Raw genomic sequence first — 54,865 nt, 5'->3', positions numbered from 1 at the left:
TCGGCAAGGTGACGCTCGTGCACCGGCGCACCGCCTTCCGCGCCGGTGCCGTCCTGCGCGCCGCGCTCGCCGCCGCCACCGACATCGAGGTGGTCACCCCGGCCGTGGTGGAGGACATCCTCGGCGTCGAGGCGGGCGGGGTCACCGGCGTGCGGGTGCGCATGGTCGACGACGGCACACTGCGCGACCTGGACGCCGAGGGCGTCTTCGTGGCGATCGGCCACGAGCCCGCGAGCCAGCTGTTCCAGCCGTGGCTCAAGTGCGACGGGTCCGGCTTCATCATCACCGAGCCCGGCACGACCGCCACCAACGTTCCCGGTGTCTTCGCGGCCGGGGACGTCGCCGACCCGCGCTACCGGCAGGCCGTCACGGCGGCGGCCTCGGGCTGTCAGGCCGCGATCGACGCCGAACGGTACCTCGTCGGCCGGGACTTCCTGACCGCCGCCACCGACCCGTCACACCCCACTATCTGAACGGAGTTGCCCATGCTCATCGGACGACCCGCACCCGACTTCGACATGGTGACCACCAAGAACCTCGACACGCTCGCCGAGCGCGTGACCCTGAAGGACTACCAGGGCCGGTGGCTGATCCTGTTCTTCTACCCGGCCGACTTCACGTTCGTCTGCCCGTCGGAGATGATCGCGTTCAACCAGGCGGTGCCGGCGTTCGCGGCGCTCAACGCCGAACTCCTCGGGGTCAGCACCGACGGCGTCTACGTCCACGTGGCGTGGATGGACTCGGCGGTCGGCTACCTGGACTTCCCGCTCGCCAGCGACCGCAACTGGGCGACGTCCCGGGCCTACAACGTGCTCGACGAGGCGGAGGGCATCTCCGGGCGGGCGATCGTGATCGTGGACGGCGACGGCATCGTGCGCTACGAGGTGAACCACGCCGACCAGGTCGGGCGTTCGCCGAAAGAGGTCCTGCGGGTGCTGACCGCGCTGCAGAGCGCCGGCCGGACCTTCGCGGTCTGCGACCTGGAGAAGGTCGGCTGAACCACCGCTCCCCACCACGTTCCGAGGCAGGAGAAGACCCATGTCGAACGTCATCCTCTACAGCGCCGCGGGTTGCCCGCTGTGCGCGAAGTACAAGACGCTGCTGAGCCAGAAAGGGATCCGCTACGAGGAGCGCGATACCAGCGCCAAGCCGGCCCTGCTCAACGAACTCGCCGCCAAGGGCATCCGGCAGGTGCCTACGGTCTTCGTCGGCGACAAGCACGTGGCCGGGTTCCGGCCCACCGCCCTGCTCGAACTCCTACCCGCCTAGCCCTTCCACACACCAGGGACGGAGAATCCCATGCGTCGCTATGCGGTCGAAGCACTCGGCTCGTTCTTCCTGGTACTGGTCATCACCTCCACCGTCCTGCAGGGCGTGGCCCTGGCGCCGTTCGCCATCGGCACCGTGCTGATGGTCATGATCTTCGCGGGTGGGCACGTCTCCGGGGCGCACTACAACCCGGCCGTGACCGTCGCGCTCGCCGTGCGGGGGCGGTTCGCGTGGCGGGACGTGCCCGGCTACTGCGCGGCCCAGGTGCTCGGCGCCGTCGCCGGCGCGGCGATCGGCCGGTACGTGCTGGCCGCCAAGGAGGCCGAGTCGGCGTTCACGGCGAGCGGACGGGAACTCGGTGCCGCGCTCGCCGCCGAGTTCCTGCTGACGTTCGCGCTCGGCTTCGTCGTGCTGAACGTCGCGACGAGTCGGCACACGGCCGGCAACTCGTTCTACGGGCTGGCGATCGGCGGCACCGTGCTGGCCGGCGCGCTGACCGTCGGCGGCATCTCCGGGGCGGTGTTCAACCCCGCCGTCGCCGTCGGTGTGTCGTTCGCGGGCATGGTGAGCTGGTCGATGCTGCCGATGTACCTGCTGGTGCAGGTCGCCGCCGGCGCGCTCGCCGGTGCGGCGTTCCGGGTGCTCAACCCGGACGACGTCACCGAGCCGACCGTGCCGAGCGAGGAGCCGGGTGCCGGTGGACTCGAGGTGACCGACCAGCTCACCCGGATCGCGCACAGCGTCGAGGCGCTCTCCACCGCGTTCCAGGGACTACCGGGTCACGACGGTCACGCCGCGCCGGTGGATTCGGTCGAACGGGTCCTGTCGCACGACGGGCGGCGGTAGCGGAAGCACGCGGGGCCGTCCGGCCGTGGCACGCGCTGCGGTCGGGCGGACCCGCCGGTCAGCGGCCGCTGTCGCTCACCCGGTCACCGCCGCCGTGGCCGTAGCGGGACACGTTACGGGCGCGGGTTCGAGCTTTCGCCCCAGTACTCCTCGAGGAACCGGCCGCCGACGCGCACCAGCGGCGACGGGCTCAGTTCGCCGGCCGGGGCGACGAGACCGCCCCCATGATCGCGCTCGTCAGCGGAACGGCCACCCGGATCGGTGACTCCGCACCGGCCCGGTGGCGCGCTCGGTGCGGGCTTCACCTGTTCAGGGTCGGACGCTCAGGCCGGCGTGGAAACGCAGCAGCCGTAGGCGTTCCGGGCCGAGCGCCGCCTGCGCCCGGGCGAGCAGGCCGTCCAGTTCGGCGGCCCGCTCCGGCGCGGGACCGTGGTACACGCGGGCGGCCTCGAACGCCAGCCACGAGGCGATGTCGGCGCGTGCGGTGCCCCGGAGGCGTTCGTCGGCGTCGTCGACGAGGCGCAGGTCGGTGGCGAGGCGCTGCCAGGCGTCACCGGCGGCCGACAGGCGGAACCCGGCCAGCCGCACGTGCGCCGGGTTCTCGGGGGCGAGCAGGTCGGCCAGCAGCGCGGGCGGAACGGCCTCGGGCGTATGGCGCAACCCGGTCACCGCCTGCCGGACGACCGCCGGGGATCCGTCGTGCAGCAGGGGAAGCAGGTCGGCTGGGCGGGACGCCCCGAAGCGGCGCAGCGCCCGCAGGGCCGCCACCCGGCCGCGGGCCCGTGGATGCGCCAGCCCCTGCCGCGCGATGCCGGCGTCCCGCTCGTCACCGGTCTCGCCGAGGCCGTCGAGCACGGCCGGCGCCGGTGGCGTGTGCGTGGCGAGCCGGCGGTAGCGTTCGGCCGGGTCGGCGCCGGCGCGGCGCAGCGTCTCCTGGGCGGCGGTGCGGACCCGCCGGTGCCGGTCGGTCAGCGCCGCCGCGGCCGCGGTCGGGTCGTCGAGCGCGCGCAGGGCGAGGGCCCGCACGGATGCGCTCCGGGCGGTCAACAGCACCCGGGGATCGCCACTGTCCACTATGGACTGCGCGCAGGCCAGGCGGACGGTCGGGTCGGGGTCGCACCGCGCGGCCGTCACGAGTGTCTCCGGCGGGAGCCGGCCGGCGGCGATCGCGGCGGCGTATCCCGCACGGCGCACCGGCCGAGGCGCCGCCCCCAGCAGGGCGCCGAGGTGTGGATGTTCCCCCAGATCGGCAAGGATCCGCTCGAACAGCCAGCCGCCCTCGCGGCGGGGACCCAGGGCGAGGGCCGCGTCCACCAGCGCGACCAGGCCGCGACCGTCCACATCGGACGGCAGGGCCGCGCGGGCCGCCGCCCGCAGCTCGGGGACCCAATCGGCGCAACGGATCGCGAGCACCGTGAGCGCCGCCGGGCCGCGGACGTCGGCCAGCCGGCGCACGGCCGCCTCGCGGATCCGGCCGTTGCGATGGCACGCCGCGAGGAGCGCGCGCAGCGGGTCGAACCGCCCGCCGCCGGGCCAGCCTCCCCACGACCGGTACCGGCGCAGGGTCGCGTCGAGGCCGAGCCAGCACCGGGCGTCCAGCGCGTCGAGCGTCTCCAGCATCCGCTCCCGCGCGGCCGCGTCCCGCTCGCGCGCCGCCCCCACGGCGGCGTGCGCGAGGGCGAACGGCAGGTCAGTCGGCGTACGCATCGATCTCGGCCAGCAGCGCGGCCTTCCCCGCGTCCTCCAGGAACGAGTGACGCACGCCCTGCCGCGCCAGCTCCGCGACACCGGCCCGGTCGAGGCCGAGCAGCCCGGCCGCCACCTCGTACTCGTGGTTGAGCGTGGTGGAGAACATCGGCGGGTCGTCCGAGTTGATCGTCACCGGCACGCCGGCGGCGACGATCGCGGGCAGCGGGTGCTCGGCGAGCGACGGCACGGACCTGGTGCACACGTTGGAGGTCGGGCAGACCTCGAGCGGAATGTTGTTGTCGCGCAAGTGAGCGAGGAGGGAGGGGTCCTGGGCCGAGGCGATGCCGTGGCCGATGCGTTCGGCGCCGAGGTGGCGCAGCGCGTCCCAGACCGTCTGCGGCCCGGTGGACTCCCCGGCGTGCGGCACGCTGCGCAGCCCGGCGGCGCGGGCGGCGTCGAAGTGCGGCCGGAACGGCTCGCGCGGCACCCCGATCTCCGGCCCGCCCAGCCCGAAGCTGACCAGGCCGGCCGGCCGCTGCTTCAACGCGATCTCGAGGGTCAGGTCGGCGGCGGGAATGCCGGCCTCGCCGGGGATGTCGAAGCACCAGCGCAGTTCGGTGCCGTGGTCGCGGGCGACCCGGGCGCGGGCGTCCTCGACGGCCTCGCAGTACGCCTCGGCCGCGATCCCGCGCACCACCGACGAGTACGGCGTCAGGGTCAGCTCGGCGTAGCGCACCGACTGGGCGGCGAGGCCGGCGCCGATGTCGTACGTCAGCGTCGCCACGTCCTCGGCGTCGCGGATCAGGTCCACCACCGACAGGTACACCTGGATGAAGTGCGCGAAGTCGGTGAACGTGAAGAACTGCGCCAGTTTCGCCGGGTCGGCCGGCACCGGCGTGGAGCCGGCGTGGCGCTCGGCGAGGCGGGCCACCGTCTCCGGGGTGGCGGAGCCGACGTGGTGGACGTGCAGCTCGGCCTTTGGCAGGCCGGCGATGAAGGCGGTCAGGTCCGACATGGTTCCTCCCGGACTCAGGCGCCCTTCCTCTCCCGGGGGAACGGCCGAGCGTGGCGGATCCGGTGCGGTCCGTCGCAGCGCCTCTCGGGCCGACCTTCGGACCGTATCAGGCGAAGCCGTAGGGTGATGCGATGCCCGACAGAACCCGTGCGGCGCGCGAACCCCGGCCGCCGTTGCTGCCCGCCGAGGACCGCCTCTCCGCCCGGCCCGTCGTGCTGGAGCCGGAGGCGACGATCGAGCGGCGTGCGTTCCTCGACGCGGACCAGTCGGATCGGGAGGCCGAGTCCGTCGAGTTCGACCGGTGCCTGTTCCGCGGCGGCACGCTCGCCGGTTCGCGGCTGAGTCGGGTGCGCTTCGCGCACTGCGTCGTCGAGACTGCCGACTGGTCCAATGTGGACGGTGCGGACGGCCGGCTGGATCGGTTCGCCGCGGCGGGTTCGCGGATGACGGGGTTGTCGTGGGCCGGCGGGGTCGTCCGCGACGCCGTCTTCGAGGACAGCCGGCTCGACCTCTCCAACTGGCGCTACACCAGGTTCGACACGGTCCGCTTCATCCGGTGCGACCTGCGCAGGGCCGACTTCACGAGCGCCGACCTGCGCGGCGCGGCGTTCGTCGACTGCGACCTCGGCGGCGCGCAGTTCAGCGGCGCGAGCATGGAAGGTGCGTCGTTGCGCGGGTGCGACCTTCGCGGGATCGGCGGTGTGGCCAGCCTCCGCGGCGCCAAGGTGCACCGCGACGACCTCGCCGCCCTCGCCGAGGTGCTGGCCACGGCCGTCGGCATCGCCTTCGAGGGCTGAGGGCCTCTCCGTACTACGTGGGCGCCGGGCCGGTGGAGTCGCGGATGACGAGTTCGGTGGCCAGCTCGATGTGCAGCGCGTCGTGCTCGTGGCCGTCGAGCAGGCGCAGCAACAGGGTGACGGCCATCCGGCCGAGTTCGGCGAGCGGCTGGCGGACGGTGGTCAGCAGCGGCTGGGTGGCCCGGCTCACGTCGATGTCGTCGAAGCCGGCGATCGACAGGTCCCGCGGCACGCGCAGGCCCCGTTCGGCGGCGGCGCGCAGTGCGCCCACAGCCATCTTGTCGTTGAACCCCACCAGCGCGGTCGGCCGCTCCGGCAGGTCGAGCAGGGCGCACGCCTCGCGGTAGCCGTGTTCCATGGCGGGCTCGGTGACGAAGCGCATGAGCTCCCGGGGCGGCAGCACCCCGACGTCGGCGAGCGCGGCCAGGTAGCCGGCGGTGCGCGCGTCGGTGACGAGCCACTCCCGGGGGCCGCCGATGATGCCCACCCGCCGGTGGCCCAGCCCCACGAGGTGCGCCATCAGGGCGCGCGCGCCGGTGAAGTGGGCCGCCGAGACGGCCATGATGTCGCGCGGCGGCGCGGTCCGCGGATCCGCCACGACGAACGGCATCCCGCGCTCGCGCAGCCGCACCAGGTCCTCGCCGGGCTCGGGCGGCAGGATGAGGATCGCGCCGCCGATGCCGGTGCGGCCGGCCAGCCGGGTGAGGGCGTCGCTGTGGCGGGCGGCCCGGCCGGCGTTCAGCACGATCTCCATGCCGTGCCGCTCGGCGGTGTCGGCGATCGAGGAGACGATGAGGCCGAAGTAGTCGGTGAGCACGTAGGGACAGCGCACGTAGACGGCGCCACGCGTCTGCGGCCCGCGCCTGGCCGGGGTGCCCTTCGGGGCCAGCCGGTCGACCGCTTCGAGGACCAGCTCCCGGGTGCGCGGGGCGACGTTGGTCTGCCCGCTGAGCGCCCGGGAGACGGTGGCGATGGAGAGGCCGGTCTCCGCGGCGACCTGCCGGACCGTCGCGCGCTGCGTCACGTGTTACACCGCCTGTTCCATGCCTGTTCCATGTAATGCACCTGGACATATTGACACACGGAGATGTTACGGCGTTTCATGGCCGTTACATGTCCATCCGAGCGAGGAGCCCCCATGCCTCCAACCCTACGGCGCGGCGCGATCATCGCCGTCGCCCTGCTCGGCACGTCCGCCCTGTTCGCCGCGCCGTCCGCCCAGGCTGCCGGCGAGACCGTCAACATCTGGCTCACCACCACCTCCGACGCCGGTGGCCGCACCGTGACGCGTGGCCTGCAGCAGCAGGCGTCGATCGCGTTCGGGCCGGCCGGCGGCACCGCCGACCAGACCATCACCGTCAACGAGGGCGCCACCTACCAGACGTTCGAGGGCGGCGGCGCCTCCATCACCGACACGACCGCTTACCTGCTGCGCGGCGGCGCCGTCTCGGCCGCCACCCGGGACGCGGTGATGCGCAAGCTGTTCAGCCCCACGGAGGGCATCGGGCTGTCGTTCGTGCGCAACCCGATCGGCGCCTCCGACCTGTCCCGCCCCGGCCACCGTTCGCTCGACGACACCTGCTGCGACCTCGCCGACTTCTACAGCAACGGCTACGACAACGACGTTCGGGCGCTGACCCAGCAGGCCCGCCAGCTCAACCCGGCGCTGCGGGTCAAGGGCGTGCCGTGGAGCGCGCCCGGCTGGATGAAGGACAACGGCCGGATGGACCAGATGGGGTGGCTCAAGTGGGAGTACTACCCGATGTACGCCCAGTACCTGGTGAAGTACGTGCAGGCGTACCAGGCGGCCGGCGTGCGGGTCGACTACCTCTCCGTGCAGAACGAGCCCAACTGCTGCCAGGCCGCCAACCCGACCGCCATGAACTACCCCGGCATGTCGTGGAACCCGGCCGGGCTCGTGGAGTTCACGAAGAACCACCTGTACCCGGCGCTGCGCGCCGCCGGCCTGTCCACGAAGGTCCTGCACTTCGACTGGAACTACGGCGACTACGGGAACTTCGGCGCGCAGATCGTCGCCGACGCGGCCCTGCGCGACGATCCGCTCTCGGGCGGCATCGCCTGGCACGACTACTTCGGCAGCCCGTCCGTCGGCACCGACGCGCACAACCAGTACCCGTCGATGCGGCAGTTCAGCACCGAGCACTCCGGCGGCACCTGGGTGTCCAACCAGCACAACGAGGATCTCGGTGACATCATCGAGCACCAGCGGAACTGGTCCGGCGCCGAGGTCAAGTGGAGCCTCGCGCTCAACCAGTTCATGGGGCCGCACAACGGGGGCTGCGACACGTGCACCGGCCTCGTCACCGTGCAGGAGGGCGGCTCCCGCGCGGGGCAGGTCGACTACACGATCGAGTACTACACGATGGGCCACCTGACGAAGTTCGTGCGGCCGGGGGCGGTGCGGATCGACACCAACAACACCGCCGTGCAGAACGTCGCCTGGCGCAACACCGACGGCGCCAAGGCCCTCATCGCGCACAACGCCGGCACAACCGCCCGGTCCGTGCGGGTGAACTGGGGCGGCCAGTCGTTCGTCTACACCCTGCCGGCGCGCACGACGGCGACGTTCACCTGGTCGGGCACGCCGACGGGCAACCCGCCCACCGGCGGCGGGCCGATCACCGGGCTGGCCGGCAAGTGCGTCGACGTGGCCGGCGCCGCCACCACGAACGGCACCCCCGTGCAGCTGTACACCTGCAACGGCTCCGGCGCGCAGAACTGGACCCGCTCGGCCGACGGCACGCTGCGCGCGCTCGGCAAGTGCCTGGACGTCAGCGGCCCGAGCAACACCGACGGCACGCTGACGCACCTGTGGGACTGCCACACCGGCAGCAGCCAGCGGTGGACGTACGACGCGGCGAACGGCCACCTGGTCAACCAGTACGCCAACAAGTGCCTGGATGTGAAGGACAACGCCGCAACGGACGGCACCCGCCTGCAGATCTGGACCTGCACGACGGGTGCGAACCAGCGCTGGAACGTGCCGTAGGAGCTACAACCAGCCGGGCACCACGAAGACGAGCCAGGTGACGATCGGGATGATCACCACCATGCTGAAGCCCCAGCGCATCAGTCCCTTGTAGACGTACTCCCGGTGTTCGTCCGGCGCGTTCGCCACGGTGAGCGCGCCGGACGTGGAGAACGGGCTGCTGTCCACAATGGACGACGACAGCGCGAGCGCGGTGATGAGGCCGACCGCCCCGACGGCGTCGGTGCCCGTGAGGAACGGCACGGCGAGCGGGATGAGCGCGCCGAGGATCCCCGTCGTCGAGGCGAACGCCGACACCGACGCCCCGATGAAGCAGATGACGAGCGCGGCCACCAGCGGGGCGCCGACCGTGGCGACCTCCTCGCCGAGCCAGTCGATGGTGCCGATGCTCTGCATGACGCCGACGTACATGACGATCCCGCACACCAGCAGAACGGTGGGCCAGGCGACGTGCTCGACGGCGTTGCGCGCGGAGGCGGGCGAGAGCAGCGTCAGGATCGCCGCGACCGTCACGGCCACCATGCCGACGTTCAACTCGAAGAAGAGCGCGGCGACGGCGAGGGCGAGGAGGCCGACCAGCGTCATGACGCGGTCCCGGTCCAGCGTGAGCACGGCACCGTCCACCGTGGACACCTGTGGCTCGACGCGCGTGGCCACGGTCCCCGCACCGCCGGAGTCGGTGGCGGTCTCCGACGCGGGGTCGGTCGGCGGCTCCGGCGGGTCGGGCTCCCCGTCGGCGCCCGTCACGGGTTCGGTGTCGACGCGGCGGCGCAGCAGCGCGCGGCCGTCCCAGATGAGAAACGCGACCACGCTGATCGCGAGGTTGACGACGAACGACGCCAGGAAGAGCAGCGTCGGATTGCCCGGCAGCCCGGCCTTCTCCACGACCCCGTTGGTGATGCTGCCGAAGATGCTGATCGGCGAGAACCCGCCGGCGCTGGCGCCGTTGACGATGAGCAGCCCCATCATGAGCGGGTTGATGCCGTAGCGCACGGCGAAGCCCATCCCGATCGGCGCGATGATCGCCACCGACGCCGGGACGACCGCGCCGATGGCGGTGAGGCACGCCGTGACCAGGAACATGATCCACGGGATGAGCCCGATGCGCCCCTGCACGGCGCGGATGGCGGCCTGCACGAGCCAGTCCACGGTGCCGTTGGCCTTCGCGATGGCGAACAGGTACGTGACGCCCACGAGGATGATGAACAGGTCGCCGGGGAAGCCGTCGAAGACGGCGTCGGTGCGCTCGCCGACGTCCTCCCCGTCGAGGACCGAGGCGCCGAGCACGAAAGCCGCCACGATCGCCAGGGCGCCGAGGTTGATCGGGCGCACGGTGGCGACGAGGAAGATGACGGCGAGCACGAGGATGGAGACGAGTTCCACGGACATCGGGGGCCTCCGTGAGCTGCTTTCTCGCTTGCCGGAGTATGTTCCAGACAGTATTCATCGGTCAAGATGGATGCATGCGTCCCTCCGGTCGCCACTTTCTGCAGATTCCCGGGCCGACGAACACGCCGGACCGGGTGCTGCGCGCCATGTCCGCCCCGACGATCGACCATCGCGGGCCCGAGTTCGCGGCGCTCACGCGGGAGCTGCTGGACGCGCTGAAGCCGGTCTTCGGCACCACCGGACCCGTCGTCGTCTACCCCGCCTCCGGCACGGGCGCGTGGGAGGCGGCCCTCGTCAACACGCTCTCCCCCGGCGATCGGGTGCTCTGCTTCGAGACCGGACACTTCGCGACGCTGTGGCAGGAGATGGCGCGGCGGCTCGGCCTCCGGGTCGACCTGGTGCCCGGCGACTGGCGCCACGGCGTCGACCCCGACGAGGTGGCCGCGCGGCTGCGGGCCGACGGTGCCGGTCTGGTGAAGGCGGTGCTCGTCGTGCACAACGAGACCTCCACCGGCGTCACCAGCCGGGTGGCCGAGGTGCGGCGGGCGATCGACGCGGCCGGACATCCCGCGCTGCTGCTCGTCGACACCATCTCCTCGCTGGGCTCCATCGACTACCGGCACGACGAGTGGGGCGTCGACGTCACCGTCGCCGGTTCGCAGAAGGGGCTCATGCTGCCGCCCGGCCTGAGCTTCAACGCCGTGAGCGACAAAGCCCTGCGGGCCGCGGAGACGGCGCGCTCGGTGCGGTCGTTCTGGGACTGGCGGCCGGTCCTCGAGGCCAACGCGCGCGGCCTCTTCCCCTACACGCCCGCCACCAACCTGCTGTACGGGCTGCGGGAGTCGCTGCGGATGCTCGCCGAGGAGGGACTGTCCACTGTGTACGCCCGGCACCTGCGCCACGCCGCGGCGACCCGTTCGGCCGTGCGCGCCTGGGGCCTGGAGGTGCTGTGCGCCGACGAACGCGAGCACTCCGCCTCGCTGACCGCCGTGCTGATGCCGGACGGGCACGACGCCGACCGGCTGCGCGCGGTGATCCTCGAGCGGTACGACATGTCGCTCGGCGCCGGGCTGGGCAGGCTGGCCGGGCGGGTCTTCCGGATCGGACACCTGGGCGCGTTCAACGACCTGATGCTCGCCGGCACCCTCGCGGGGGTGCAGCTGGGACTGGTCGCGGCGGGCGTTCCGGTCAAGGGCAGCGGGATCGACGCCGCGCTGGAACGGCTGCAGCAGCCGTGAGGGACGACCTGGCCCGCGCGCTCGACGGCGAGGTCGCCTTCGACGACTACACGCGGCACCTGTACTCCCGCGACGCGAGCATGTACGCGATCGAGCCGCTCGGGGTGGCGTTCCCCCGGCACGCGGACGACGTCGCGGCGGCCGTGGCGATCGCCGGCGAACACGGCGTCTCCGTGACGGCGCGCGGCGCGGGCACCAGTCTCGCCGGGCAGACCGTCGGGGCCGGGCTCGTGCTGGACCTGTCCCGGCACCTCCGCTCCATTGTGGACATCGACCCGCAGCGGCGGGTCGCGCGGGTGCAGCCGGGCGTCGTGCAGGATCAGCTCAACCGGGCGGCGGCGCGGCACGGGCTGATGTTCGGGCCGGACACCAGCACCAGCAACCGGGCCACGATCGGCGGGATGATCGGCAACAACTCGGCCGGCAGCGGGTCGATCCGCTACGGCATGACGATCGACCACGTGCGCGCGCTCGACGTGGTGCTGGCCGACGGGTCGAGTGTCCACCTGGGACAGGGCACCGCCGCGCTGCGGGACGGGCTGCGGGACATCCTCGCCACGCACGCCGACGCGATCCGGGACGGCTACCCGAAGTACTGGCGGCGCGCCGGCGGATACCGCCTGGACCGGCTCGCGGACTCCGGCGACCTCGCCGCGTTCGTGGTCGGTTCGGAGGGGACGCTCGTCGTCGTCACCGAGGCGCTCGTCGGCCTCGTCCCGAAGCCGCGCCACACGATGATCGCGGTGGGGCACTTCACCTCCACGATCGCGGCGATCGAGGCGACCGCCGACGCGCTCGCCTGCGATCCGGCGGCGGTCGAACTCATGGACCGCACCATCCTCGACCTGTCCCGGCAACGCATCGAGTACGCCGGCCTCGGCCGCATCCTGCACGGCGATCCGGAGGCGCTGCTGTTCGTGTCGTTCAGCGGCGACGACGAGGGGCAGTTGCGCGGCGCGGTCGACCGGCTCGCCCGGCTGTGGGAGCGGCACCGGCACGGCTACCACACGCTGCGCGCCGAGACGCCGGCGCAGCAGGCCGGGCTGCTGAAGGTGCGCAAGTCGAGCCTGGGCCTGCTGATGGCGGCGAGCACCGGCACGTCGCGTCCGTTGGCGTTCGTCGAGGACACCGCCGTCGACCCGACCCACCTGGCCGAGTACACCCGCCGGTTCAAGCGTGTGTTGGAACGGCACGGGCTGCGCGCCGGGTTCTACGGGCACTGCTCCGTGGGATGCCTGCACGTGCGGCCGTTCGTCGACGTGCGGCGGCCGGAGCAGGTGCGCGCGATGCGGGCCGTCGCCGAGGAGGTCAAGGACCTCGTGCGCTCCTACGGCGGGGTGAACTCCAGCGAACACGGCGACGGGCTGGCCCGCAGCGAGTTCAACCGGGAGCTCTTCGGCGACGGGCTGTACGCGGCGATGCGGGCGGTGAAGCGGCTGTTCGATCCGGACGGGCGGCTCAACCCGGGGAAGATCGTGGACGCGCCGCCGATGACCGAACACCTGCGGGACGCTCTTCTTCCGCCGGCTCTTCCCCTGCGCACGCGCCTGCGGTATGAGGGCGGCGGGATGCGCGACGCCGCCGACCGGTGCATGAACATCGGGCTGTGCCGCAAGACGGACACCGGCGTCATGTGCCCCTCGTACCCGGCCACCCGCCAGGAGGAACACGCCACTCGCGGCCGCGCCAACGCGTTGGTGAAGGCGCTCTCGTCGCCGGATCCCGAGCGCGCCCTCGGCGACGAACGGCTGCACGAGATCCTCGACCTGTGCCTGATGTGCAAGGCGTGCAAGAGCGAGTGCCCCCTGGGAGTGGACGTGGCGGCGCTCAAGGCGGAGACGCTCGCGGCCCGCCACGACACGCACGGCGTGCCGCTGCGCTCCCGCGCCTTCGCGAACATCCGCCTCCTCAACCGGCTGGGCGCGGCGACGGCGCCGCTGTCCAATGTGGTCGGTCGGATCGGAGTGCTCCGGCGGCTGCTCGGCATCACGGACCGGCGGCCGCTGCCGACGTTCCGCCGGGGACGCGTCAGGGGGCACGCGCGCGGTGACGTGACGCTGCTCGCCGACTCCTTCACCACCTATACCGAGCCCGGGGTCCTGCGCGCCGCGGTCGACCTGCTCGAGGCGGCCGGCCACCGGGTCCGGGTCGAGCGCGGGGGCTGCTGCGGGCGGGCCGCGTTCTCCAAGGGCCTGCTGGACGACGCGCGGGACAGCGCACGCGCACTCGCGAGACGCCTGAACGCCGACGACAACCCGATCGTCGGCGTGGAACCGTCCTGCCTGTGGACGCTGCGCGACGAGCACCCGCGCCTGCTGCCCGAGGACCCGGATGTACGGGCCGTCGCCGGACGGGTACGCCAGATCGAGGAGCTGCTCGTCGACCTGCCGCTGAACCGGCTGGAGCGGCGGATCCTCTTCCACGGGCACTGTCACCAGAAGGCCGAGGTCGGCACCGGCGCCACCGTGGCGCTGCTGCGCCGCATCCCGGGCGCCACCGTCGAGGAGGTCGACGCGGGCTGCTGCGGGATGGCCGGCTCGTTCGGCTTCGAGGCGGAGCACTACGAACTGTCGATGGCGATCGGCGCCGAACGCCTCTTCCCCGCCGTGCGGGCCGCCCCGGACGCGCTGATCGCCGCCACCGGCGTCTCATGCCGCCAACAGGTGAGACACGGCACCGGCCGCACGGCGCTGCACCCGTTGGAGATCCTGCGCGGCGCGCTGGAGCGGGAGGACGCCCGTGGCGCATGACGACCTGGTGCGGCGGGAGTTCGCGCGGCAGGCGGAGACGTTCGAGGACGCGCGGGTCAACGCGGCGTTCACGGCGCATCTGGAGCGGTTGGTGGACTTCGCGGCACCGTCCACAGAGGACGTCTGCCTCGACGTGGCCTGCGGCACGGGACTGGTCGCCCGGGCCCTCGGGGGACGGGTGCGCCACGTGAACGCGTTCGACCTGACTCCGGAAATGCTCGCGGTCGGCAAGGCGGCCGCGGACGCCGAGGGGGTCACCAACGTCGTCTTCCTGCGCGGCGACGCGACCGACCTGCCCTTCCTCGACGGCTCCTTCTCGCTGGTCGTGACGCGGTTCTCGCTGCATCAGGTGAGCGCGCCGGAGCGGGTCGTCCGCGAGTTGGTGCGGGTGTGCCGGCCCGGCGGGCGGGTGGTCGTCGCGGACCTGCTGCGCGGGCCCGGGCCCGGCGACCCGGACCGCGTCGAGCGGCTGCGCGACCCGTCGCACGGCCGGATGCTGACGGCGGAGGCCGTCGCGGGCGCGCTCGCCGACGCCGGCGCGGCCGTCACCGCCACCGACGTCTTTCCGGTCGAACGCCCGCTGCGCACCTGGCTGGCACAGGCGCGCACCCCGGTGGAGACCGGCCGGGCGATCGCGGCGCAGCTGCGTGCCGAACTGGCCGGCGGGCCGCCGACCGGCATGCGTCCGCTCCTGGTCGACGACCGCCTGTGGTTCACGCAGACCTGGGGACATTTTTTTGCGACCATGCAGTCGGGCCGGAAGGCATAGGCCCGGAAAAGACTGTGACCTTCCCGCCCGGCCACGCGTGTAACCGGGTATGACAACGATCGCCGCCGCCGCCGGGAGGGTCATGCAGCGGGACTTCGACGACTGCTACGCGGTCCACTTCCGCCCGATCGCCGGGCAGTTGGCCGTGTACCTGGGCAGCGTCGAGGACGCGCAGGAGGTGGCCCAGGAGGCGTTCACCCGGGCCTGGGTCCGCTGGGGGCGGATCTCCCGCTACGAGGACCCGGCGGCCTGGGTGCGCCGCGTCGCGTGGAACCTCGCGACCGGCCGGCTGCGCCGCATGCGCATCGCGTGGCGGCACCGGAACACGGAACGCGTCGAGACCGTGGCCGGCCCCGGACCCGACGCGGTGGCGCTGCGCGACGCGCTCGCCCGGCTGCCCGACAACCAACGCCGGGCGGTGGTGCTGCACTACCTCGCCGGCCTACCGGTCGCGGAGATCGCCGACCTGTGCCGCGCCCGCGAGGGTGCCGTGCGCACGTGGCTGTACCGCGCCCGCCTGACCCTTGCCCGCCACCTGAACGACGAGGTGACCGACAATGCCTGACCTCGACGACCGGCTGCGCGCCGGACTGATCGACCTCGACCGCGCCGCCCGGGAACGGGTCCGCCCGGCCGACTCCCGCGAGGTCGCCGCGGCCGGCCGGCGCCGGAGACTGGCGTTCGTGACGGCCGGGGCGGTGCTCGTGACGGCCCTCGCCGGCGGGCTCGCCTCGCTGTGGCTCGCGCCCGCGCCCGGCGGCGAACGCGGCGCCGCACCGGCCTGCGCGCCGGCGGAGGCGACGGCGTTCCTGCGGGGGGACGTGACGCCCCAGCAGAGCCAACTCGTCGGCGACACGCTCCGCGACTCGGCCAAGGTCAGCTCGGTGACCCACGAGTCGTCGGAGGAGGCGTACGAACGGTTCAAGGAGCTGACCCGGGACTCACCCGACGTCGTGAACTCTGTGAAGCCGGACGCCCTGCCGGAGTCGTGGCGGTTCACGCTGGCGTGCTCCGGCGACTTCGCGGCCGTTCAGGCTCAGCTCGTGCCGCTGAGCGGGATCGACGACGTCGTCTGCGCGTGTGAGCCGCGCCGCTCCCCCAGCGGGTGAACCGGCACGCGCCGCGGTGATCTGCCCACCATGGGACCGGTCCCGGGCATGCTGTGCGCATGACTCTTCCGGAGACCCCCAGTACCGCGCGAATGATCGACTACTGGCTCGGCGGCACCCGTCACCATCCGGTCGACGTGGCGGCGGCGAAGGCGTTCGAGGGGGCGTACGGCCCGTGTGCCGACATCTTCCGCTCGCTGCGCGCGTTCTCCGGCCGGGCCGTGCGGCACGTGCGCGCCGGCGGCGTGGACCGGTTCCTGGTCTTCGGCGCCGGCATCCCGGCACAGGGCGCGGTGCACGAGGTCGCCCCCGACGCGCGGGTGCGGTACGTCGACGTCGATCCGGAGGTGGTGGCGGCCGGGGCCGCGATCGTCGAGGGGCTGCCCGGCGTGTCGTACGTGCACGGCGACGTCACCGAGCCGTCGGCGCTGCCCGCGTCGTTCGCGGACGGGCCGGTCTGCGTGGTGTTTCTCGGCGTCGCGGCGTTCCCGGACGACGAGACGCTGGCGCGGACCCTCGACGCCCTGTACGAGGCCGTCCCGGCGGGCAGCGTGCTGGCGTTCGACTTCGACGCCACGGAACTGCGGGCCTACCCCGAGGCGCTGGCCATGATGGGCCCCGGCTTCCACATGCGCGAGCCCGAACGCTTCGCCGCCCTGCTCGGCCGCTGGCGAGTGGACGACGAGGGGATCGTGCCGGTAGCACAGTGGCGGCCCGACGGGCCAGCGGATGTGGTGCCCGACGCATTCTGGGGCGGACTGGCCCGGAAGTAGTCACGTTTCGGTGCGGTGGTCCGTCGAGGGTGTGCATCCACGAAACGCCGAAGGAGCCCACGATGGACGCTCGCCTGAACATCCTCGCCAACCCCGCCGCAGCCGGGCCGATCAAGCACATCGTCGCGGCGGGTATCGCCCTGCGGAAGTCGTCGCTGCCCGAGTCGACGGCGGAACTGGTGCGCCTGCGGGCCAGCCAGATCAACGGCTGCGGCTTCTGCACCGACATGCACACCAAGGAGGCGCTGCACGCCGGTGAGACGCAGACCCGGCTGAACCTGGTGGCCACCTGGCGCGAGGCGACGGTCTTCACCGAGGCCGAACGCGCCGCGCTGGAGCTGGCCGAGCAGGCCACCCGCATCGCCGACGCCGCCGGTGGCGTCCCGGACGACGTCTGGTCGAACGCCGCCAAGCACTTCGACGAGGAGCAGCTCGGCGCGCTCGTCATCACCATCGCGCTGATCAACGCGTTCAACCGGGTGAACGTCATCGTCCAGCAGCCGGCCGGGAGCTACGAGGTGGGCATGCTGGCTCACTAGAGCAGCAGGTCGTGCAGCTCGGCCACGCAGCGGGACACCTCGATGAGATGCGCGTTGTGGCCGAACGACCGCGGCCGCGGAATGTCCACGTCGAGAATCTTGCGGATCCGGCCGGGTCGCGGAGTCAGCACCGCGACCCGGTCGGCCAGCAGGACGGCCTCCTGGATCGAGTGCGTCACGAACACGGTCGTCGCGCGCAGCCCCATGTGCAGCTCCTGCAGGCGATCGGCGAGTTCGGCGCGGGTCAGCGCGTCCAACGCCGAGAACGGCTCGTCCATCAGCAGCACCCGCGGCCGCTGCACCAGGGCCCGGCACAGCGCCACCCGCTGCTGCATCCCGCCGGAGAGCTCGTGCGGCAGCCGCCCGTGCACGTCGCCGAGGCCGGCGGAGTCCAGCAGCTCGAGGGCGTGCTTCCGGGAGGAGGCCGACGGCAGGCCGAGGATCTCCACCGGCAGCAGCACGTTGCCGAGAACGGTGCGCCACGGCAGCAGCGCCGGCCGTTGGAACACCAGGGCCACGTCGCGTCGCGGGCGCCGCACGGGCCGCCCGTCCACGACGACGGTGCCCGCGGAGGGCTCGAGCAGTCCGGCGATGATGCGCAGCAGCGTGGACTTGCCGCAGCCGCTGCGCCCGATCACCGCCAGGAACTCGCTCTCGCCGACCTCCAGGTCGATGCCGGCAAGCGCCTCGACGGCCCCGAAGCGGCGGCTGACGCCACTGAGCCCGATCATCGGTGATCACCCTGCCCGATCATCCCGTGATCGCCTTCGCCCAGGGCAGCAGCAGGCGTTCGAGGCCGGCGACCGCGTAGAACAGGCCGACGCTCAGCAGCGCCAGCAACGCGATCGCGGCGAACGCGAGCGGCGTGTCGAACGACATCCCGCTGAGCACCACGACCGCGCCGAGCCCGTGGTTGGGCTGGTTTATCTCGGCGACCACGGCACCGATGACGGCCAGCGAGATGGCGATCTTCAGCCCCACGAACACCTGCGGCAGCGCCCACGGCAGCCGGATCTTCGCGTACTGCTGCCACCGCGACGCGGACAGCGAACGCCCCAGCTCCCCCAGCTCGGCCGGCGTGGAGCCGAGCCCGGCGGCCGAGGCCACCACGACGGGGAAGAAGCAGATCAGCACCACCAGCACCACCTTCGGCGCCGCGCCGAACCCCAGCCACAGCACCAGCAGCGGGGCGAGCGCGACCTTCGGCACCGAGTTGAGCGCGACGAGCAGCGGCAGCGTGGCCCGGCTGACGGACTGCGCCAGCGTCAGCACCACGGCGAGCAGCACTCCGCCGACGGCCGCCACCAGGAAGCCGATCACGGTCGCCGTGAGGGTCGCCCACGCCTCCCGCAGCAGATAGCCCGGCTGCGCGAGGAACGCCGCGACGATGTCCGGCGGCGACGGCAGGAAGAACGGCCGCACCCCGAGCACCGCGGTCGCCGCCCACCAGACGGCGATCGCCACGACCGCTCCCGCGACCGGCAGCGCGAACGACTTCACGGCCGGCGCCCCGACGTCGCGTAGAGGAAGTGCCCGCGCACCACGAGCCGCGGGTCGCGGGCCAGCCGCTCCAGCCGCGCCAGCTCCTCCTCGGTGAACCCGTCCGCCAGGAACGCCGCCCGCTGCTGGTCGACGTTGACCGCCATGAGCAGCGCGCCGGCGGTGCCGCCCGGCCACGAGTCGGCGCGCACCGTGGTCTCGACGTCGACCAGCCCGGCCGTGCCCATGGTCGCGTGCATCCGCGCGGCCCAGGTCGAGTCGTTGCCGATCCCGGCGAGGATCCGGGTGACGAGCGCCTCGACGTAGCGTTCGACCAGCTCGCGGGAGTCCCGGTCGGGCGCGGCGAGCACGACCTGCCGGTACTGGGTGGCCCACTCCTCGACCAGCAGCGCGCCGCCGGGCGCGAGCGCGGCCGCGAGCCGGTGCAGCACCTCGACCCGCTGCGGCAGGTGGGCGAGCAGCAGCCGGGCGTGGATCAGGTCCCACGGCCCTTCCGGCACCGGCTGCGTCACGACGTCGTGCCGCCGGATCTCGTAGCCCTCGTCGGTGCGCAGATGCCGGGGATTGAGGTCCGTCGCGAGGACCTGCGCGCCCCGCGCGGCCAGCCACCCGGCGATACTGCCCCCGCCCGCGCCGACCTCCAGGCAGCGCGCGCCCGCGAGCGGTCCGAGTCCCATGATTCGGCGGAACGTCCCGGAGTCGAGCATCGCCGCCAGATAGCGGTGCCGGTGCACGGCCGCCGCGTCGTCGTTGTCGAACGCGTAGCCCGTCCGGGTGTCCGCACTCACTTCGGTACCAGCCCGAAGTCGACGACGGCCTCCGGTTTGAGCCCGGGCTTGATGAGCCCGCCCTCCTCCAGGGTCGTGATCGCGCGGGCCACCCGCGCCTGGTCGAGCGAACCGATCGGGATGCCCGTCGCGCGCACGTACGGCGTCATCAGCGTGATCTCCCCGACGGCGGCCGTCACGTCGGCGGCCGGCTGCGCCTTCTTGAGGATCTGCGCGGCCTCCTCCGGATGGTCGATCGTGTACTCCAACGCCTTGAGCATCGCGTCGCGGAAGCGTCTCGCGAGATCCGGCTTGTCCCGCGCGATGGCGGCGGTGGTGATGAGTCCGTTGCCGAAGAGGTCCTTGAGCTGATCGCCGTAGGGCAGCACGACCGTCTTGCGCCCGCCCGCGGCCTTCTCGATCCCCTTCGCCCCGATGAGGAACGTGCTGAGCGCGTCGACCTGCCCGCTCGCCAGCAGCGTGGGCAGGTTGGCCGGCTGGGTGTTGACCCACAGGACCTTCGACGCGTCGATGCCGACCCGCTTGGCGTAGGCGGGGAAGAGCAGCTGGTTGACCGAACCGGTGGCCGCCCCTACCTTGCGCCCCTCCAGATCCTTGGCGGTCTTCACCGAACCGCCCTCGAGCGCCACGATCGACACCAGCGTCTGCTGGTGGGACGCCGCGATGGCCCGGATGTCGGTGTACTCCCCCTTGCCGGCGAGGATCCACGAGCCCACGAGGTCGTTGTGGATGAACTGCGCCTGCCCGGCCGCGAGGACCCGCAGATTCTCGCTGGTGGCGGCGCCGAGCTGGATGGTGACGTCGAGCTTCGCCGCGGCGAAGTAGCCCTTCTCCCGGGCCACCCAGGCGAACGCGTCGCGGCCCACCGCCCCGAACGCCGTCACGTAGGTGACCTTGTCCGATCCCGGGGCGGGCTCGGCCTCGTCGCTACAGGCGGCCGGTGCGGCACCGGCGGCCGCGGCGAGAACGATCGCGAACAGTGCGGATGTGCGGCGGTGCGCCATGGCGGCTCCCCCGTCCCGTCGACTGCGCTCAATCTATTGAGCCGGGGAAGATCACTTCACGGTGGGTTTTCACATGATGCACAAACCGACCCGGTTGCCGGCGTCGGAGGAGCCCGCACGGTCCCCGCGGTGGGCGTGCGCGGGTCGGGGCGGTGCACCGGTGCGGGCGTATTCTGACGGAAACCGTTCAGCAATGGAGGTGCGTGCGATGAGCGTTCCGGCAGGTGCGGGCAGGCCCCGCGACCCGGAGGTGGACCGCCGGATCGTCCGGGCCGCGCTGGACACGTTCGGCGAGGGCGGCTGGGCCGGGTTCGCCATGGAGACCGTGGCGCGCCGGGCCGGCGTCGGCAAGGCCTCGCTCTACCTGCGCTGGAGCAGCAAGGAGGCGCTGCTGCGCGACGCGCTCGCCATCGGCATGCTGCGGGTCAGCGACGTCGACACCGGCACCCTGCACGGCGACCTGGTGAAGCTGGCCACCCAGATGCTCGACCTCTACGCCGGCCCGTCCAGCCGCACGGCGCTGCGCCTGTCCCTGGAGGCCGGCTCCATCCCCGGCGTCGCCGAACGCTACGAGGCCATGCGCGCCGCGCAGGTGAAGGCGGCCCGCGCCATCGTGCGCCGCGGCATCGAACGCGGCGAACTGCCCGCCACCGCCTCCGTCACCCTCCTGCTGGACACCCTCGCCGGCGGCGCGATGATGCACGCGCTCAGCACCCCGCCGGAGCGCCGCGACGCCCTCGTGCGCAGCACCGGCCGGCACGCCCGCCGGCTGGTCGACTTCCTCCTGCACGCCGTCACCGCCCCGGCCGGGGCGGCCGCGTGATCGTCACCGGCACCGCCCAGCACGAGGCGTGGCAGCGGCGCGCCCTCCCCCCGGTCGAACGGGTCCGCCCCGACGTCTGGTCGATCCCGGTCCCCATCCCGGACAGCCCGCTGCGGTACACGCTCAGCTACGCGTTCCTGGACGACACGGGGGTGCTCGTCGTCGACCCCGGCTGGGACAGCGCGGCGGGACGGGCGGCGCTCGAGGCCGGGCTGCGCGCCGCCGGGGCACACCTGACCGACGTCGCGGGCATCGTCGTCACCCACGTGCACCCGGACCACCACGGCCTCAGCGGATGGCTGCGCGAGCGCACCGGCGCCTGGATCGGCATGCATCCGGTGGAGGCGGAGACGCTGCCCGTGCGGCGCTGGCGCCACCGCACCCGGGGAACGGACCGGGTGTGGCTGGCGCGGCACGGCGTTCCGGAGGCGGACGCGGAGGTGCTGGCGTTCGACCCGACGCGGCTGGGCCACCTGCACGCCATGCCCGAACCGGACCGTGCCGTCGAGGACGGCGACCCGCTGCCGCTGAGCCGCCACGACGTGCGCGCGATCTGGACACCCGGGCACACCCCCGGACACCTGTGCCTGCACGAGGCCGGCGCCGGCATCCTGCTCACCGGCGACCACCTGCTGCCCCGCATCAGCCCGAACATCGGCCTGCACGCCGGCAACGACGGCGACCCGCTGAGCGCCTACCTGGCGGCCCTGGAGCAGACGGCGAAGTACGCGTCGGCGGAGGCGCTGCCGGCGCACGAGTACCGGTTCCGCGGGATCGACGCGCGCGCCGCCGACCTCGCCCGCCACCACGACGAACGCGGCCACGAGATCCTGGGCGTCATCGACCGGCTCGGCCCGTCGACCGCCTGGGACATCGCCGCCGAACTGACGTGGTCGCGCGGCTGGGCGGCGCTGCACGGGATGATGCGCCGGATGGCGCTGGCCGAGACGCTCGCCCACCTGCAGCACCTCGCGACCACCGGCGCGACCCGCCCGAGCGGCGACGCCCCGGAGCGCTGGGCCCGCAAGACGCGCTGACCGCGGCGAAATCCAGGGCCGGGCGCGAGCTAGGGGCGGGACCACCACTGCATGCGCAGGTCGGCGGCGTGGACGAGGGCGCGGGCCGTCTGCTGGACCGGCGCCGGCACCACGAGCAGCACGCCGCCGGTGCCCGGCCGGCCGCCGTCGAGTTCCGCGGCGACCTCCGCCACCGGCCGCCGCCGCTCGCCCTCGACCACCAGCGCCCCGGCCGGATCGGCCAGCAGGCCGTACAGCGGGATGAACGCGCCGCCGGCGTCGAGCAGCGGCAGGCAGCTCAGGCCGCGCGCGTGGACGCCGTCGAGCAGGGCGAACAGGCGCGCGGCGTCCCACAGTCCGGCCGCCGGGACGGCGCGCAGGCGTTCGGCCGAGACGCCGCGCACCGCGCGCGCCAGCGCGAACGGCCCGCCGCCGGCCGCCGCGGACAGGGTGTCGCCGAGGTCGGCGAGGATGGTGGACGCCTCCGGGAAGGGGCGTACCGAGTCGAGGGTCGTCGCCGCCATGCCTGGATCGTAGCCCCAATTCCTACCGCAGTGATGTGTTGCCGTTCGCGCCGCACGCGGCAGGATGATCATATGGAAACCATGCGTGCCGCCGTCGTCGACCGGCCCGGGCCGCCCGAGGTGCTCGTCGTGCGCGACGTGCCCCGCCCCACCGCCACCGCCGATCGGGCGCTGGTGCGGGTGCGCGCCGCCGGGCTCAACCGTTCGGAGATCATGACCCGGCAGGGGCACTCGCCCAACGTGCGCTTTCCGCGCGTTCTGGGGATCGAGTGCGTCGGGGAGGTGGTCGAGGCCGCCGAGACCGGGCCGCCCGTGGGGACCACGGTCGCCGCGGTCATGGGCGAGATGGGGCGGGCCTACGACGGCGGTTACGCGGAGTTCGCCCTGTTGCCGGCCGCGCGTCTGATGCCTCTCTCGGTCGAACTGGACTGGAGCACACTCGGCGCGTTGCCGGAGACGTTCCTGACGGCCCACGGGTCGCTCGGCGTCCTGGGGCTCGCACCCGGGCAGCGGCTGGTCATCCGGGCGGCCACCTCGTCGGTCGGGATGGCCGCGCTCTCCCTGGCCGTGGCGGCGGGGCTGGACGTGGCGGCCACGACGCGCAACCCGGGCAAGGCCGCGGCGTTGGAGCAGCACGGCGCCGCCCATGTGCTGGTGGATTCCGGAGACTTCGCCGGCGAGGTTCGGCGACTGTGGCCGGACGGGGCGGACGGCGTGCTCGACCTCGTGGGCGGACCGTCGCTGCGGGACGCGTTCGCCGCCACGGCGCGCGGCGGGATCGTGTGCAACAGCGGACTGCTCGGCGGCAGCTGGGTCATCCCCGACTTCGAACCCCTCGCGCACATGCCGACCGGCGTGAAGCTCGCCGTGTTCGACAGCGCCAGCCTCGAACCGGCCGTCGCGGCGCTCGCGCTCCAGGGGATCGCCGAGGACGTGGCCGCGGGGCGGTACAGCGCGCACCTGCACAAGACGTTCCCCCTGGAGGAGATCGCGGAGGCACACGCGTACATGGAGGCGAACAGGGCGACCGGGAAGGTGGTCGTCATCCCGTAGGGATGCGGTACACGGAGACGTGCGACCGCGACGCGGCGGTGAACTCGGCACCCGCCCAGTCCGCCTCGCGGCTCTCCCGGACGAACCCGGCCAACCGCGCCATCAGGTCCAGCTCGGCCGGCCAGACGTAGCGGTGCGGCGTGCGCCCCAGCCGCGCCGAACGCCCGTCGCCGAACCGGAAGTGGTGCGACACGACCCGCTGGGTCAGCACGTCGTAGGTGTCCAGGCCGAGATAGCCCGGTTCGTTGTGCCACACGACGGCACCGGTGTCCGGGGAGAGCTTGGCCAGCTCGGGCACCCACAGCTCGATGACGAACCGCCCGCCGGGCCGCAGGTGGCGGGCCGCGTTGCGGAAGCACTCGACCTGCTCCTCCTGGGTGAGCAGGTTGGCGATGGTGTTGAAGACGAGGTAGACGAGCGCGAAGGTGCCGGGCGCCCGCGTGGTGGCCATGTCGCCGACGACCACCGGGATCGTCTCCTCGTCGGCCTTGGTCCGCAGGATCGAGAGCATCGGCCGGGACAGCTCGATCCCGGTGACCGGAACGCCACGCGCGGCGAGCGGCACCGCCACCCGACCCGTGCCGATCGCGAACTCCAGCGCCGGCCCGCCCTCGGCCAGCGCGGCGAGCCGCTCGACGGTCGGCCCGATCACCCGCGGCGCGAACATGACCTCGCCCGGCGTGTCGTAGGCGGCAGCGGTCTCGGTGTCCCAGATGTCCTCTTGTCGCATCGCAGCCCACCCTCGTCGGGGCGATCGGCCCTGTCCATCGGTTTTCCGCCGTCGGGCAGAATCGCGGGCGATGGACATCCGCCGGATCCTGCAGGCCCTGGCCGACCTCGCCCCCGCCGGGGAGGAACGGATCTACGACGTCACCCGGGGCGGCCGCACGCTGGTGTGGCTGGCGGAGCGCGAACGCGCCCCGCGAAGCTCCACAGTGGACAAACTCGCCGCCCAGGACGCCCTGCACCGCGACGAGCGCATCCTGCGCCGGGGAACGGCGTTCGTGGTGGGGACGTTCGAGGTGGACGGGGTGCGCAGGAAGGTGCGGCTGCCGCTGCTCACCCAGCCCGTCCGGCTGGAACGCACGCTGCTCGGCTACCGCGTCACACCCATCGGCGACCTGGAACTGACCGGCCTCGTCGAGGACCGCCGGACGGCCGCCGGGCTGGAGGCCGCGCCGGGGCTCGACTCCGCCGGCTGGTCGACCGCGCTGGGCACGCACGCCTGGATGAACGCCGCCGCCAAGGCCGCCGGGCTGCCGCTCGCCGCGACGTTCTTCGGCGCGCCGGAGCGGATCGACGACTCCTCGCTGAACGCCTACGCCGCCTCCGCGCTCTACGTCACCAGGGACGTCGGCTCCACCGGGATCCGCGACACGCTGCTCGCCTGGGCGGCCCGGGCGGGCCTCGCCGACACCGCGCTCGCCCGGGTGTACGCCGGCACCGCGGCGGAACGGCCGTCCACTGTGGACGAACCCGTGCTCTCCCCGCTGCCGCTCAACACCGCGCAGCGGGAGGTGGTTCGCCGGGTGCGGCGCGAACCCGTCGTGGTGGTGTCCGGGCCGCCCGGCAACGGCAAGAGCCACGCGCTCGTGGCGGCCGCGCTGGACGTGGTGGACCGGGGCGGTTCGGTGCTGGTGGCCACGCAGTCGGTGCACGCCGCGGAGGTGCTCGGCGAACTGCTGCGCCGGCACCCCGGGCCGGTGCCGGTGCTCTTCGGCGACGCCGAACGCCGCGACGCGATCGCCACCGAGCTCGCCAAGGGCACCGAGGCCGGCGCCGACGCCGCCCGGGTGCGCGCGCTCGACGGCGACCTCGACCGGGCCCGCCGGACGGTGGCCGGGCTGGAGCGGGAGATCGGGCGGCTGCTCGAGCTCGAACGCCGCGCCGCCGAACTGCCCCGCCGGCAGCCGCTCATCCCGGGACTGGCGACGGATGCGCCGGCGGTGTTCGCACCGGACTTCGACCTCGACGCGGCGCGCGCACTCCTCGACGCCGCCCTCGGCATCAGCCACGGCACCGCGACCGGCGCGGGTGCTGTGAGCGGGACCGGCGGCGCGTCGGGATTCGGGACGGGCGACGCGGCCGGGGGCGGGCCGGTGGGCCGGTGGCAGCGCTGGCGTCGGCGGCGTGCGCTGCGGCGGGTACGACGGCACTTCGGCGCCGCCGACGACGTTCCACCGGAAGTCTTGGAGGACGCGTGGGAGGCGGCGGCGTCGGCGCAGGCCGCGGCGCGACTGGCGGCGGAGGGACCCACGGACCTGCCCTGGCGGGCGCTGGCCGACGCCGACGAGACCCTGGCCCGCACGCTCGGCGAGGCGATGCGGGTCCGCGCGACCAGCGGTCGACGCCGCGACGGCGCGGCCCTGCGGGCGGCCTCCGCGCTCGGGACCGCGCTGCGCGCCGGGCGCAACCGCCGCCGCGAGATCCTCGCCGGCCTCGACGGGGCGGCGCTGGTGCGCGCGCTGCCGCTGTGGGTCGGCACCGCCGGCGACGTGGACGACCTGCTGCCGCCGGTGCCGGGGATGTTCGACCTGGTGGTGCTGGACGAGGCGGCGCACATCGACCAGCTGCGGGCGGCGCCCGTGCTCGCCCGCGCGCGGCACGCACTCGTGGCGGGTGATCCAAGGCAGCTGCGCTTCGTGTCGTTCGTGGCCGACGTGGACATCGACGGGACGCTGCGTAAGCACGGGCTCGAGGACGCGGCGGACCGGCTGGACGTGCGGCGCAGCAGCGCGTTCGACGTGGCGGCGGGGGCCGCCGGGGTGACCTGGCTGGCCGAGCACCACCGGTGCGCGCCGCACCTGATCGAGTTCTCGGCGCGCCGCTTCTACACCGACCGCATGGAACTGGTCACCCGCACCCCGCGCAACGACCGGACACCGGCGATCTCCGTGGTGCGCGTCGCCGGTTCGGTGGCCGACGGGGTGAACGCCGCCGAGGTCTCCGCCGCCGTGGAGGTGGTGCGCGCACACCTCGGGGGACCGATCGCCGTCATCACGCCGTTCCGGGCGCAGTCGGACGCCGTCGAGGCGGCGCTGCTGGCGGCCTTCACGGTGGAGGAGATCGAGAAGTTCGGGATCCGTTCCGGGACGGTGCACGGGTTCCAGGGCAGCGAGGCCGAACACGTCGTCGTGTCGCTCGGGCTCGTCGACGGGGACTCGCCGGCGCGGCGACGGTTCGTGACGGATGCCAATCTGTTCAACGTGATGGTGACGCGGGCGCGCGCACGGCTCACCGTCGTCACGTCGCTCACCTCGCCGAACGGCCTCATCGGCGACTACCTGGCGCACGCGTCCGCGCCCCCGGTGCCACCGCCGGACGGCGCTGCCACCGGCTGGACCGCCCGCCTCGCCGACGAACTGCGCCGCGTTGGAGGGGCCGTGCGGGTGGGCTATCCGGTCGGGCGGTGGAACGTCGACATCGTTCTGGACGGGGTGGCGCTGACCTGCGGGGTGCACCCGTCGGGGGTGGCGGCACACGTCGAGCGCGAACGGACGCTGCGCCGCGCGGGATGGGAGGTGCGCGACGCGTTCCCCTCCCGGTGGGGTGGGGACGCGGTGCGCGCGGCGCTGTCGCTGGTCTCCCCAGCACCCTCGCCGGGCTCCGCTGCGGCGGCTCAAGATCGCCACGAGTGACCGAGTGGTACGCCAGCCACGTTATTCGGCCGGAGTTACGTGGCTGGCGTGCCATGAGCCAACCGATCGGATCTTGCGCGCCGCCGCGCCCGCCGCGGTCAGGTCAGGGCGGCGGCCTCCTCGGCCTCCACCGCGGCGTTCCACTCGCCCTTGCCGGACTGCCAGCCGTCCTCGTTCATGCCGCGGCGCCAGTAGCCCGAGATGCTCAGCTGCTCCCGCGGGATCGCGCGCTCCACACGCAGGTGGCGCCGCAGGTCCTTGACGAAGTTCGCCTCGCCGTGCACGAACACGTCGACCCGGCCGTCCGGGAACTCCAGCCCCCGCACCGCCTCGACGAGGGCCTCCCCGACGGGTCGGTCGCCGCGGTGCAGCCAGCTGACCCGCAGGTCACCCGCGCCGTCGAACTTCAGCTCGTCGGCCGGACCGTCCACCTCCACGAACACGTGCGCCAGCCCGCCGGCGGGGATTTTCGCCACGGAGGCCGCGATCGCCGGCAGCGCGCTCTCGTCGCCCGCGTACAGGTACCAGTCCGCCGACGGGTCGGGTGCGTAGGCGCCGCCCGGGCCGAAGAAGTGCAGCACGTCGCCCGGCTTCGCCCGAGCGGCCCACGGCCCGGCGATGCCCTTGTCGCCGTGGTGCACGAAGTCGATCGCCAGTTCGCGCGACTCGGGATCCCAGCTGCGAACGGTGTACGTGCGCGAGTGCGGCCACTGGTCGCGGGGCATGTCGCGGCGGATGACCTCGGCGTCGAGCGGCTCCGGGTACACCACCCCGGGCTGCGGGAACTGCAGCTTGACGTACTCGTCGGTGAAGGTACCCGCGCCGAAGCCGGTGAGCCCCTCCCCACCGAGCACCACCCGGATCAGGTGCGGGGTCAGCCGTTCGGTGCGGATCACTGTCGCGGCCCGGAGCCGCGGTGCCCGGCGGTTCTGCGTCATGCAGCCTCTTCTCGTCAGCCCTTTCCAATAAGGTAAACCTAACTTCTAGGTTCGACCATGTACTGATCGTGACGGAGATACAACTCGGTCCATTCCTCGGGACTCAGCTGCCGCCCCGAACGCACGATCTCGGCCGTTTCCTCGAAGTACGCCTCCCGGGGCGCACCCGGCGAGAAGAGAATCAGCATCGAGGCCGGTGCGCCCGACTCGTTGCGGAACGCGTGGATCCCACCGGCCGGCACGTACAGAAAATCGCCCGACGTCGCCGTGATCCAGTGATCGCCGTCGTACAGCCGCACCGCGCCGTCGAGCACGTAGAACGCCTCGGAGATCGTCCGATGGAAATGCGCGGCCGGTCCGCTCGGCGCCGCGCCCATCTCCCACCGGTACAGTCCGTAGTCGCCGCCGGTACTGGCGCCGGTGGCCAGATAGTGCACCGAACTGAGCGGTCCGGCCAGGTCGGGCCGCTGCGTCGCGGGGCGCAGGCGGGCGCTGACGGTGCCGTCCGGGTCGTCGTAGCGGGGTGGCGGATAGGTCATGATCCGACCCTAGCGGCGGGTCGTAGATTGTGCGGATGCCTTCCGGGCCGACGCTGACCGGACGCGACGCGGAACTGGCGGCGATCGCACGCCTGCTGGAGCGCGCCGCGGCCGGCACCGGCGGTCACCTGGTGATCACGGGTCCGCCCGGATCGGGCCGCACGGCGATCGCCGACGCCGCGGCCGCACTGGCCCGCGGACGCGGCCTGCCCGTGGCCCGCATCTCGGGCACCCGCGCGGATCCGGGCCTCGCCGTCTGGACCCGCCTCCTGACCGCCGCCGACCCCGAGGCCACGCCGCCCGAGGCCGGACCCGACGAGGCCGCCGACCCCGAGGCCGGCCGGCTCGCGGCGGCGCTCGCCGAGGGCGGCCCCCGCCTGCTGGTCGTCGACGATCTCGACCGTGCCGGCCCGGACGCGCGGGCGTTCCTGCCGGGGCTGACCGCCCGGCTCGGTTCCGGTGCCACGGCGCTCCTCGTCACCGCCGCCGAGCCGCTGGACCTGCCGCCCGAGCGCCGCCTCGCGGGCCTCACCGCGGCTCAGCTCGCGCCGGCCCTGCCGCCGGATGTTCGGCACGCCGTGTGGCTGGCCTCCGCCGGCCTGCCCGGCGCCGCGACGCGGATCATGGACGAGCTGACGGCGTCCGACGGGGGCGACGCCGTGGTCCGCCTCGCCCTGACCACCCCCTCCCGTGCTCCTTTTCTGGAACGGGACACCGCGCTCGTCCGCCTCCTCGAAGCCGCGCTCACGCGTGGCCTCTCCGCGCCGGACCTGGCCCGCGCACAGGCCCGATTGGCGCGCGAGCTGCTCGGCGACCCCACGTCCGGCCCCCGGCGCCGCGAGCTGATCGAGGGCGCGCGTCGCCGCGCGGAGAGCACCGGCAACCCCGGCACCCTCGCCGAGGTCCTCGACTGCGGCCTGCACGCCCTGTGGGACCCGCTCGCCGCCCCCGAACGTCGCGACACCGCCGAGCGCATCGTCGCCCTCGCCCGCCGGGCCGGCGACACGGACCTGGAGCTGCGCGGGCTCTTCTGGCGGTTCGTGGCCCGCGCGGAACTCGCCGACCTGCCCGGTGCCGAGAGCGCACTCACCGAGTACGCGGCCGTGGCCGGGGCGGTGGGCGATCTGGAAGCGGCGGTGGTGGTGCTGTCCCGGCAGGCGATGCTGGCGACGGTGCGCGGCCGGTTCGCCGAGGCGCACGCGCTCACCGACGAGGTCGCCACGCGCGGCCGGCGGATCGGCCTCCCCGACACCGAACGCCTCGTCGCCTCGCTCCGCGGCCGGATCGCGTTGTTGCGCGGGAACGCCGGCGCGGAGGCCGAACAGCTGGGCACCATGGCGCGCCGCATGCCGGGCCACTTCTACGAGGCCGCGCTCGCGCGTGCGCTGCTGGTGTCCGGCCGTCCCGTCGAGGCCGGCCTGGAGCTCGAACGCCTCCTCCCCGCGGTGCTGGCCGGCGGGGGCCCGCGCTGGCTCGGCGCGGTGGCGGACCTCGCGATCGTGGCGGCACGCGTGGGCACACCCGCGGCGGCACGGGAACTTTACGGTGTACTCAGGCCGTTCCACCGAAGGCTTGTGGTCTGGGGCGGTGCCAACACGATCACCGGAACGGTCGACGAACACCTGGGGCTGCTCGCGGCCCGGACCGGCGCGATGGACGCGGCGCTCGCGCACCTGGACACCGCCGTGGAGATCGCGGAACGGGCCGGAGCGCTGGTGTGGGCGGTGCAGGCGCTCGCGGCGCGGGCCGAGGTGCGCGGCGCCCACGGCCGGCCCGGTGCGGCCGGGGACCGCGAGCGCGCCCGCTCCATCGCCGAACGCCTCGGCCTCCCCGACCCGTCGCCCCTTGGTTTCCCCGGGCCCGCCCCGGCACGGGGCAGCACGCCGCACCCGCACGAAACGGCCGCGCCCGACGCGACTACGGCCGGCGGCGCGGCCCGGCACGACGGAACAGCGGCGCCCGGCACGGCGACGGGCGGTGCACCTACGACCGGCCCGGCGGCCGGTAGAGCCGCGACCGGCCCGGCGGCGGATGCTACGACGGCGGGCGGCACGACCGGCGCGGCGACGAGCACGACGGCGGTGGGCGGCGCAGCCGCGACCGGCGCGGCGGTAGGCGGCGCGGCGACGGGCGGCACGGCCGGCGCGGCGACGGACGGCACGACGGTGGGCGGCGCGGCGACGGGCGGCACGACGGTGGGCGGCGCGGTGACGCCCCGCCCGGCAACCGGCAGCGCGACGGCGAGCGGCACCGCCATCGCGGACGGCGCGGCTGCGGGCGACCGGGCAAGCGACGCCTGGGAGTTGGTGCGTGACGGGGACGGCTGGTTGTTGACCGCCGGGACGGAGACCGCGCGCCTGCGCGACGTCCGCGGCGTGCGTTACCTGCGCACGCTCCTCGCCGCGCCCGGCCGCGAGATCGACGCGCTCGACCTGGTGGCGGGCGGCCCCGGGCTGCGCGTCGGCGCCCCCGCGCCGGTGCTCGACGATGCCGCCCGGGCGGCCTACCGGCGCCGCATCGCCGACCTGGACGACCGGCTCGACGGGGCCGACCGCACCGGCGACGTGGACGCGGCGGCGGCCGCCCAGCGGGAGCGCGGTGCGCTCGTGGCCGAGCTGCGCCGGAGCACCGGGCTCGGCGGGCGCGGGCGGAGCCACTCCGACGAGGCCGAACGCGCCCGCGTCAACGCCACCCGTGCACTGTGGACGGTCGTCGGCCGGATCGAGACGCAGGCCCCGCTCGCCGGTGCCCACCTTCGCGCATCGTTGCGCACCGGCCGCGTCCTCCGCTACCACCCGACACCGGAAGCCCCCCGCCGCTGGCGGTTATGAGGCGTGCGCCTTTGGTGGCCCGGGTCACGTACGGGATGTTCCACCCTGGGTTACGGATTTTCCGTGTGAACGAATCTCTTGGCGTCACCGCCTCCGGCTCGTCCGATGAACGGGCTCCCGTGGTGCTGTTGCACGGGTTGACGTTCGATCGGCGGCAGTGGGGGCCGGTGCGCGCCGCGCTGTCCACTGTGGACCCCGACCGGCGGGTGGTCGCCTTCGACCTGCCGGGGCACGGGGAGTCGCCGCGCCGCGACACGTACCGGGCCGCTGACGTGGCGGCCGTCGTGCACAGCGCGGTGCGGGAACGGGCGTTGACCGCGCCGGTGCTGGTGGGGCACTCGCTCGGGGGTGTGCTCGCGAGCGTCTACGCCGCCGCCTATCCGACCAGCGCCGTCGTGAACATCGACCAGCCGCTGCTGCCCGGGGCGTTCCTCGACGTGTTGCGGCGGGCCGAACCGGAGCTGCGCGGCCCCGGGTACCTGCGGGTGTGGGAACGGCTGCGCGCCGGCATGGGCCTGGACGCCCTGCCGCCCGACGCCCGCGCGCTGGTCGGCACGGCCACCACGCCCCGGCAGGAGCTGTTCCTCGGGTACTGGTCCGAGCTGTTCGACACCGACGCGGCCGAACTGACCCGGCAGCGCGCGGCCGAACTGGCGGCCGTCCGGGCGAACGGCGTGCCGTACCACCACGTCAGCGGCGGCCCGCTCGCCGGATCCTACCGGGACTGGCTCCTGGCGCAGGTGCCGGAGGCGCGGCTGACGGAACTGCCCGGCAGCGGCCACTTCCCGCACCTGGCCCGCCCGGACGAGGTGGCCCGCATCATCGCCACCCTGCCGTGAAGCGAGCCGCCCTGCCGTGAAGCGAGCCGCCCTGCCGTGAAACGTGCTTTGAGCGGTCTGCTTTGATGCGTTCATGCGCAACGTCCGCGACGCCTTCGCCCGCGGGGCGGACATCGACCTCGGTGGCCCGGTGCCCGCCGACCTGCTCGCCGAGCTGCTGACCGGTGAGGCCCGCCCGCGCGCGGCCCTGCGCCTGCGCAACGCCCGCATCACCGGCCGGCTCGATCTGCGCCACGCCGAGATCACGGCGCCGGTGTCCATTGTGGACTGTGTGTTCGCGGAGGCGCCGGAGCTGTCCGAGGCCCGCGCGCCCAACCTGCTGCTCAGCGGCTGCACGCTGCCCGGCCTGAACGCGCGCCTCCTCGAACTGCGCGGCGACCTGCGGCTGCGCGACTGCACCGTCACCGGGCCGGTGGTGCTGTCGGCGGCGCAGATCGGCGGCGACGCCGACCTCGACGGCACCACGATCACCGTGCGCCCGGCGGAGACGAACGGGCTCGCGCTCGTCGCCGAGCGGATCGCGGTCGCCGGCAGCCTGTTGGCGCGGTACGGGTTCACGGCCGACGGGGGCGTCGCGCTCCTGCACGCCCGCGTGGACAACCAGCTCAACTTCATGGGGGCGACGCTGCGCGCCGACGATCAGGTCGCCGCGCTGCACCTCGGCGGGGCGCGGGCCGGCAGCGTCTGGCTGACGTTCGCCGCGCCGCCGCAGGGGCGCCTGCAGCTCGCCGGCCTCGACGCCGACACCCTGTTCGACGACCCCGACACGTGGCCGTCCACAGTGGACCTCATCGGCTGCCGCTACCGGATGCTGATCGGCCGTAGGCCGGCGCCGCGCGGGGCTCCGGCACCGGACCAGGAGGTGTCCGTGCGCACCCGGCTGGAGTGGCTGCGGCGGGAGAGCGTCGGGTTCGTGCCGCAGCCCTACGAACAGCTCGCCGACTTCTACCGGCGCAGCGGTCGGGACGCCGACGCCCGCCGCGTGCTGCTGGCGCGCAACCGCCGTCACCGCGCCACGCTCGGCCCGGCCGGGCGGGCCGCCGGGTACGTCGCCGACGCGCTGGTGGGATACGGCTACCGCACCTGGTACGCGGCCCTGTGGCTGGCCGGGCTGTGGGGCCTGGGCACGCTGGCGCTGCGCCGCGAGAAGGAGCCGCCGCTGCTCGCCCTCGACCTGCTGCTGCCGGTCATCAACCTGGGCCGGGACGACACCTGGCGGCCGAGCGGCACGACGGCCTGGGTATCGGCGCTGCTGGTGATCTCCGGCTGGATCCTGACCACGGCCGTCGTCGCCGGCCTCACCCGCCAGCTGAGCCGCTGAGGCAGATCAGCCCGACGCGACGCCGCTGAAGCGGGCCGACGCGGCGCCGTGACGAACAGGAGCCTCACTCCGCGGGGATGTACCGCGCCTCGATCTCGGCGAAGAACGCCTTGCACAGCCGCACGAAGTCGGCCTCCCGCACCGCGATCTCGTCGCCGACCGCGTAGCCGAGCACCGTCTTCGCCGGGTCCAGGGTGATCTGCCGGTCCTCGACCAGGCGGCCGCCGTGGTGCAGCAACGAGTGCGCGAGCAGCCGCACCTCGTTGAGCGCGTTGCCGTCCTGCTTCTCCAGCGCCCGCAGCCGGTGCACGAACGACAGTTCCAGCGCCAGGACCAGGTTGTTGAAGTACACCGCCTCGAACGCGGCGTCGTCGACACCCGCCGCGCGGAACGCGGCCACGTCCTCGTCGAACCGTGCCCGACGGCCCTCGATGTAGTCCCGCGCGTAGCTGCTCACGGCCAGCATTCGCTGCCTCCCGACATCGTTCGTCCGCAACCGGACGCGATTCTGACATACCGGGGCGCCCATCCGCCCGGCCACGGGAGACGAACCAGGTGCGAGATCAGCCACCACCCGGGAGTTGTCAGATGCGACGCATCCTCATAGTGCTCACGCTGGCGGCCTGCGCGGCGGCCTCGACCCCGCCCGACCGTCCATCCAGGACAGCCGATCTGCGGGCACCCGAACCGCCGCTGCGCATCACGGTGGTCGTGGCAGTCCCCTAGCTCACCGATTCCCGTTGCGGCACACCGGCTTCGGCGAGCGACGGGACCGTCCGGGGCAGCGTCACGAGGAACCGGGTGCCGCCGCCGGCGTGGTCCTCGACGGCGATGGAGCCGCCGTGGCGTTCGATGATGCGGCGGCAGATCGCCAGCCCCAGCCCGGTGCCGCCGTACTCGGTCGGGCGCACCCGGTAGAACGACTCGAAGACGTGCGACTTGTGGCTGTCCGGGATGCCGATCCCGCGATCCTCGAAGGCGATCGTCACCTGCCCGGGTGACTCGGTCGCGCTGATCTCGATCTCGGCGGGCCGTCCCGGCGGGGTGTACTTGACCGCGTTGCCGACGAGGTTGTCGACGACGTGGCGCAGCAGCCCCGGGTCGACGGTCATCCGCGGCAGCGGCCCGACCCGGATCAGCGGCGCCGGACGGTCGGCCGCGGCTAGGGCGACGGTGTGCTGTTCGACCACGCTGCTGATCAGCTCGGTCAGGTCGAGGGTGCGCAGGTGCAGCGGCGCGTCCCGGGCGGTCGTGTAGGCGAGCAGGTCGTCGATGAGCTGCCGCATCCGCAGTGCGCCGTGGCGGACCCGGCCGACCGAGGTGCGCGCCGTCTCGGCCGCGCTGGGCAGGTCGCTCTGCAGGGCGTCGGCGGCCACGGACGCGTAGCCGGTGATCGCCGTCAGCGGGCTCTTCAGGTCGTGCGCCACCACCGCCGCGAACTCCGCCAGGTCCGACTGGTACCGCCGCACCTCGGTCACGTCGTGGAAGACGGCGACGGCGCCGCGCCGGCCGTCGGGGAGTTCGAGGGGGCGGCCGCTGGCGCTCAGCAGCACGCCGTCGGGGCGGTGCGGGTTCTTGACGAACATCTCCACGCCGTCGGCGTCCTCGCCGCGCAGCGCGCGCATCATCGGGAGTTCCTCGACCGGGAACGGCGTCACCTGGTCGGGTTTGAACACGCCGTGGTGCGCCGGCCAGTCGGCGACGTGTCCGGCGTCGGCCGCGCCGCCGAGGATCTGCCGCGCCGCGGGGTTGTGCAGGAGGAACGTCCCGTCGGACGCGACGACGCTGACGCCTTCGCTCACGGCGTTCCACACGGCGTCGTGCAGGGCGGCGTGATGCCTGGCGTCCGCCTCCGCGGCCCGCAGCCCGGCGGTGGCCGCGTGGACCTCGGCCAGGGCGCGGGCCCGGCGGGTGCTCAACACGTGGACCAGGACGGCGAAGAGCACGCTCAGCAGGGTGCCCAGGAGCGCGGTGGCCAGCGGGCGGTCGGTGTGGCCGCCGGGGATCAGGCGCGGGTCGGCGAGCAGGTCCAGCCGCCACTGCCGCTGCGCCACCTGGACGAAGGCCCGGTCGCGCAACGGTTCCCGCGCGGCGGTGGGCAGGTTGACGGCCGCGACCGGCAGCAGCTCGCCGTCGGGTGCGGCGGCCGACAGGGTGGCGCTCACGCCCGGGTGCAGCGTGCGCTCCAGCACCGCCGCGAAGAGCCCCTGTCCGCGCAGCGCCAGCAGGACCCAGCCGCGCGGCGCGCCGTCGATGCCCCGGACCGGGGTGGCCAGGCTGATCGCGAGCTGTTGCTGCCCGCGGGGCAGGGTGGCGTCGTCGGCGAGGACGTCCGCGGTCGACGCGGCGGGTCCGCCCCGCTTCTGCGCTTCCCGGAGAACGTCGTTGAGCTCCGGCTCGGCACCGAGATCCTTGCCGCCGGGCGGCGTCGGCCGCCCGTCCAGCTGCCTGATCAGCACGCCCATCAGGTGCTCCGGTCCGCTGCCCAGCGCCTGCGCCGGCAGCCCCCACGCCTGACGCACGGCGGGCACCCGGTCGTCGGTCGCCGGCACCACGTACGTGATCGCCACGGCGCCGGGCAGGTTCTGCCGGGGCACCCCGTCGGTCACCTTGGCGAACCCGGCCGCGGTCACCTCGGCGTGCGAGCCGAGCGCGGCGGCGATCGTCTCGACGGTGTCCAGGTAGCGGTGTACCTCGGACTGGAGTTCGGCGGCGGCGAGGCCGGTCTGGCGGTCCATGGCGTCGTCGGCGGCCTCGCGCTCCTTGAGGGCCAGCAGCGCCGTGACGGTGCCGGTGACGAGCATCCCGGCGACGAGAACGGCCGCCGCGAGCGCGGCGCCACGCAGCCAACGGGTCACTCTCATGGCTGAACCTGCCATTCTCTCGGCCGGTCGGTTCGCGGGCGTTCGTGGCGCATGACCGTGCGGCCGCCGGCCGGTGGGTGCACGGGCAGGCTGACGGCGACCGTGACGCGGGCGCCCTCGGTGTGCGCGGTGAGCGTTCCGCCGTGGTGGTCGGCGATGGCGCGCACGACCGTGAGCCCCAGCCCCCGCGCGGCGTCGCCGGTGTCGCGGCGGCCGGCGGCGTGCGCCTCGCCGGTGGCCGCCTCGTGCAGGTAGTGCGCGAGCAGGCCGCCGGAGTCGTCGCGGGGCGTGCCGCCGCCGTCGGCCGTCACGGCGATCCGCAGGCCCTTGCGTTCCGGTTCGACGCGCAGCAGCACCGTGCCACCCTCGGGGCTGTGCCGCACGGCGTTGTCGAGCAGGTCGACGAGGAGGCGTTCGAGTTGGCGGGGGTCGGCGTCGAGCACGGGCAGCCCGTCGGCGTACTCGGCGCGCAGCACCACCCGGCCGGGCGCGTAGCTCTTCAGGACGCGGTCGCACAGGAGGGTCGGTTCGACCGGTTCGAGCACCAGGCCGAAGAGTCCGGCGTCGATGCTGGCCAGCACGAGCAGGTCCTCGACGAGGCTGTCGAGCCGGTGCACGCAAAATCCGATCATGGCCAGCATCTGCCGCTGAACGTCGTTGAGCGGCCCGGTGCGTTCGCTGCCGAGCAGGTCGGTGTAGCCACGGATGCCCGTCAGCGGGGTGCGCAGCTCGTGCGAGATCAGGCGCAGAAACTCCGAGCGCAGGGTGTCGAGAGGCTCATCGGTCATCGTGCCGGCCTCCTCGGGGTCCGTCCCGCCGTTCCCCACGATACCCTTTAGTCTGAAATTTCGTCATATACATGGGCGGGGTGGAACGATGTCAAGGGTGCTCGTGGCGGAGGACGACCTCGCCATCCGCGAACTGCTCGGATACCTGCTCGACTCCTCCGGGCACGAGGTGCTCAGCTGCGCCGACGGCACCACCGCCCTGGAGGTCGCCCGGCGCGAACATCCGGACCTGGCCGTCCTGGACGTGAGCATGCCCGGGATGACCGGCCTCGAGGTGTGCCGGGCGTTGCGCGGCTCCGGCGACACCGAGCTGATGCCGGTGCTGATCCTCACCTCGCACGGCCAGTGGCTGGACGTGAGCACCGGCTTCGACGCCGGCGCCGACGATTACCTGGTGAAGCCGTTCGAGCCCGCGGTGCTGCTGGAGCGCATCCGCACGCTGCTGGACCACACCGACGCCTGACCCCCGCCCGCCGATCTTGCAGTTGTGGTGCCCGACCCGCCCCGGCCGCGACGGTTATGTCGCCGCCACACCTGCAAGATCGGCGGAGGCACTCGGCAGGACCGCCACCAGTTCCGTGGCACCGGCGACCGTGCGGGTCGTGAAGCGGCCGCGGTGCCGGGCCACGATCGCGCGGCACAGCATCAGCGCCGTCGAGTCGTGGCGTTCCGCGACACCGGTGAAGAGGCGGTCCGCCCCGCGGCCCCGGATCGGGACGGTGAGCACGCGCTCGCCGGGTCCGGGCCGCACGGCGACGTCGACCGGTTCGCCGGGGCCGGCGGCGGCCAGCGCGAGGCCGAGCATCGCGTCGCACAGCCGCCGCAGCCGCTCCGGGTCGCCGGTGACGTCGGCCGGCTCACCGACCGCGAGCGACAGCTTCACCTCCGCGTCGCTCGCCGTCGCCGCCCAGCCCTGCACCGCCTCGCGCACCAGCTGGCCGAGGTCCACCACGGCCGGCGGGGGCGGCGCGGTCTCGCCCTCGATGCGGGCCAGCTCGGTGACGTTCTCGATGAGGATCAGCAGGCGGCGGGAGTTGCGGTCGATCGCCTCGAGCGGGCCGGCCATCGGGTCCTCGGGGCCGGTGGTCGCGTCGCGCAGGAGTTCGGCCAGGGCGGCGATCGAGGTGACCGGCGTGCGCAGCTCGTGCGAGACCGCCGCGACGAACTCCGCCTTCATCGCGACCAGCTCGGCGAGCGCGCGGTTCTGGCGGCGCAGCCGGGCCCGCTCGGCGAGGCGGCGCGACACGTCCCGCAGCGCGCAGCCGTATCCGCCGTCGGGCAGCGGCTGCCAGGTCCACTCGACGATCACGCCGTGCCGGGGCGACCAGCGGCCGGAACCGGCGTCGCGCACGGCGTTCGCCAGCGTCGGACCGACCACCTCCGCGAACGGTCGTCCGACGCAGTCGTCGCAGCCGAGAAGTTCGCGGGCGGCCGCGTTGGCGACCGTCACCCGCCGGTCCGGGTCGAGCACCAGCAGGCCGGTGCGCACGAGCCCCATGACGGCGGCGAGCGTCCCCTCCACTGGGCCAAGCTTAGGCGAGAAGTCCCTATTTAGCCGGAAACGCCCCACGGCGAATGTCCTATTTGTTAGCCGGAAACGCGCCGACCGCGAATGTCCTATTTGGACGTGAACGGCGCCCCGGTCAGCTCCGGCACCGTCGTCTCCGGCGCCCGCGGCACCTCGGCCGGACGGCTCCAGTACCAGGGCATCAACGTCAGCCACACCACCAGCGCCGCACCGGCGAGCAACGCCAGCAGCCCCAGCCACCCGAACGCCCGCTTCACGGCACCCGCTCCAGCGCGGCCCGGGCCGCCGCCACGGCCCCACCCGCCACGAGAACCGGTTCGCTCGGCGCCGCCTGATAGCGCACGGCGAGCGTGAGATCCCCGCGCAACACCCGAACGGTCACCTCCACCGGGGACGAACCCGGGCCGCCGCCCGAGGACGAAACCGTGCCGCCGGCCGGGGAGGGACCCGCCACGTAGGCCGAATCGCCCAACCCCCGCAGGTCCGACACCGGCACGCCGCCGGCCAGTTCGGCCCGCTTGCCCCGGGCGAACCCGTCCTGCGCGTGCTGCCCGGGATCCTGACCGCCGCGATCGCCGTGGCGCTCGACCCGCAGCCACAGCAGGCCCACCGCCGGCGCGCCCTCGCCGCTGCGGAACGCGCACACCGCGAACGTCGTGTACCGCCCCGTGCGCACGACGCGTTCGTCGACGCGGGCACCGGGCACCAGCCGCGCCAGCAGGTCGGCCGCAACGAGCGCGCACGGGTCGTCCGGCGGGGGATGCGGCGGCGACGCGAACAGTCCGGTGCCCGGGCCGACCGTCATGACGGCGACGAATCCGACGATCGCGCACGGGAGCCAGGCCCGCCGCACCACCCGGAACGGCCACGGCTCGCCACGCCCGGCCATCGCCCGTTCACCTCCCGTATCGGAAGGCTTGTCAGCGTAGCTCCCGGGCGCACTTCTCCCCCGTCCGCCGACGCACGCGCTGTGGCCCCGGCTAGATTCTTCGGCGACGCTGCAACGGTTCCCCCGGTCCGTGCCGTCTTGCACATCGTGGGCGGTGACCGGAAGGGGCACGTGTGCGGCTGTTGAAGGATGCGTTCGGGCCGGTCGGGCGTGCCGCGCTCGCCGTCGCCGCCGCGCTGGCCGTACTGGTGGGCAGCGCCGCCGCACCGGGCGCGCCGCGCGGGGTCTTCCGCGACGCGCCCGCCAACTCGCAGCCGACGCAGGGTCCCGTCCCGGCATCGCCGTCGTCGAACGCACCGCCGCCCGTGGACCTGCGCCCCGAACTCGCCGCGCGGCTGCCGAAGTTCGAGCCCGCGCCGCCGGCCGAGGCCGTCAACGTGCCGCCGAGCGGGCCGGCCGCGCCGTGGCTGGGCGCCATCCCGACCACGCAGAAGGTGGCGTTCCTGACCATCGACGACGGCTGGGAGAAGAACCCGGAGGCGGTCAAGCTGCTGCTCGCGGCTCGGATCCCGGTCGCGCTGTTCCTCACCATCGACGCCATCCGCGACAACCCCGACTTCTTCAAGGGACTCCAGGCCGCCGGCGCCACCATCGAGGCGCACACGATCAGCCACCCGAGCCTGCGCGGCAAGTCGTACGAGTTCCAGAAGCACCAGATCTGCGGCTCGGCCGATCAGCTCGGTGCCTGGTTCGGGCGGCGGCCGACGCTGTTCCGCCCGCCGTTCGGCGAGTACGACGCGGTCACCCTCAAGGCGGTGCACGACTGCGGCATGCGCGCGGCGCTGTTCTGGCGGGAGACCGTGGACAAGGGCAAGGTGAAGTACCAGTCGGGCGGTTCGGTGGCGGCCGGCGACATCCTGCTCATGCACTTCCGGCCGGCGTACGTGGACGACTTCCTCGCCGCGCTGGAGGCGATCCACGCGGCCGGCCTCACCCCCGCCGCGCTGACCGACTATCTCAAGTGAGACTCGCCCTGGTCGACCCGCCGCAGGACGAGCCGCTCGCGCACACCCTCATGGCGGTGCAGCGCGCCGCGTACGCGGTCGAGGCGGCGCTGATGGGCGACGACCGCATTCCCCCGCTGCACGAGAGCGTCGCCGAACTGCGCGCCGCCGACCTGGTGTGGCTGGCCGCGTACGAGGGCGAGACGCTCGCCGGCGCGATCGCGTGGGCCGACGACCCGGTCGAGGTCGACATCGACCGGCTGGTCGTCGACCCGGCGTACCACCGTCGTGGCATCGGCCGCGCGCTGGTCCGGGCCGTCCTCGATCATTCGGGGGAACGGCGGACGCTCGTCAGTACCGGCCGTTCCAACACCCCGGCGCGTGCCCTGTACGAGGGCCTCGGCTTCGTGCCGGTGGAGGACGCCGAAGTGCTGCCCGGGCTGTGGATCACCCGCTACCGGCACCCGCGTTAGCGGGCGCGAACCGGTCCAGCGCGGCGCGGATCGTCGCGCGCATCTCGTCGCTGCCGGTGTGCCCGGCGTCGTCGACGACGATCAGTTCGGCGTCGGGCCAGACCTGGGTCAGCTCCCACGGGGTGTAGAGCGGCCCGCTGATGTCGAGCCGCCCGTGGATCAGAACGCCCGGGATGCCGGCGAGGCGGTGCGCGTTGGCCAGGAGCACGCCCTCCTCGAGGAACACCCCCTGCGAGAAGTAGTGCGCGCAGATGCGCACCATCGCCACCAGGTCGGGACCGGGCCGGCTGCTGTACGCGCCGGGAACGCCGTTGGGCTCCTGGGAGATGACGGCGTCCTCCCAGGCGCACCAGTCGCGGGCGGCCTTCTCGCGGACCGCGGCGTCGGGATGTTCGAGCAGGCGGGCGTAGCCCTGGACCAGGTCGCCGTCCCGGTCGGCCGCGGGCAGCCCGGCGCGGAACGCCTCCCACTGTGCGGGGAAGAAGCGCCGCACGCCGTGGTAGAGCCAGTCGATCTCGATGCGCCGGCTCATGGTCACGCCGACGATCACGATCTCGCTGACCCGTTCGGGGTGGGCCTCGGTGTAGGCGAGGATCAGCGTCGACCCCCAGGAACCCCCGTAGAGCAGCCACTTCTCGATGCCGAGGTGGGTGCGGAGGCGTTCCATGTCGGCGATCAGGTGCTGCGTGGTGTTGTGCGTCAGGTCGGTGCTCGGGTCGCTCGCGTGCGGGGTGCTGCGGCCGCAGTTGCGCTGGTCGAACAGGACCACGCGGTAGCGCTCCAGGTCGAACTCGCGCGCCGAGTGGTTGGCGCAGCCGCCGCCGGGGCCACCGTGCACGACGACCGCGGGCTTGCCGTCCGGATTGCCGCGCACCTCCCAGTACACGTGGTTGCCGTCGCCGACGTCGAGCATGCCGTTCTCCATGCGAGCCAATGTAACAGTGCTGTTAGATTGGCGCCATGGAACTCCTCGGCACGCGCATGCGCCACCTGCTCGACATGCTCGAACGCGACGTCGCCGCGGTGTACACGGACTTCGGGGTCGCGGGCATCAAGCCCCGGTTCGCCCCGTACCTGCGGATCCTCGAAGCGGGGCCGATGTCGATCCGGGACCTGGCCACCACGATCGGCGTGACCCACTCGGCGGCCAGCCAGACGGTGGCGGAGCTGCGTCGCCGCGAACTGGTTACCGTCGCGGCCGGCGCCGATGCCCGCACCCGCGTCGTCACCCTCACCGAGAGCGGAGAACGCCTGCTCCCGCTCGTTCACACGGAATGGTCGGCAACGGTGGCGGCGGCCGCGACGCTCGACGCGGACCTGGAGTATCCGCTCGGCCGGCTCGTCGAGGAGGCGATCGCCGCCCTCGAACGGCGCCCGATGCGCGAGCGGATCCGTCAGTCCATGAGCCCGTAGCGGATCGCCGCCCGGGCCAGCTCCGCCTTGTTGCCCACGCCCAGCTTGTGCCGGACCCGCTGCACGTACGTGTCCACGGTGAGCTTCGACAGGCCGAGCCGGCGCGCCACCTCCTTGTGCGTGAGGCCCGAGGAGACGGAGCGCAACACCTCCGCCTCCCGGCCGGTCAGCACGCCGCGGTCGGCGCTCGGCGGCCCCAGCGGGTGGCGGTGCCCGGCGGCGACCGCCCGCACCGCGTCGGCCAGCTCCCGCACCGAGGAGTCGGCGGTCAGGTAGCCACGGAAGCCGGCCGCCAGCAGGGCCGCCGGCTCCGGCCGGTCCGGGCCGGCGCAGAACGCCAGGACGCGGTGGTGTTCCAGCAGGTCACGGGTGACCGCATAGCTCTGCGGGTTGGCGATCACGACCGCCGGTGCGGCGTCGCCGGGTGCCAGGCCGCCGCTGTCGGTGCGGACGGCCACCGGTCCCAGATCGGGGAACCCCGCCAGTGCGGCCGCGACCCCCCGCATCGCGATCGACGCGTCCGCCAGTACCACGATCATGCGTCCAGGGTGCCCGGGGGCACGCACGCGTTCTGCACGCGCTCATCCTGCGAGCTTCTCCCGCAGGGCGGTGCACGGTCGCAGGCCCCGGTGTCGAACCGGGCACTCCGCCCTTATGAGGGGTGGCCGAGCAGCCAACGCTCCGCCTGCGCGGTGAGATGCTCCATAGTGGACGGTGCGGTTCTTCAGGGCTGGAGGCCGAAGCCGGATTCGAACCGGCGTGTTCCGTTTTGCAGACGGGTCCCTAACCCCTCGGGCATACGGCCATGGGTGTCGCAGCGGTACTTCGGTGTTGCGTGCCCTCGACTGGATTCGAACCAGCGACCATCGGCCTCGGATGCCGGTGCTCTGTTCCACTGAGCTACGAAGGCGGATCGCCCGCGGGTGCGGGCACTTGCACATCTACACCTGCAGAGCGGAGGAGGTGGGATTCGAACCCACGAGGCCCTCGCGGGCCTACGCCGATTCCAACGGCGTCTCCGTAGCCGGACCGGCTCCTCCAGTGACGATGCTGCGTAGCGCGGACGGGGCTCGAACCCGCAACGCTCCTGGGTGAAAGCCAGGCGACTCTTCCATTCGTCCACCGCGCCGTGTTGCTGTTGCCGTGTTGCGCTGTTGCCGTGCACGCGTCGCGTGCATCCGTCGCAGGAGTGGGATTCGAACCCACGATCTCCGGCTTATGAGACCGGCGAGGACGACCGAGCTCCTCTACCCTGCTGGTGCGCCGCCGGGGACTCGAACCCCGCACATACTGATTAAGAGTCAGCAGCTCTACCCGCTGAGCTAGCGGCACAGATCTTGCCTACACGATCGTTCCCTTGCGTCGGACCGGCCGGATTTGAACCGGCGACCCCTCGCTCCCGAAGCGAGTGCGCTGCCAAGCTGCGCTACGATCCGTGACCAGGACTGGTGTTGCGTACCCCTGGAGAGATTCGAACTCCCGACACCCGGTGCCGTAAACCGGTGCTCTACTCCACTGAGCTACAGAGGCGGGTCTTGCTGGTGTCGCGCGGGCGCGCCACGTGTCGCCGGGTGGGCTCGAACCACCGGCCTCTTCCTTATCAGAGAAGTGCTCTGACCGACTGAGCTACGGCGACAGTGCTTGCTGGTAGTACGTGGCTTGCTTGTACTGCGTGGCTTGCTGGTACTGCGTGGACCCGGCCGGATTCGAACCGGCCGCCTCCCGCGTGCGAGGCGGGTGCTCTACCGAATGAGCTACGAGCCCGTAGGTGCTGTGTGATGCGGTACTGCTGCGATGCGGTACTGCGGTGTTGCGCTGCGGGCGGAGGATTCGAACCCCCATCGACCGGTCCAGAGCCGGTCGTGCTGCCGGTTGCACCAGCCCGCACTGGTGGTACAAGAACTACGAGCGGTTACCGGGACTCGAACCCGGGGCCTTCGCCATGGCAAGACGACGCTCTGACCGACTGAGCTACAACCGCGAAGCCATCGGCCGGATTCGAACCGGCGACCTCGGTCGTACCAGGACCGCGCTCTGACCAACTGAGCTACGAAGGCAGTGTTACCAATAACTGCACGCCGCTATGAAGGCGTGTACGTCGCCCGTCCGGGGGTCGAACCCGGTCTTCCGGAGTGAGAGTCCAGGGGTCTACCTACCTCAACCTCACGGGCGTGGTGCGCTGTGCGCCTACTGGCGTACCTCCCGCCGGGGTCGAACCGGCAACCTCGCGGGCTTCAACCGCGCGCTCTACCATCCGAGCTCGAGAGGCAGGACTGTCCACAAGGGACAGTTGCGTGGACAAGGGCGGATTCGAACCGCCGACCTCCGGTGTGCCGTACCGGCGCGCTACCGACTGCGCCACAAGCCCATCGTCCGGAACCCCCGAGTCGAACGGGGTGTCTCGTGCTTCCAACGCACGCGGGTTTCCGTCTCCCCCGCTCCGGATATGCACCATCCACTATGAAGTTCTCAACGATCGATTCCCGCATTGCAGCGGGCATAATTGAGCACGAAGAATTGCACGCCTGGAAAGCGTGAAGAAAAGCGAGCCAGAGCCATTGCGACTCATGGAAATCGAGTCAGGGAAAAGAAAAACCGCCCGGTCCCGGATCGGGAGGGGCGGCGGCTGCGCGCTGGATGCGCTCTAGCCGGCCCACCGACCCATACCCGCCTCGCGGGCTTCAGACATGCGGAAACCCGCAGGCTGACAGGCTGGACGCCGAATCTCGTTCATCGGACCAAAGGTCGTCTGCTTCGCGGACACGGCACTCCTCCTGATCTTCTGCGTGGGGCTCCACTACCTGGATCCCGGTGGGCGTTGCTTGCGTGGTTACAAAGGTAAGCCCCCCACGCAACCGCTGCAAGCATTTATTCGAGGCAGTTTCAAAGGCCGGGGAAAAGCGCGCGATTGGCGCGACTCCAGGCGATGCGTTCGACCACCGCGTCGAAGTCGCCGGCGGCCCGCCAGCCCGCCTGCGGCTGCACCCCCGCGTCGGCCAGGCGGTGCGCGCGCGACAGGACGAGTTCCTGTTGGGCGATGACCGCGTCGACGAGGCCGGACGTGTCGGTGAGCCCGTAGGCGGTGGCGAAGCGTTCGACCCGGCGGGCGCGGTCGGGTGGCGCCGGGTGGCGCATCGCCCGCACGGCCTCGGCGTCGTCGCGGAACGGCGCCACGTACTCCAGCGCGTACGCCACGTCGTGCATCGGCGGCGCGGGCCACGCGAGGTCCCAGTCGATGATGCCGATCGGGCGATCGCCTTTCCAGACAAGGTTCCACGGGCCGAAGTCGCCGTGGCAGACGACCTCGCCCTCGCCGACGGGGCCGGGATGCGTGGACCACTCCGCGCCCGGCGGGGGTGTGAAGCCGGCGACCGCGTCGTGATAGTCGCGCAGCAGGCGGGCCATCGCGACGAGGCCGGCGTCGCCGACGACCGGCGCCCAGCCGTCCGCCCCGGACTCACCGTCCACATAGGACAGGACCTCGAAGCCGTCCCCGTCGATGCCGAGAAACCTTGGCGAATAAGGGAATCCGATCGACTCCAGGTACTCCAGCAGCAGGTGCACCGTGTCGCTCCACGGGTACAACGGCCGGCGCACGGTGTCGCCGACGCGCACGATCCGGCCGTCAACGCCCATCGAACGGCTCCGGCTCCGTGCCGGCGAGCAGCAGGACGGCCGGCGCGGACGGGTCGCCCACGAAGTCCCCGATCCGGGAGGCCATGGATCTTCCCTCCCCTGGCCTACGCCGTCCGGTCCGAGATACCGAGCCCTCCGCGCCGGACCTCGGCGGGCGTGCTGCCGAACTCCCGCCGGAACACCCGGTGGAAACTGCTCACGTCCCCGAACCCCGCCTCGGCCGCGACGTCGATCACCCGCAGGTGACTCAGGGCCGGATCGCGCAGTGCGCGCAGGGCGTGTTCGAGCCGCATCCGGCGCACGGTACCAGCGAACGAGCGCTCCCGCCCGACGAACTGCCGGTGCAGCCACCGCACCGACACGCCCAGCCTTCGCGCGGTGGCCGCCGGCGACAGGTCGTCGTCGCCGAGATGCTCCTCGATGTCGGCCACGACGGCCCGGTAGGAACGCGGCGAGGCGGGACCCGACGGGACGGCGGATTCCCCGATGACGGCCAGCATCCCGCCGGTCAGCACGGCGAGCCGGGCCGCCGCACCGGCCTCCAGACCGGGCCGGCTCAACGCGATCAGCGCGTGCCGCACGGCGGCGCCGACACCGGTCGCCGTGTCGACCCGGACGGCGGTGCGCGGCGCCCCGGACGCGGCCGACTCGATCAGGTCGCGCGGCACGTACAGCGACAGTTGCCGGAAATCCCCGCCGAACTCGAACCGGAACGGCCGGTCGGCGTGCACCAGCGCCAGATCGCCGGGGCGCAGCACCGCCGTGCGCCCGTCCTGGTGCATGAGGCTGGTCCCGCGGATCTGCAGGTTGGCGTAGTAGCCGCCGCGCGGCGCGCGGGCCACGTCGCGTTCGGTGCGGTGCACCAGCTGACACTGCGAGTCGATGCGGGCCAGCGTCACCGCGCCGAACGGCCACTGGGTCACCGTGCCCGCGAACCCGTCCCGCAGCGGCGACTCGGGCGTGAGGTCCAGCAGCGCCTCGCAGACCAGCTCCCGCCAGTGCGCGAACTGACGCGACGGCGGCGAACTGAGCGTGCTCCACGTCAACGGCATCGATCCCCCTGTCGGGCCTGCGACGGTGGCACGCGTTGCCACATCCGCGGGCACCGGGCGCCACGCCCACCGCCGTTGATCGCGGCACCGTGCGGTGATGACGTTGCGGACCCGGTTCACCGAAGCCTATGAACTGTCGACGCCGATCGCCCAGGCGGGAATGGCGTTCGTCGGAATGTCGCCACATCTCGCGGTGGCGGTGAGCCGCGCCGGCGCGCTGGGCGCGCTGGGCGTCGGGATCCTGCCGGTGCCGGCCATGAACGCGGCCGTCGCGGGGATCCGGGCCGGCACGGCGAAGCCGTTCCACGTCAACCTGATCACGCCGTTCGCGACGCCGGCGCACGTCGACGCGCTGTGCGCCACGGCCCCGGCGGCGGTGTCGTTCCACTGGGGGCATCCGCCGCGGGAGTGGCTGGACCGGTTGCACACGGCCGGGGTGCGGGTGTTCGAGCAGGTGGGGTCGGTCGATGACGCGCTGCGCGCGGTGGACGACGGCGTGGACGTGGTCGTGGCCCAGGGCCGCGAGGCGGGTGGGCACTGCGCGTCGGCGCTGCCGACGTTCGTGCTGGTGCCCGCCGTGGTCGATGCCGTGGGGCCGGCCCTGGTCCTCGCCGCGGGCGGGATCTCCGACGGGCGCGGGCTGGCCGCCGCCCTCATGCTGGGTGCCGACGGTGTTTTCGTGGGAACGCGTTTTGTGGCCACGCACGAGTCGACGGCGCACGACGGGTACAAGGCGCGTCTGGTGCGCGCCTCGGGTGCGGACACGGTGAGCACGTCGCTGTTCGGGCCGGAGCAGCCGGCGTTCAATCCGATGCGGGTGCTGCGCACCAAGGTGGTGCGGGAGTGGCACGACCGGGTCGCCGCACGGGAGACCGCGGAACGTCCGACGGTAGGGCAGCTCGACCTGAACGGCGAGCGGATGCAGCTGCGCCGGTTCGACAGCATCCCGCCGACCACGATGACCACCGGTGACCTGGAGGAGATGGCGTTGCCGGCGGGGCAGGGGGTTGGTCTGGTCGACCGGGTCCTGCCGGCGGCGACGGTGGTGGCCGAGATGACGGCCCGGGCGGAGGAACTGCTCGGACACGGCTGGGGAAACCATTAGTCTTTTACGTCCGGTTTACGGGGCAATGATACTTTCCCCACATGATCGGCCAGCGGCGCTACAGTGCTGATTTCAACTACATGGCCATCGGCGACTCGTTCTCCTCCGGCGTCGGCACCAGCGCGTTCGACCGGTCGAGCCGGGAGTGCCTGCGCAGCGGCTACGCGTTCCCCCGGCTGCTCGCCGAACGGCTGCCCGACCTGCGGCTGCGCCACCTCGCCTGCAGCGGCGCCGGCGTCGCCGACGTCATCGTGCGCCAGGTTCCGCAGCTCGACCGCCGCACCGAACTGGTCACCGTCACCGCGGGCGGCAACGACGTCGGGTTCACGCCGACCCTCGCTCAGTGCTTCTTCGGAACGGCCGCCGCCTGCCGCTGGGCCGCCGGCGGCTCCTCGCTGCGCGCCCGGCGCGCGCTGCCCCCGCGGCTCGCGCAGTTGTACCGGGGCATCCGCGCCGCCGCGCCCGACGCGACGGTGGTGGCCCTGGGCTACCCGCGCCTGTTCGCGCCCACCGGCTCGCTCGGCCTGCGCATCGGCCCCGAACGCCGCGCCGCCATCAACGGCGTCGCCGACCAACTCGCCGAGGTGCAGGCTCAGGTCGCCGAATCGATGGGAATCCGATTCGTGGACGTAAGAACGGCTTTTTCCGGGCACGAGGCGGGCAGTTCCACGCCCTGGATCAATCCGGTGCGAATGCGCGCACTCTCACATTCGATCCACCCGAACGCCCGCGGCCACAGCCGCGGATATCTGCCGCTGTTGATGGACGCGCTGGCAACTCTGTAGACGCAATTCTTATTCGCATTGGCGACAGCCGGGGCCGATAGCGCGACGGGCATCGGTTGGCTACGGTGCGGATGTGGACCGGACGGGTTTCCGCCTCGGAATCGATTTCGGCACCTCGCACACCGTCGCGGTACTGCATTGGCCCGACGGTCGCGCCAAGGTGCTCCTTTTCGACGGTTCACCGCTGCTGCCCTCCGCCGTTTACGCCGAGCCGGACGGGCGGCTCGTGGTCGGCCGCGACGCGGTCAACAGTTCGCGGATCGACCCCGGCCGCTACGAACCCAACCCGAAGCGGCGCATCGACGACGGCAGCGTGCTGCTCGGGGAGTTCGAGTTCCCGGTCGAGGACGTCATCGCGGCGGTCCTGCGCCTGGTGGCCGACGAGGCGGCCCGGACGGCCGGCGTCCCGCTCACCGCCATCACGCTGACCTGCCCCGCCGCGTGGGGGCCGCGCCGGCGGCGGATCCTCGTGACGGGCGCGGCCCGGGCCGGCTTCCCCGACGTGCGCGTCATCGAGGAACCGGTCGCCGCCGCCACCTACTTCGCGCAGGTCCTCGGGCATCGGATGGCCGTCGGGTCGGCCGTCGTGGTGTACGACTTCGGCGGCGGGACGTTCGACGTCAGCGTGCTCGAACGCACCGTGTACGGCTTCCGCACGCTCGCCGTCGACGGGCGGGACGACATCGGCGGGCTGGACCTGGACGAGGCACTGATCGACTTCCTGGTGGCCGAGCACTCGCACCACGACCCGCCCGCGTGGCGCCGCCTGCAGGAGCCCGCCACCAGCCACGAACGCCGCCAACGCCGGCTCTTCCGCGACGACGTGCGCGGCGCCAAGGAACGGCTCTCCCGCCATCCGACCGCCGAGCTGTACGTGCCCGGCTTCGACCGGAACGTCCACGTGACGCGCGAGGAGTTCGAGGCGGTGGTGCGGCCGCTGCTCGACGAGACGGTGCGGCTGACCGGTGCCCTGGTGCGGCGCACCGGCGTGTCCCGGGTGGCCGGCGTCTTCCTGGTCGGCGGCTCGAGCCGGCTGCCCCTGGTCAGCACCCTCGTCCACCGCACACTGGGCAACCCGCCCACGGTGATCGAGCAGCCGGAACTCGTGGTGGCCGAGGGCAGCGTGCTGGTGCGCGGGGTCGGCGCCGCAGCCGCACTACCGGGCGCCGAACAGTACCCGCCCGGCCTGCCCGGACCGTTGGACGCGCCCGGTCCCTTCGGTCCGCCCGACGGCGCGGGCCCGACGGGATCGCCCGCCGCACCCGGCTCACCGGTCGGACCCGGGCCGCTCGGACCGCGCCCGCCCGTCGGCGACGCGTGGCCCCCGCACCAGCCCGGCCAACCCGTCTCCGCCCCACCGAACGGCTACCCCCCACCCGGCCCGTGGCCGGCACCGCCACCACCCGCCGGCGAGCCACCCGGCTCCGCCCCGCCCGAACCGTGGCCGGCACCGCACCCGTCCGGGACCCTGGCTCCCCGGCCGACCAGCGGCGCACCGGCCGCAGCGCCGCACGGCCTGTGGCCGGCACAACGGTCCGGATCACCGGCGCCGTCGCCGACGAACCCACCGCCGGAGCGCGCCGCCCCGCACCAGCCACCGGCCTGGCGGCCGGCCCCGCAGCCCGACCCGGTCGCGGGTGCGTCGGCCGCCACCGCGCCGCAGCACCGGACGTGGGATTCACCGGCGTCGCCGCGCTCCGAGCTGCCCGCGCCGGTCACCGGCGCACCGGGCGCCGAGGACCCGTGGCAGCAGGCAGGACCGCCTTCCCGCCACGCATGGCACCCCGGCGGTCGCGCCGCACCCCGGCAACCCGACCCGGCGCCCATGAGCGGCCCGGCCTCCCCGACGAGCGGCGTGCCAGGGCCCGCGACAGCGCCGGCGGCGCCCCACCGGCCCGCGCCGGAGCCGCCCACCCCGCAGTTGCCGCTGCCGCTCCCACCCGGCTGGCCGTCATCGTCCCCGGCGCCCGACCCGAACGCACCGCAGGCCTCCACACCCGCACCGCCGCCGCCCGGCCCGCAGCTCCGTCAGCGGGCGTCCGCACCTGCCGGAGCATCCCCGCGGCCGCCGGTCCCGCCGGCGGAAGGTCCACAGCAAGCCACGCCGGGCACCACACCGCCGGCGGACCGGGAGTCCCACCGGCAGCAGATCGACGGGCACGGCTGGGCAGCCGCCCCCACGCGACCGCCGTCCACCCCGCACACCGAAGCCGAGCGGCCGTCACCCGCCCGGCACACCGAGCCCGGGCTGCGAGCCCCGCTCCGGCCGCCGGCCACAGCACATCCGCCCGCCACGAGCTGGCCCCCGCCGCCGCCCGCACCCGATCGACCAGCACCCGCCCGACCGGCACAGCCTCCGGCCGAGGCCCCACCGGCGACGACCTCCCCCGCCGGCCCCTCCGTCGCGCCCGAGCCGCCCGCGGTCCCGGCGGCCACCGGCCGAGCGGCCCCGATCGTGCCCGACCGCCCCGCCCGGACACCGACCGCCGAGCCACCGGCAGCCGAGCCACCGGAGCCCGCGACGCCGGGCCGTCCCGAGCACGATCGCGCCGAGCGTGGGCGGGCGGCGCCGGGCCGGGCCGAGCCGCAGCATGTCGAGCGTGAGCGTCAGGTACCGGGCCGGGGCGGGCGGCGCGGGACGCGTGCGCGGAGGGCCGTCGTGCTCGCCGTCGCCCTGGCGGCGATCGTCGCGCTCGCGCTCTCCGTGGCGTCGTTCCGCAAGGGGGATCGGAGCGGTCCCGGGCGGGCCACCCCGGCGACGAGCCAGCCGGCCGACGGTTCGCTGACGAGTGCCGGCCCACCCGACCCGTGCTGGTCCGGCGCCACCCGCGAACAGGCTCCCGCCGGCGCCCCCGCCGCGAAACCGGCGTTCACGCTGGACGACCGTTGGCGCTGGCACGAGGACCCGACCGGGTACCGCATCCCGGTGCTCAAGGAGTGGCAGCAGTCCCAGAACCCGGCGGGCGTCTGCTTCGCCGAGCCGCACGGCGCGGTCTACCTGGGTGTGCGGGTATCGCCGGCGGGCGACGACCCCGCCGCCCACATCCGCGCCGTGGAGGAGCGGGCGCGGGCGCTCCCGGGGTACCAGCGGGTGGCCGTCATCGACCGCCCGGAGTCGGCATTCCCGACCGGACTCGAATTCACGTTCAAGCTCGGCGACGATCTCATGCGCGCCGAGATCCATTCACAGACGAGCGGTCCTCGCATTTACGACGTCTATTGGTGCACCTGGGACGACGACTGGAAGAACAACCGCCAGGATCTCTCCGTGGTGATCGGCGGTTTCCGTCCGGCCCAATGACGGCCGGCCGAAATGGTTATGGCATGTCGCGTACCCGATCGAGCCGAGCCCTGAACGGGTTCCGCCGCTTATCTGTAATGCAGACCGGAACGGCCGTTGTCCCATCCGAATACGCGGCGGAAAGATTTCCGCAGACCGCATTCCTATTCCGCCGGGAGGACCAGTGTCCCTACTTCGCCGGGTCGCCGCATCCATCGCCACCACCACAATCGCCGCGGGTTTCTTCCTGTTACCGGCGGCACCCGCGCAGGCGGCCGGCGTCGGTTACGTCCGTCTCGCGCACCTGGTGCCGGACAAGATCGAGTGCGACATGTACATCCATCTCAACTCCGTCACCGGTGACGTGCTGCAGACCCTGCCGGCCGTCAAGTACGGGACGGTGTCGGCGTACAAGTCGCTGCCGGCCGGCACCTACTCCGTGTCGATGCGCAAGCCGGGCGACCCGCCGAACAGCCCGCCCGTCCTCAGCACCTCCGTGACGGTGGTGGAGGGCAAGGGCTACACGGTGGCGCGGATCGGTTCGCCGGACAAGTCGGAGGCGCGGGTCATCGAGGACGACCGGACGCCGCCGGCGGCCAACAAGGGCAAGGTGCGCGTCGTGCAGGCCGCCCAGCGCACGCTGGACGTGACGGTCGAGGGCGGGCCGGCGATCGCGTCGAGCGTGGCGTTCGCGAGCGCGACCGGCTACAAGGAGGTCGACGCGGGCGGGCGGACGTTCAGCGTGGCGCCGTCGGGCGGCCAGGCGGTCAAGCTCCAGCAGAACGTCGCCTCCGGCAGCGTGTACTCCATCCTCGTCACCGAGGACACCAGCGGCGGCGTGAAGGCCACGATCCTCACCGACGCCCGCCGCGACGGGAGCATGCCGGAGGGCGGCGTGGCGACCGGTGGCGGCGGGTCGCGGCCGGACGACATGGCGTTCCCGATGATGCTGCTCAGCACGCTCATGCTGGTGGCGGCGGGCCTGTTGATCGTGCGACGCCGGGCGACATGACCCGGATCCGGGTGGCCGTTCTCCTGGTGGTGACCGCGGCGCTCGTCGCGGTCACCACCGTCGGTTGGTCCCGCTCCGTGGCCTCCACCCGCTGGTTTCCCGGGGGAACGGCCGCGCCGGTCAGCACGCCGGAAGCAGCCGCGGCCGGACCGCCGAAACGGTTGCGGATTCCCGCGCTCGGCATGGACGTCCCGCTCGGCACGGTGGGGCTGGACCAGGCGGGTGCGATCGCCGCCCCGAAGGACTACGCCCAGGCGGCCTGGTACGACGGCGGCACCGCGCCGGGCGACCCGGGACCGGCGGTCATCGTCGGCCACGTCGACTCGACGAACGGCCCCGCCGTCTTCTTCGACCTGCCGCGCCTGCGCACCGGCGACACCATCGACGTCGAACGCGACTCGGGCACGGTCCGCTTCACCGTGGTGGCCGTGCGGCAGTACCCGAAGGACGATTTCCCCACGGCGGAGGTGCACGCGGCGACACCCGGGCCGGAGCTGCGGCTGATCACCTGCGGCGGCGACTTCAACCGTCGCGAACGCCACTACACCGACAACATCGTCGTCTACGCGATCGTCGTCTGAACGGCCCCGCTACGTCAGATAGCCGGACCGGTCCGGGTCGGGAACGGCCGTCACGATCCTGTCGCCGACCACGTCGAGCCGCACCCAGAAGTCCCGCTCGCAGACGGGACACACGGTGTAGCCCGCACCGGTGGCGTCGCCCCTGTCCGGGCACCGCAGCGGCTTGTCCCGGCGCCCGCCGGCCCACCGGAGCGGCTCTCCCAACCGGTAGGTCCGCAGGTCCAGCAACCCCAGCCGGAACTCCACCTCGCACGCCGCGCGCTCATCACAATGCGGGCACTGGAGCTCGGCCTGGAGCAGGTTGTACGAACCCACGATCTGACCCCCGGTCGCATCCGCCGCCGCCATGCTGGCACGATTCGGCGCCGAGCGTCACGGCCGTCGGTGGTAGATGTTGCGGCGTGGCCGTCTCTGCGGATCCAGGTAAGGGGGTGGGAGGAATTCGGGT

General features: G+C 73.3%; 52 protein-coding genes, 16 tRNA genes and 1 pseudogene (1 of these 69 cut by a window edge). 29 read left to right on the top strand and 40 right to left on the bottom strand.

Annotation, left to right across the window (positions count from 1 at the left end; genetic code table 11):
• The 4 genes and pseudogenes from Val02_RS30320 to Val02_RS30305 form a co-directional block, all read left to right on the top strand.
• Positions 1-473: the 3' end of an FAD-dependent oxidoreductase gene (locus tag Val02_RS30320; protein WP_203902666.1), read on the top strand. Its footprint begins 496 nt before the window's first position; the window shows 473 of its 969 coding nt (coding positions 497-969); its start codon lies beyond the left edge, outside the window; it ends in the stop codon at positions 471-473.
• A 12-nt stretch (positions 474-485) separates the two neighbouring features.
• Positions 486-998, top strand: coding sequence for a peroxiredoxin (locus Val02_RS30315; RefSeq protein WP_203902665.1), 513 nt, complete (start codon positions 486-488; stop codon positions 996-998).
• Between the two features lie 40 nt (positions 999-1,038).
• Entirely contained in the window at positions 1,039-1,269 is a 231-nt protein-coding gene (locus Val02_RS30310) for a glutaredoxin family protein (RefSeq protein WP_203902664.1), read from the top strand.
• A gap of 30 nt (positions 1,270-1,299) precedes the next feature.
• Positions 1,300-1,926 (top strand): annotated as a pseudogene (locus Val02_RS30305) (MIP/aquaporin family protein); the annotation flags it as partial.
• Positions 1,927-2,228: 302 nt separating this feature from the next.
• On the opposite strand, the gene Val02_RS30300 reads toward Val02_RS30305, so the two are convergent.
• Genes Val02_RS30300 through Val02_RS30290 form a run of 3 tightly spaced genes read right to left on the bottom strand, consistent with a single transcriptional unit; the run spans position 2,229 to position 4,819 of the window.
• Entirely contained in the window at positions 2,229-2,420 is a 192-nt protein-coding gene (locus Val02_RS30300; RefSeq protein WP_203902662.1) for a hypothetical protein, read from the bottom strand.
• Positions 2,421-2,424: 4 nt separating this feature from the next.
• On the bottom strand, positions 2,425-3,822 hold the full coding sequence (locus Val02_RS47675; protein ID WP_239153443.1) for a HEAT repeat domain-containing protein: 1,398 nt from the start codon (positions 3,820-3,822) through the stop codon (positions 2,425-2,427).
• Entirely contained in the window at positions 3,806-4,819 is a 1,014-nt protein-coding gene (locus Val02_RS30290; protein ID WP_203902661.1) for an adenosine deaminase, read from the bottom strand. The genes Val02_RS47675 and Val02_RS30290 overlap by 17 nt, the downstream gene beginning before the upstream one ends.
• 131 nt (positions 4,820-4,950) lie before the next feature.
• Here Val02_RS30290 and Val02_RS30285 point away from each other — a divergent pair, with 131 nt between their 5' ends.
• Entirely contained in the window at positions 4,951-5,616 is a 666-nt protein-coding gene (locus tag Val02_RS30285) for a pentapeptide repeat-containing protein (protein WP_203902660.1), read from the top strand.
• 13 nt (positions 5,617-5,629) lie between these two features.
• Here the strand turns inward: Val02_RS30285 and Val02_RS30280 are convergent, their stop codons facing one another.
• A complete protein-coding gene (locus Val02_RS30280; RefSeq protein WP_203902659.1) occupies positions 5,630-6,640 on the bottom strand; it encodes a LacI family DNA-binding transcriptional regulator in 1,011 nt (336 codons plus the stop codon).
• Positions 6,641-6,754: 114 nt separating this feature from the next.
• Here Val02_RS30280 and Val02_RS30275 point away from each other — a divergent pair, with 114 nt between their 5' ends.
• Entirely contained in the window at positions 6,755-8,626 is a 1,872-nt protein-coding gene (locus Val02_RS30275; protein ID WP_203902658.1) for a ricin-type beta-trefoil lectin domain protein, read from the top strand.
• Positions 8,627-8,629: 3 nt separating this feature from the next.
• Here the strand turns inward: Val02_RS30275 and Val02_RS30270 are convergent, their stop codons facing one another.
• Complete coding sequence (locus Val02_RS30270) at positions 8,630-10,015, bottom strand: SLC13 family permease (protein WP_203902657.1); 1,386 nt, start codon at positions 10,013-10,015, stop codon at positions 8,630-8,632.
• Positions 10,016-10,089: 74 nt separating this feature from the next.
• On the opposite strand from Val02_RS30270, the gene Val02_RS30265 reads away from it, so the two are divergent.
• The 7 genes from Val02_RS30265 (at position 10,090) to Val02_RS30235 (ending at position 17,193) form a co-directional block, all read left to right on the top strand.
• Positions 10,090-11,253, top strand: coding sequence for a pyridoxal-phosphate-dependent aminotransferase family protein (locus Val02_RS30265; RefSeq protein WP_203902656.1), 1,164 nt, complete (start codon positions 10,090-10,092; stop codon positions 11,251-11,253).
• On the top strand, positions 11,250-14,003 hold the full coding sequence (locus Val02_RS30260; protein WP_203902655.1) for an FAD-binding and (Fe-S)-binding domain-containing protein: 2,754 nt from the start codon (positions 11,250-11,252) through the stop codon (positions 14,001-14,003). Before Val02_RS30265 ends, Val02_RS30260 begins: the two co-directional genes overlap by 4 nt.
• Positions 13,993-14,772, top strand: a complete 780-nt coding sequence (locus Val02_RS30255) for a class I SAM-dependent methyltransferase (RefSeq protein WP_203902654.1) — start codon at positions 13,993-13,995, stop codon at positions 14,770-14,772. Before Val02_RS30260 ends, Val02_RS30255 begins: the two co-directional genes overlap by 11 nt.
• 49 nt (positions 14,773-14,821) lie before the next feature.
• The gene (locus Val02_RS30250) at positions 14,822-15,337 is read left to right on the top strand and encodes an RNA polymerase sigma factor (RefSeq protein WP_203902653.1); all 516 of its coding nucleotides are present in this window, start codon (positions 14,822-14,824) and stop codon (positions 15,335-15,337) included.
• On the top strand, positions 15,330-15,881 hold the full coding sequence (locus tag Val02_RS30245) for a permease-like cell division protein FtsX (protein WP_203902652.1): 552 nt from the start codon (positions 15,330-15,332) through the stop codon (positions 15,879-15,881). The genes Val02_RS30250 and Val02_RS30245 overlap by 8 nt, the downstream gene beginning before the upstream one ends.
• A gap of 59 nt (positions 15,882-15,940) precedes the next feature.
• The gene (locus Val02_RS30240) at positions 15,941-16,654 is read left to right on the top strand and encodes an SAM-dependent methyltransferase (protein ID WP_203902651.1); all 714 of its coding nucleotides are present in this window, start codon (positions 15,941-15,943) and stop codon (positions 16,652-16,654) included.
• 62 nt (positions 16,655-16,716) lie between these two features.
• Complete coding sequence (locus Val02_RS30235) at positions 16,717-17,193, top strand: carboxymuconolactone decarboxylase family protein (RefSeq protein WP_203902650.1); 477 nt, start codon at positions 16,717-16,719, stop codon at positions 17,191-17,193.
• Here the strand turns inward: Val02_RS30235 and Val02_RS30230 are convergent.
• Genes Val02_RS30230 through Val02_RS30215 form a run of 4 tightly spaced genes read right to left on the bottom strand, consistent with a single transcriptional unit; the run spans position 17,190 to position 20,485 of the window.
• The gene (locus Val02_RS30230) at positions 17,190-17,924 is read right to left on the bottom strand and encodes an ABC transporter ATP-binding protein (RefSeq protein ID WP_203902649.1); all 735 of its coding nucleotides are present in this window, start codon (positions 17,922-17,924) and stop codon (positions 17,190-17,192) included. The genes Val02_RS30235 and Val02_RS30230 overlap by 4 nt on opposite strands.
• Positions 17,925-17,943: 19 nt before the next feature.
• Positions 17,944-18,693 (bottom strand): ABC transporter permease, encoded by a 750-nt coding sequence (locus tag Val02_RS30225; protein ID WP_203902648.1) that lies wholly within the window; start codon positions 18,691-18,693, stop codon positions 17,944-17,946.
• Complete coding sequence (locus Val02_RS30220; protein ID WP_239153442.1) at positions 18,690-19,481, bottom strand: class I SAM-dependent methyltransferase; 792 nt, start codon at positions 19,479-19,481, stop codon at positions 18,690-18,692. The genes Val02_RS30225 and Val02_RS30220 overlap by 4 nt, the downstream gene beginning before the upstream one ends.
• Positions 19,478-20,485 carry an ABC transporter substrate-binding protein gene (locus tag Val02_RS30215; RefSeq protein ID WP_203902647.1) on the bottom strand — a complete coding sequence of 336 codons (1,008 nt, stop codon included), beginning with the start codon at positions 20,483-20,485 and terminating at the stop codon, positions 19,478-19,480. Before Val02_RS30215 ends, Val02_RS30220 begins: the two co-directional genes overlap by 4 nt.
• Positions 20,486-20,693: 208 nt before the next feature.
• Here Val02_RS30215 and Val02_RS30210 point away from each other — a divergent pair, with 208 nt between their 5' ends.
• Positions 20,694-21,308 carry a TetR/AcrR family transcriptional regulator gene (locus tag Val02_RS30210; RefSeq protein WP_203902646.1) on the top strand — a complete coding sequence of 205 codons (615 nt, stop codon included), beginning with the start codon at positions 20,694-20,696 and terminating at the stop codon, positions 21,306-21,308.
• Complete coding sequence (locus Val02_RS30205) at positions 21,305-22,345, top strand: MBL fold metallo-hydrolase (RefSeq protein WP_203902645.1); 1,041 nt, start codon at positions 21,305-21,307, stop codon at positions 22,343-22,345. Before Val02_RS30210 ends, Val02_RS30205 begins: the two co-directional genes overlap by 4 nt.
• Before the next feature lie 29 nt (positions 22,346-22,374).
• Here the strand turns inward: Val02_RS30205 and Val02_RS30200 are convergent, their stop codons facing one another.
• The gene (locus tag Val02_RS30200) at positions 22,375-22,848 is read right to left on the bottom strand and encodes a DUF6885 family protein (protein WP_203902644.1); all 474 of its coding nucleotides are present in this window, start codon (positions 22,846-22,848) and stop codon (positions 22,375-22,377) included.
• Positions 22,849-22,920: 72 nt separating this feature from the next.
• On the opposite strand from Val02_RS30200, the gene Val02_RS30195 reads away from it, so the two are divergent.
• Positions 22,921-23,901 (top strand): zinc-binding dehydrogenase, encoded by a 981-nt coding sequence (locus Val02_RS30195; protein WP_203902643.1) that lies wholly within the window; start codon positions 22,921-22,923, stop codon positions 23,899-23,901.
• Here the strand turns inward: Val02_RS30195 and Val02_RS30190 are convergent.
• The gene (locus tag Val02_RS30190) at positions 23,891-24,631 is read right to left on the bottom strand and encodes a class I SAM-dependent DNA methyltransferase (RefSeq protein ID WP_203902642.1); all 741 of its coding nucleotides are present in this window, start codon (positions 24,629-24,631) and stop codon (positions 23,891-23,893) included. The genes Val02_RS30195 and Val02_RS30190 overlap by 11 nt on opposite strands.
• A gap of 70 nt (positions 24,632-24,701) precedes the next feature.
• On the opposite strand from Val02_RS30190, the gene Val02_RS30185 reads away from it, so the two are divergent.
• Positions 24,702-27,539, top strand: coding sequence for a DEAD/DEAH box helicase (locus Val02_RS30185; RefSeq protein ID WP_203902641.1), 2,838 nt, complete (start codon positions 24,702-24,704; stop codon positions 27,537-27,539).
• A 98-nt stretch (positions 27,540-27,637) separates the two neighbouring features.
• Here Val02_RS30185 and Val02_RS30180 read toward each other — a convergent pair whose 3' ends face one another.
• Complete coding sequence (locus Val02_RS30180; RefSeq protein ID WP_203902640.1) at positions 27,638-28,477, bottom strand: siderophore-interacting protein; 840 nt, start codon at positions 28,475-28,477, stop codon at positions 27,638-27,640.
• 38 nt (positions 28,478-28,515) lie between these two features.
• Entirely contained in the window at positions 28,516-29,016 is a 501-nt protein-coding gene (locus Val02_RS30175) for a cupin domain-containing protein (RefSeq protein WP_203902639.1), read from the bottom strand.
• Between the two features lie 35 nt (positions 29,017-29,051).
• Here Val02_RS30175 and Val02_RS48325 point away from each other — a divergent pair, with 35 nt between their 5' ends.
• The 3 genes from Val02_RS48325 (at position 29,052) to Val02_RS30160 (ending at position 34,007) form a co-directional block, all read left to right on the top strand.
• Entirely contained in the window at positions 29,052-31,847 is a 2,796-nt protein-coding gene (locus Val02_RS48325) for an AAA family ATPase (protein ID WP_203902638.1), read from the top strand.
• Between the two features lie 65 nt (positions 31,848-31,912).
• Complete coding sequence (locus Val02_RS30165) at positions 31,913-32,686, top strand: alpha/beta fold hydrolase (protein WP_239153441.1); 774 nt, start codon at positions 31,913-31,915, stop codon at positions 32,684-32,686.
• Between the two features lie 73 nt (positions 32,687-32,759).
• Positions 32,760-34,007, top strand: a complete 1,248-nt coding sequence (locus Val02_RS30160) for a hypothetical protein (protein WP_203902637.1) — start codon at positions 32,760-32,762, stop codon at positions 34,005-34,007.
• Between the two features lie 64 nt (positions 34,008-34,071).
• Here Val02_RS30160 and Val02_RS30155 read toward each other — a convergent pair whose 3' ends face one another.
• The 3 genes from Val02_RS30155 to Val02_RS30145 form a co-directional block, all read right to left on the bottom strand.
• Complete coding sequence (locus Val02_RS30155; protein WP_203902636.1) at positions 34,072-34,473, bottom strand: hypothetical protein; 402 nt, start codon at positions 34,471-34,473, stop codon at positions 34,072-34,074.
• Positions 34,474-34,729: 256 nt separating this feature from the next.
• Positions 34,730-36,871 (bottom strand): sensor histidine kinase, encoded by a 2,142-nt coding sequence (locus Val02_RS30150; RefSeq protein ID WP_203902635.1) that lies wholly within the window; start codon positions 36,869-36,871, stop codon positions 34,730-34,732.
• A complete protein-coding gene (locus Val02_RS30145) occupies positions 36,868-37,659 on the bottom strand; it encodes a sensor histidine kinase (RefSeq protein ID WP_203902634.1) in 792 nt (263 codons plus the stop codon). Before Val02_RS30145 ends, Val02_RS30150 begins: the two co-directional genes overlap by 4 nt.
• Positions 37,660-37,747: 88 nt before the next feature.
• Here Val02_RS30145 and Val02_RS30140 point away from each other — a divergent pair, with 88 nt between their 5' ends.
• Positions 37,748-38,122: a response regulator transcription factor gene (locus tag Val02_RS30140; RefSeq protein ID WP_203902633.1), complete on the top strand. Its 375-nt coding sequence runs from the start codon at positions 37,748-37,750 to the stop codon at positions 38,120-38,122.
• Positions 38,123-38,176: 54 nt separating this feature from the next.
• Here the strand turns inward: Val02_RS30140 and Val02_RS30135 are convergent, their stop codons facing one another.
• From Val02_RS30135 to Val02_RS30125, 3 genes are all read right to left on the bottom strand, one after another.
• Positions 38,177-39,181, bottom strand: coding sequence for a PAS domain-containing sensor histidine kinase (locus tag Val02_RS30135; RefSeq protein WP_203902632.1), 1,005 nt, complete (start codon positions 39,179-39,181; stop codon positions 38,177-38,179).
• Between the two features lie 95 nt (positions 39,182-39,276).
• Entirely contained in the window at positions 39,277-39,444 is a 168-nt protein-coding gene (locus Val02_RS30130) for a hypothetical protein (protein ID WP_203902631.1), read from the bottom strand.
• Positions 39,441-40,076: a hypothetical protein gene (locus Val02_RS30125; RefSeq protein ID WP_203902630.1), complete on the bottom strand. Its 636-nt coding sequence runs from the start codon at positions 40,074-40,076 to the stop codon at positions 39,441-39,443. Before Val02_RS30125 ends, Val02_RS30130 begins: the two co-directional genes overlap by 4 nt.
• Before the next feature lie 173 nt (positions 40,077-40,249).
• Here Val02_RS30125 and Val02_RS30120 point away from each other — a divergent pair, with 173 nt between their 5' ends.
• Complete coding sequence (locus Val02_RS30120; protein WP_239153440.1) at positions 40,250-41,101, top strand: polysaccharide deacetylase family protein; 852 nt, start codon at positions 40,250-40,252, stop codon at positions 41,099-41,101.
• Positions 41,098-41,553 (top strand): GNAT family N-acetyltransferase, encoded by a 456-nt coding sequence (locus Val02_RS30115; RefSeq protein WP_203902629.1) that lies wholly within the window; start codon positions 41,098-41,100, stop codon positions 41,551-41,553. The genes Val02_RS30120 and Val02_RS30115 overlap by 4 nt, the downstream gene beginning before the upstream one ends.
• Here Val02_RS30115 and pip read toward each other — a convergent pair.
• Entirely contained in the window at positions 41,528-42,478 is a 951-nt protein-coding gene (gene pip / locus Val02_RS30110) for a prolyl aminopeptidase (protein WP_203902628.1), read from the bottom strand. The two genes, Val02_RS30115 and pip, sit on opposite strands and share 26 nt — an antisense overlap.
• A gap of 35 nt (positions 42,479-42,513) precedes the next feature.
• Between pip and Val02_RS30105 the strand changes: the two genes are divergently transcribed.
• Complete coding sequence (locus Val02_RS30105; protein WP_203902627.1) at positions 42,514-42,966, top strand: MarR family transcriptional regulator; 453 nt, start codon at positions 42,514-42,516, stop codon at positions 42,964-42,966.
• On the opposite strand, the gene Val02_RS30100 is transcribed toward Val02_RS30105, so the two are convergent.
• The 19 genes from Val02_RS30100 to Val02_RS30010 all read right to left on the bottom strand — a co-directional run bounded on the left by Val02_RS30100 (position 42,948) and on the right by Val02_RS30010 (position 47,654).
• Positions 42,948-43,505, bottom strand: a complete 558-nt coding sequence (locus tag Val02_RS30100; protein WP_203902626.1) for a LuxR C-terminal-related transcriptional regulator — start codon at positions 43,503-43,505, stop codon at positions 42,948-42,950. The genes Val02_RS30105 and Val02_RS30100 overlap by 19 nt on opposite strands.
• A 192-nt stretch (positions 43,506-43,697) precedes the next feature.
• Positions 43,698-43,771 (bottom strand) — tRNA-Cys (locus Val02_RS30095).
• 31 nt (positions 43,772-43,802) lie between these two features.
• Positions 43,803-43,876 (bottom strand) — tRNA-Arg (locus tag Val02_RS30090).
• Between the two features lie 45 nt (positions 43,877-43,921).
• Positions 43,922-44,006: transfer RNA gene (locus Val02_RS30085), tRNA-Ser, on the bottom strand.
• A 15-nt stretch (positions 44,007-44,021) separates the two neighbouring features.
• Positions 44,022-44,095 (bottom strand) — tRNA-Glu (locus Val02_RS30080).
• 52 nt (positions 44,096-44,147) lie between these two features.
• Positions 44,148-44,223, bottom strand: a tRNA-Met gene (locus Val02_RS30075).
• Positions 44,223-44,298 (bottom strand) — tRNA-Lys (locus Val02_RS30070). The genes Val02_RS30075 and Val02_RS30070 overlap by 1 nt, the downstream gene beginning before the upstream one ends.
• A 30-nt stretch (positions 44,299-44,328) precedes the next feature.
• Positions 44,329-44,402, bottom strand: a tRNA-Pro gene (locus Val02_RS30065).
• Positions 44,403-44,422: 20 nt separating this feature from the next.
• Positions 44,423-44,496: transfer RNA gene (locus Val02_RS30060), tRNA-Arg, on the bottom strand.
• 32 nt (positions 44,497-44,528) lie between these two features.
• Positions 44,529-44,602 (bottom strand) — tRNA-Ile (locus Val02_RS30055).
• 55 nt (positions 44,603-44,657) lie between these two features.
• Positions 44,658-44,730 (bottom strand) — tRNA-Ala (locus tag Val02_RS30050).
• A 51-nt stretch (positions 44,731-44,781) separates the two neighbouring features.
• Positions 44,782-44,853: transfer RNA gene (locus Val02_RS30045), tRNA-Gln, on the bottom strand.
• Positions 44,854-44,873: 20 nt separating this feature from the next.
• Positions 44,874-44,947: transfer RNA gene (locus tag Val02_RS30040), tRNA-Gly, on the bottom strand.
• 2 nt (positions 44,948-44,949) lie between these two features.
• Positions 44,950-45,023 (bottom strand) — tRNA-Thr (locus tag Val02_RS30035).
• 41 nt (positions 45,024-45,064) lie between these two features.
• Positions 45,065-45,138 (bottom strand) — tRNA-Glu (locus Val02_RS30030).
• 24 nt (positions 45,139-45,162) lie between these two features.
• A tRNA-Phe gene (locus Val02_RS30025) sits at positions 45,163-45,235 on the bottom strand.
• 26 nt (positions 45,236-45,261) lie between these two features.
• Positions 45,262-45,334: transfer RNA gene (locus tag Val02_RS30020), tRNA-Ala, on the bottom strand.
• Positions 45,335-45,849: 515 nt separating this feature from the next.
• Positions 45,850-46,602, bottom strand: coding sequence for an aminoglycoside phosphotransferase family protein (locus tag Val02_RS30015; RefSeq protein ID WP_203902625.1), 753 nt, complete (start codon positions 46,600-46,602; stop codon positions 45,850-45,852).
• A 104-nt stretch (positions 46,603-46,706) separates the two neighbouring features.
• A complete protein-coding gene (locus Val02_RS30010) occupies positions 46,707-47,654 on the bottom strand; it encodes an AraC-like ligand-binding domain-containing protein (RefSeq protein ID WP_203902624.1) in 948 nt (315 codons plus the stop codon).
• A gap of 97 nt (positions 47,655-47,751) precedes the next feature.
• Between Val02_RS30010 and Val02_RS30005 the strand changes: the two genes are divergently transcribed.
• The 5 genes from Val02_RS30005 to Val02_RS29985 all read left to right on the top strand — a co-directional run bounded on the left by Val02_RS30005 (position 47,752) and on the right by Val02_RS29985 (position 54,417).
• A complete protein-coding gene (locus tag Val02_RS30005) occupies positions 47,752-48,759 on the top strand; it encodes an NAD(P)H-dependent flavin oxidoreductase (protein ID WP_203902623.1) in 1,008 nt (335 codons plus the stop codon).
• Between the two features lie 41 nt (positions 48,760-48,800).
• Complete coding sequence (locus Val02_RS30000; protein WP_203902622.1) at positions 48,801-49,544, top strand: SGNH/GDSL hydrolase family protein; 744 nt, start codon at positions 48,801-48,803, stop codon at positions 49,542-49,544.
• A 73-nt stretch (positions 49,545-49,617) separates the two neighbouring features.
• Positions 49,618-52,845 (top strand): Hsp70 family protein, encoded by a 3,228-nt coding sequence (locus Val02_RS48320; protein ID WP_275415629.1) that lies wholly within the window; start codon positions 49,618-49,620, stop codon positions 52,843-52,845.
• A 163-nt stretch (positions 52,846-53,008) separates the two neighbouring features.
• The gene (locus tag Val02_RS29990) at positions 53,009-53,836 is read left to right on the top strand and encodes a DUF4397 domain-containing protein (RefSeq protein ID WP_203902621.1); all 828 of its coding nucleotides are present in this window, start codon (positions 53,009-53,011) and stop codon (positions 53,834-53,836) included.
• Positions 53,833-54,417, top strand: a complete 585-nt coding sequence (locus Val02_RS29985) for a class F sortase (RefSeq protein ID WP_203902620.1) — start codon at positions 53,833-53,835, stop codon at positions 54,415-54,417. The genes Val02_RS29990 and Val02_RS29985 overlap by 4 nt, the downstream gene beginning before the upstream one ends.
• A gap of 9 nt (positions 54,418-54,426) precedes the next feature.
• On the opposite strand, the gene Val02_RS29980 is transcribed toward Val02_RS29985, so the two are convergent.
• Positions 54,427-54,765 (bottom strand): hypothetical protein, encoded by a 339-nt coding sequence (locus Val02_RS29980; protein ID WP_203902619.1) that lies wholly within the window; start codon positions 54,763-54,765, stop codon positions 54,427-54,429.
• Between the last annotated feature and the right edge of the window lie 100 nt (positions 54,766-54,865).

The organism is Virgisporangium aliadipatigenens (assembly GCF_016863615.1).
Classification (GTDB): domain Bacteria; phylum Actinomycetota; class Actinomycetes; order Mycobacteriales; family Micromonosporaceae; genus Virgisporangium; species Virgisporangium aliadipatigenens.
This window is presented reverse-complemented; position numbering and strand designations above follow the sequence as displayed.

Coding starts and splice junctions, on each gene's coding strand:
- Val02_RS30190 (WP_203902642.1), bottom strand. CDS start 24,631: ATGCGACAAGAGGACATCTGGGACACCGAGACCGCTGCCGCCTACGAC.
- Val02_RS30145 (WP_203902634.1), bottom strand. CDS start 37,659: ATGACCGATGAGCCTCTCGACACCCTGCGCTCGGAGTTTCTGCGCCTG.
- Val02_RS30250 (WP_203902653.1), top strand. CDS start 14,822: ATGACAACGATCGCCGCCGCCGCCGGGAGGGTCATGCAGCGGGACTTC.
- Val02_RS47675 (WP_239153443.1), bottom strand. CDS start 3,822: ATGCGTACGCCGACTGACCTGCCGTTCGCCCTCGCGCACGCCGCCGTG.
- Val02_RS30105 (WP_203902627.1), top strand. CDS start 42,514: ATGGAACTCCTCGGCACGCGCATGCGCCACCTGCTCGACATGCTCGAA.
- Val02_RS30160 (WP_203902637.1), top strand. CDS start 32,760: ATGCGCAACGTCCGCGACGCCTTCGCCCGCGGGGCGGACATCGACCTC.
- Val02_RS48325 (WP_203902638.1), top strand. CDS start 29,052: ATGCCTTCCGGGCCGACGCTGACCGGACGCGACGCGGAACTGGCGGCG.
- Val02_RS30275 (WP_203902658.1), top strand. CDS start 6,755: ATGCCTCCAACCCTACGGCGCGGCGCGATCATCGCCGTCGCCCTGCTC.
- Val02_RS30185 (WP_203902641.1), top strand. CDS start 24,702: ATGGACATCCGCCGGATCCTGCAGGCCCTGGCCGACCTCGCCCCCGCC.
- Val02_RS30310 (WP_203902664.1), top strand. CDS start 1,039: ATGTCGAACGTCATCCTCTACAGCGCCGCGGGTTGCCCGCTGTGCGCG.
- Val02_RS30125 (WP_203902630.1), bottom strand. CDS start 40,076: ATGGCCGGGCGTGGCGAGCCGTGGCCGTTCCGGGTGGTGCGGCGGGCC.
- Val02_RS29980 (WP_203902619.1), bottom strand. CDS start 54,765: ATGGCGGCGGCGGATGCGACCGGGGGTCAGATCGTGGGTTCGTACAAC.
- pip (WP_203902628.1), bottom strand. CDS start 42,478: ATGGAGAACGGCATGCTCGACGTCGGCGACGGCAACCACGTGTACTGG.
- Val02_RS30200 (WP_203902644.1), bottom strand. CDS start 22,848: ATGGCGGCGACGACCCTCGACTCGGTACGCCCCTTCCCGGAGGCGTCC.
- Val02_RS30180 (WP_203902640.1), bottom strand. CDS start 28,477: ATGACGCAGAACCGCCGGGCACCGCGGCTCCGGGCCGCGACAGTGATC.
- Val02_RS30010 (WP_203902624.1), bottom strand. CDS start 47,654: ATGCCGTTGACGTGGAGCACGCTCAGTTCGCCGCCGTCGCGTCAGTTC.
- Val02_RS30140 (WP_203902633.1), top strand. CDS start 37,748: ATGTCAAGGGTGCTCGTGGCGGAGGACGACCTCGCCATCCGCGAACTG.
- Val02_RS29985 (WP_203902620.1), top strand. CDS start 53,833: ATGACCCGGATCCGGGTGGCCGTTCTCCTGGTGGTGACCGCGGCGCTC.
- Val02_RS30270 (WP_203902657.1), bottom strand. CDS start 10,015: ATGTCCGTGGAACTCGTCTCCATCCTCGTGCTCGCCGTCATCTTCCTC.
- Val02_RS30290 (WP_203902661.1), bottom strand. CDS start 4,819: ATGTCGGACCTGACCGCCTTCATCGCCGGCCTGCCAAAGGCCGAGCTG.
- Val02_RS30215 (WP_203902647.1), bottom strand. CDS start 20,485: ATGGCGCACCGCCGCACATCCGCACTGTTCGCGATCGTTCTCGCCGCG.
- Val02_RS30285 (WP_203902660.1), top strand. CDS start 4,951: ATGCCCGACAGAACCCGTGCGGCGCGCGAACCCCGGCCGCCGTTGCTG.
- Val02_RS30315 (WP_203902665.1), top strand. CDS start 486: ATGCTCATCGGACGACCCGCACCCGACTTCGACATGGTGACCACCAAG.
- Val02_RS30240 (WP_203902651.1), top strand. CDS start 15,941: ATGACTCTTCCGGAGACCCCCAGTACCGCGCGAATGATCGACTACTGG.
- Val02_RS30150 (WP_203902635.1), bottom strand. CDS start 36,871: ATGAGAGTGACCCGTTGGCTGCGTGGCGCCGCGCTCGCGGCGGCCGTT.
- Val02_RS30015 (WP_203902625.1), bottom strand. CDS start 46,602: ATGGGCGTTGACGGCCGGATCGTGCGCGTCGGCGACACCGTGCGCCGG.
- Val02_RS30155 (WP_203902636.1), bottom strand. CDS start 34,473: ATGCTGGCCGTGAGCAGCTACGCGCGGGACTACATCGAGGGCCGTCGG.
- Val02_RS30210 (WP_203902646.1), top strand. CDS start 20,694: ATGAGCGTTCCGGCAGGTGCGGGCAGGCCCCGCGACCCGGAGGTGGAC.
- Val02_RS30235 (WP_203902650.1), top strand. CDS start 16,717: ATGGACGCTCGCCTGAACATCCTCGCCAACCCCGCCGCAGCCGGGCCG.
- Val02_RS30175 (WP_203902639.1), bottom strand. CDS start 29,016: ATGACCTATCCGCCACCCCGCTACGACGACCCGGACGGCACCGTCAGC.
- Val02_RS30195 (WP_203902643.1), top strand. CDS start 22,921: ATGGAAACCATGCGTGCCGCCGTCGTCGACCGGCCCGGGCCGCCCGAG.
- Val02_RS30100 (WP_203902626.1), bottom strand. CDS start 43,505: ATGATCGTGGTACTGGCGGACGCGTCGATCGCGATGCGGGGGGTCGCG.
- Val02_RS30000 (WP_203902622.1), top strand. CDS start 48,801: ATGATCGGCCAGCGGCGCTACAGTGCTGATTTCAACTACATGGCCATC.
- Val02_RS30005 (WP_203902623.1), top strand. CDS start 47,752: ATGACGTTGCGGACCCGGTTCACCGAAGCCTATGAACTGTCGACGCCG.
- Val02_RS30230 (WP_203902649.1), bottom strand. CDS start 17,924: ATGATCGGGCTCAGTGGCGTCAGCCGCCGCTTCGGGGCCGTCGAGGCG.
- Val02_RS30245 (WP_203902652.1), top strand. CDS start 15,330: ATGCCTGACCTCGACGACCGGCTGCGCGCCGGACTGATCGACCTCGAC.
- Val02_RS30265 (WP_203902656.1), top strand. CDS start 10,090: ATGCGTCCCTCCGGTCGCCACTTTCTGCAGATTCCCGGGCCGACGAAC.